This is a genomic window from Leucobacter sp. wl10 (assembly GCF_003569785.1).
Classification (GTDB): domain Bacteria; phylum Actinomycetota; class Actinomycetes; order Actinomycetales; family Microbacteriaceae; genus Leucobacter.
Genome location: NZ_KZ984002.1, coordinates 1 through 56,374, shown reverse-complemented (window position 1 = coordinate 56,374; position 56,374 = coordinate 1). Strand labels below are relative to the sequence as shown.

The window sequence follows — 56,374 nt, the reverse complement described above, 5'->3', positions numbered from 1 at the left end:
CAGGATGTTCTTCACTGCGGCCATCGGTTTACTCCTCGGTCGCTGTTCTGATCGTCTCGGCCACCTGGTCTCCGATCTCGTCCAGGGAGTCGTAGGCGGCCTGTAGCTGGTCGAGTGTCCACTTGTCTCGACTCCTCTTGCCCTGACCAGCGAACGTGTTGATCTCCCGGTTCAGCAGTACGTAGAGAGCGTCGGTGTTGTTACCGCGTGATGCCTTGATGGCGCGGCTGATGTCGAAGCCGGCACGGGCTAGGCCGAGGTCGGCGAGGATGCGCTGATGGATCGACTTCGAGCGGCTGTCAAGCCTGCTGCGCAGCGTCTGCCGCCTGACCTGTGGCTGGACGGGTACCGATTCAGCCGGCCTCTCCTCGTGCTCCTCGCGGTGCGCCGACTGCGCTCGCAGCATGTCTGCCGTGATGCCGAGTGCCCGGTATGTGAACCCGCCCGGACCAGGGGTGTCCAGCATTTCCTCGATGACTCGGTCGTCGGTGGGGTCCAGGAACGAACGATTGAGGAAGTGGCTGAGGCGCTCGTCCTGCGCGACGGGGTCATCGAAGCGCTGCGCGACCTGCTCGGGATTACCGCTGCCGGTTCGTCCGATAGAATCGTTCCCCTCGCCGCGGGTCCATCCTCGGACCATCTGTTGGTCCTGAGTGTCGAGGTCGCGGAACTCGTCCCACTGCTCTTCGTTGTTCAGGCCGACGTGCGACACGACGAAACCCTGGTTGTTGGGGCTGTTCGGATCGTTCAGCTCGACGGTGCGCATCACACGGCCGACGAACTGGATGTAGGGCGACAGTGAACGGTATGGGCGGAAGATCGCTGCCACGCTCAGCGGCGGGTGATCGAATCCCTCGCCGAGCATAGCCACCTGCACGATGACGTCGATCTGGTTGTTGCGGAGTTTGGCCAGCACCGCGGCCTTGCGATCGTCAGGAAGGTTGCTGTGGATGGCCTCGGCTTGCAGTCCCATCTCTTGGAAGATCGCGCGCACTTGGTCGGCGTGGTCGATCGACATGGCTGAGGCCGCGATCTGGTGGGGGAAGCCGGTCGCTGCCCGGAGAGACTGGAGCTTCTCGACCGCCTTCTCGGCGATGTGGCGGTTGCATTCGTCCGAGAGCGCGACCCCGCGACGGAACCAGGCCTCTTCCTTCAGGTCCAGGATCTGATCCAGTGTGTAGGTGTCGCTTTCACCGCGTGCCTGGAACGTGATCTCGGCCGGGTGCGCCGAGGCCGAGACGATGTGCTTGATGTAGCCGTTGAGCATCGCGCGGGCGAATGGGTAGCGATAGATCAGCTCGCCGAGCAGCTCCTTGTTGTCCGCGCGGAAAGGCGTGGCCGTCAGACTCACGAAGCGCGCCTGGGGAAACGCCCGCACGACCTTCTGCCAGCTTTCGGCGGCGACGTGGTGCCCCTCGTCGATGATGACGAGGTCGAAGAAGTCGTGCGGAAACTGTGACAGCCAGCGGTCGGCACTGCTCGCGAGCTGTTGGATGTTGGCGACGACGATGTGGCTGTTGACGCAGTCGTCCATGTTGGCCTTGGGGCCGTCGACGAGCGCCGTGAACGGTCCTGAGGTGAACGAATCGAGGACGCCTGCCTTCTTCCAGAAGCAAGAGGCGTTCGAGATGTTCAGGTCGGCGTAGAGACCCTGACGGATGGTGGTGTTCGGCGCGATGATGAGCGTGCGCTTGTGAGACAGGCTGAACGGGAGGATCGCCGCGACGCCCGTCTTACCGCAGCCGACCGGCAGCTGGATGATCGCCGGCGTCGCCTTCTGGGCGAAGTGCTCCACGGCGGCCTCGTAGGCCTCCTTTTGAGGTTCGCGGAGCTGCGGGTTGCCATCGATCTCGGCGTCCGCGGCGTCGAAGAAGCCAGCGACGACGTCCTTCGCCTTCTCGGCGGTGTTGTATTCGAGGCGGAACGGTTCCAGGTCGGCGATGCGATAGAAGCGGTACTGGCTGCCGGGGCGACGGACAGCGGTGAGCGTGCCCGCAGCGTCCCATCGCCGCAACGTGGCTGCTGAGACGCCCACGTAGGCGGCGGCCTGGGCGATGGCGAGGTAGTCGTCGTACTGGTCGCTCATAGTTCGTCAGGATATCACAGCTCCCCTCAACCTTATGCAACCCCTTCACCAGTTGTTCTCCGCACGTGCTTTTCGTTCACGGCCGTGCGCGTCCCGCGTGCGCTGCCCCGCCTCCAGCAGGTGTAGTCGGACAGTGCCGGCGGAGAATCCCAGGCGGGAACCCACGCGTTCGAGTGACTCGCCCGCGGAGTAGCGCCTTACCATCTCGTCCACCTCGGCAGCGGATGGGGTCCGACGCCGCAGCCGTATCCCCCGGGCCTGGAGTAGCGCAGCAAGTCGTTGCCGGCTGACATCGAGATCAGGGGCGATTTCGCGAAGAGTTGCCCCGGCTGCGTAGCGGGCTTCCGCCGCAAGTAGAGCTGCTTCGCTGACGCGTGTTTGTTTGCGGACGAGGGGGGCGCGACGCGCTGGATGAGCAGGGCGGCGCCTAATCTGTGGGTGCATCGCAGCCATGCGCATCAGCGGCGGGGCAAGTTTCGACAAGCCTCCCGCTAGGTCCACCAGAAGGTCGTTGTTCAAACCAACGACATCACCGGTTTGACGCCAGGCTCGGCGATTCGAAGGTGTCGTTCGATGGAGATTCGTGGCGCTCTTGCCGGATCGGGGTCTCAGCTCCGCGAGTCCCAGCCGAGCCGGTGCGCTCGCCCACTCCATACTGACTCCTTCTCAGTGGGGCGCTGTTGCTTGGCAGAGTAGATCCACTGCAGGCCCGCTGATCTCCAATCCCATCGGGGACGGCCACGACCCAGATAGGTCAGGGCTCGAAGCTGGGTGAACGTGTGCCCGGTCGTCGGCAGGGGCAACGCGAGCTCGTCTGCGGCCACCACGCCCATGCCTTTCAGCGGTCCCGCCCCGAGGCTCGCTATCCCGCAGAGGACCAGAGGTGCCAGGGCGGACCGGCTCAGACGAGTCACGGGATCTCCGAGTCCGTTCACGCCCGGTGAGTTCCCGAGGTTTCGGTCCATGCCGCCGTCGCACTTTTCCTGCGAGAACCCGGCCGAGGTTGTCATGAGGGCCTTCAACGCGTCGTCAACGGCATGAGGAGGTACTCCTTGTCGTCCGGCGGCGCGTTTGAGAGCAACACCCACATAGGAAGCGTTGTTGGCAAAAGGAGCGATGGAGAGCGGAACCTGCAACGAGCCTTCGGCAGGCGCCAGGTCGTTCAGGAGTCCCATGAGCAGCCAATCCTGATGCTCGTCAGCTTGCTCTACCGATCACGGCCGGGCCGAGCGTATCGAGCACGGCCAGCCCGAGCACCGTCCCGACGGCGACGACGGACATCGGTGAGCCCCGCTCCGTCTCTCCTCGCGCCGGGAGGCCATGATCCTCCCGAGAGACCAAGGTATTCACGCGATTTTCATGGCGCCTCGGGAGGATCATGGCTTCTCGGAACGACACTCGAGAGGCAGGCGCGCGGCATCGCGAAGATGATCGACGAGGAGCAGTACCGCATCGACATCCTCACCCGGATCAGCGCGCTGACCCGCGCGATCCAGAGCGTGACCACGGGACTGCTCGACGACCACCGCCGGCACTGCGCGCTCGAGGCAGTCCGGCTGGGCGACGACGCGGCCAGGGAGAAACTGCGGGAGGCCACGGGCGCCATCAACCGGCTCGTGCGCTCCTGAGCCCGCGCGCCCCGAAGCACGCGGAGCGGCGCGGGATCCCGGATCTGGCTAGACTGCACCTGCCCCACCTTCCGACTCGAGAGGCAGCACGCCATGCAACTCATTACTGACGAGGATCCGCCCCGTTTCGTCCAGATCTGGCCGAGCGAAGCCACCGGCGAGTGGGTGGTGCGCGAGGGCGTGCTCGGCCGGGCAGGGCGCCTGCGCGAGACCGGGCTCGACCCGGCGTCCTCACCGCTCGACGAGCTGACGGCCCCGTACCTCGAGCGAGCGTACGCCGAGGCCGACGTCGACCGGTACGACTATGTCGTCATCCAGTTCCCAATGCGCAACAGCGCCTACGACCGCCGCCTGATCGAACGGGCGAGCGAGTGGCTCGATCAGTACCTCGACGAGCGCGGTCTCGGCTACGTCGACGGCTACGACCGCGGCAAGCGCGAGAGCGGCGGGAGGATCGTCGTCAACATCTTCGCCAGAGCGAAGGACGGGGAGCTCGGGTCGGTCGCCGCGATGGCCGCGCTGCGGAAGGGCGCCGCCGACGCCACCCGGGCGACGATCGCCCACCGCGGCGTCGACGTCGACGACTGGACGATCCGATATGAGCGGAGCTCCGGGAAGCTGCCCGGCGGCTTCTCGCTCTAGCGTCCCGCGTCCGGAGAACCGCTGCGCTAACGCGGAAAGGGTTGTGTCCACTCCCAGCGCGGCTGACCGCGCTCGGATAGGAAACGCTCCATGTCGAATGAACACCCCTCCGACCCCGCGGAGTCTCGGTGCCCCGCCTCCCCCGCTGAAGCGGCGGGCGCGATCGCCTACAGCGCCTACCGGCGCGGCCGCGCGCCGCTCATCTCGGCCCTCTTCGAGCCGGTGTTCCCCGGCTCGAGCCATCGCGTACTGGGGAGGTTCATCGACTTCTTCGCGATCCTCGTCACCCTCTTCGGCACCGCGGTCTCGCCCGGGATCGGCGCGCTGCAGATCCAGAGCGGCTTCGTGCTCGTGACCGGGATCGGGCCGCTCGGCAACCTGTTCCTCATCGGATCCATCGCGATCCTCACCTCGCTCTTCATCGCGTCGGCGGTGTCGGGCGTGAAGCGCGGCATCCGGTTGCTGTCGAACACGAACATGATCCTCACCGGCGTGCTCGGCCTGTTCGTGCTCGTGGCCGGTCCCGCTGTGTTCATCCTCGACCTCCTGCCGACCTCGATCGTCGAGTTCGTGCAGCAGCTCGGCGCCATGCTCACCCTCAACGCGAACGACGGCGAGGAGACGGTCTCGTTCCCCGGAACGTGGACCACCTACTACTGGACCTGGTGGGTCTCGTGGACCCCGTTCGTCGGCATGTTCATCGCGAAGATCTCCCGCGGGCGCACCCTGCGCGAGTTCGTCACCACCGTCGTACTCGTACCATCGGCCATCGTGATCGCCTGGTTCGTGGTCTCCGGCAGCACCGCGATCTGGCTGACCATGCGCGGCGAGGACCTGCGGAGCGGCGGCACGAACGAGGAGGTGCTCTTCAAGCTGCTGCAGCGGCCGCCGCTCGGGTTCATCACCTCGATCGTGGCGATGGTCGCCGTCGTCATCTTGTTCGTCACCGCCGCCGACTCCGCCTCGATCGTCATGGCCTCGACGTCGCAGGGCGGACGGCCGGAGCCGTCGAAGCGGGTCACGATCCTCTGGGGCCTGCTGCTCGGCCTCATCGCGATCGCGCTGCTGCTGGCCGGCGGGCAGACCGCGATCTCGGGGCTGCAGTCACTCATGGTGGCGTCGGCGCTGCCGTTCGCCTTCGTGGTGATCGGGATCATGTACTCGTGGGCGCGGGACCTCCTCACCGACTGGTACGTCGAGGCCACATCTACCGACCCCAGGAGCGCAGTCACCGCGGACAACGTGCGGCGCACGCTCGAGCCGGGGCGCATCCAGTCGCACGGCGAGGGTCTCCCCGAGCGCACGTCCTCGGGCGAGGCGTCGCAGACCGTCGGCGGCGCAGGGGGCGTCCCGGCGACTCCGAGACTGAGCGTGCGCCGAACCGGGCGCTCGAGCCTCAGCCGGCGTTGCGCCGGCGGCGCAGCACCGCGTCGAGGTCGGGGAGTCCCTCGCTCGTGTCGCCGACCACACCCATCTGGCGGAGACGCTCGCGAGCGGCGCGCTGCTGCGCGTTGACGCTCGAAGCGGGCGCCCGGCGAACGGAGGGCGCCGCGGCCTCCCCAACTGCCGGCGAGGCCTCGGAGGAGAGGGGCGCGGCACCGGCCCGGGAAGCGGGATCGGGGCGATCCGCCGGCCCGCCGCCGGGCTCTCCGACCGAGCCCTGCTCGCCGCGCTCCCGCGCCACCTGCTCGCGGGCCTCGCGCAGCAGCATCGAGTCGGGCTGATTCTCTCTCGCGGCGGGTCGCTCGGCTCGCGCCCGGGCGAGGGCACGCGCGCGCTCGATGCGCTCGGCGGCGGCGCGCTGGGCCGCCGCGTGCGCGGCTGCGGACTGCTCGGTCTCCCCCGTAGCCTCGATCTGCTGCGCGACGGGCTCGGGCTCCGTCTCCACGGGCGCGACCTGCTCGGCCGCAATCGGCTCCAGCCGCACGCGCCCCGGCGCCATCAGCACCAGGGCTCCGAGCGAGGCGAAGAAGACCAGTCCGCTCCACACGAGGATCGCGGCACCGCTCCCGGCCACCGCGAATCCGACGCCGACGAGGGCGCCGAGCAGGCCCGCCAGCGCGCCCAGCGCCGCGAGCGCCCGAACCCGGCGCACGACGGGTCGTCGCAGCCGCGCCGAGCGCTGCACCGCGGCCTGCTTGCGCCGCATCTGCTGCGCCCGGATCTCGGCCCGCAACTGCACCGCCCGGGCCTCGGCCAGCTCCGCGTCGCGCTCGGCCTCCTGCCGCTTCTGGGCGGTGCGCAGCAGCTTCTCGTGGGCGAGCGCCTGGCGCGCGGTGGCCTCGAGCCGCATCTCCTGCGGCACCTCGGTGGTCTCCGCGAGCACGCGCAGAGTGCGCTGCAGCCGCGCCGCATTGCGCTCGGCGGCGCGGAACTCCCGCCGGCGGGTCCACGCGGGCACCAGCACGGCGATCCAGAGCAGCGCAGCGATCACGAAGATCACTCCCCCGCCCAATGCGCCGCCCGTCATGAGGATCACTGTACGGCGTTCGCGCGTCGCGGGCCCTCCGGCACGCCGCGCTCCTCAGCGAGTCGTGGAAAAAGCGTTAGCTCCGCGCGCCGCCGCGGGGCCCTACCCCACGCGGCGCAGCATGCCGCCCGCCGCGTCGCCGCGCGTCACCACGTAGCACTCGTGATCGCGCCAGGCGCCGTCGATGTGGATGTACGCGTCGCGCCGCCCCTCGTACCGCAATCCCAGTTTCTCGACCACGCGCAGCGACGCCGCGTTCTCCGGGCGGATGCAGATCTCGACCCGGTGCAGCCGCAGTTCGTCGAACAGGTAGTCGATGGCCAGCGCCACAGCGGTGGGCGCGATCCCCCGCCCGGCGACGTGCTCGGACACCCAGTAGCCGATCTGCGCCGACTGCAGCGCCCCGCCGCTCAGCTCCGAGACGCTCAGCTGCCCCACGACCTCGCCGTCGTAGAGCACCGCGAACGGCACGCCGCTGCCGGCGCGCAGCTGGCGGCGGAGCAGACGCACCGTGGGCCGCATCGACACCGATCCGGGCACGACCCCCTGCCCGGAGGGGTGCGTGGCCTCCCACCGCTGCAGCCATCCGCGGTTCCGCTGCAGCAGCCTGCGCAGCGGTTCGGCGTCGCCCCGCTGAACCGCGCGCAGCGTCACCCGCCCGAAGCTCAGCGGAGTCGGCTCCTCGATGGGCCGGCCGAGCGGCGCCATGCCTCAGACGTCTTCGCGGCGGGCCCGCAGGCGGTCGGCGAAGTCGATGATCCAGCTCGAGATCTCGTCGCCGAGCTCATCGTGGTCGACGCCGAGCAGCACGTTCGCCTTGATCCAGTCAGCGCGGTCGCCGGTGTCGTAGCGGCGTCCGCGGAAGATGACGCCGTAGACGGGTCCATCGCCCTTCCCCTCCGCCAGGTGGTTGAGGGCGTCGGTGAGCTGGATCTCGCCGCCGCGCCCGGGGGGCAGCTCATCGAGGATGTCGAAGATCTCGGGGCGCAGCACGTAGCGGCCGATCACCGCGAGGTTCGAGGGCGCCTCATCGGCGGAGGGCTTCTCGACGAGGCCGGTGACGCGCACCACATCGGGGTCGTCGGTCGGCTCGACCGCCGCGCAGCCGTAGAGGTGGATCGACTCGTGCGGCACCTCCATGAGCGCGATGACGGTCGCGGAACGGGCGTCGTGCTCGGCGATCATGCGGTCCAGCAGCGGATCGCGGGCGTCGATCAGGTCGTCGCCCAGCAGCACGGCGAACGAGGCATCGCCCACGTGCTTGCGCGCGCAGGCCACGGCGTGGCCGAGTCCCAGCGGCTGCCCCTGCCTCAGCAGGTGCACCTCGGCGAGCTCGTTCGGCTCGTGCACCTTGCTGAGCTTGCTCTGATCGCCCTTGCGCTCGAGCGCGTACTCGAGTTCGGGCACGCTGTCGAAGTGGTTCGAGATGTTGGTCTTGTTGCGCCCGGTGATGATGAGCACGTCGTCGAGGCCCGCGGCTGCGGCCTCCTCGACCACGTACTGGATGGCGGGCTTGTCGACGATCGGCAGCATCTCCTTGGGCATCGCCTTCGTCGCGGGGAGGAACCTGGTGCCGAGGCCCGCCGCCGGCACGACCGCCTTGGTCACCGAGCTGCGCGTGCGCTGAGTGTCAGTCATGCGGCCAAGCCTAGCCGCCCTCGCGAGGGCGGCAAAGTCGCGCCGGGACCGTCGAGGGCACGCCGTATGCTGACACGCATGAGCGAGGCGGTCGAATCCAGGAAGCAGCGGGTGCGCGCCGCCGTGCGCGCCAGGCGCCGGAGCCTGAGCGACGAGGCGCGCGCCGCCGCCCGCGACGGCCTCACGCGCCGGCTCATCGAGCTCTGCGAGGAGCGGGATCCGCGATCCCTGACCTGCTACGTCGCGGTTCCGGGCGAGCCCGACACGAGTCGCTTTCTGACCTGGGCCGAGGAGCGGGGCGTCGAGCTCTTCCTGCCCGCCACCAGACCGGGGGGCGCCATGGACTGGATCAGGCCGAGCGGGGTCTTCGCCGAGGGGAGCCTCGGAATCCCGGAGCCGGTCGGCCCGCCCGCCGCGCCCGCGGAGGTGGCGGGCGCCGATCTCATGCTCATCCCGGCGTGCGCCGTGGACCGCCGCGGCGTGCGGCTCGGGTGGGGCGGCGGCTACTTCGACCGCTTCCTGGAGCGGATCCATCCCCGCCCTCCCGTCTACGCCGTCGTGTTCGACGACGACCTGCTCCCCGCGCTACCCCGGGAGCCGCACGACGCGCCGGTCGACGGCGTCGTGACACCGTCCGTCGTCCGCAGCTTCGGCACCAGGTAAAATGACTTCTCGTGCCTACCTATGCTTATCGATGCGCCGACTGCGGCCACGCCTTCGACGTCTACCAGTCGTTCTCGGATGATGCCCTGACGGCGTGTCCGGAGTGCGGCGGCAAGCTGCGCAAGGTCTTCGGATCGCTCGGCGTGACCTTCAACGGATCGGGGTTCTACCGCACCGATTCGCGCTCGGCCGCCGCCGAGACCTCGGGCGGCTCGGCCGCCGGTTCCCCGAGCGGTTCGGGCGCATCCTCGGGATCCTCGGCGCCGAGCGGCTCGGGCGGCACCGCGGCGTAGCCCGCCTCGATCCCGCACCCGGGCAGCTGCGCTCGGGAGGGGTCACGGCCCCTCCAACCGGGACGAGAGCTGCTTCGCACGCATCCCCTCCTCGTCGTCGAGCCAGTTCTGGCCGCGGTTCTTGAGGAACACCACGTACACGACGAGCGACACGGCGATCACCGCCGTCACGTAGCCGATGAAGAGCGGCACCTGCCCGGCGTTCCCCGCGGCCGCGTAGAGCATCGGGGCGGTTCCGCCGAACACCGAGTTCGCGAGCGCGTACCCGAATCCGACGCCGAGCGCGCGGATATGGGTGGGGAACAGCTGCGCCTTCACGGCCGCGTTGATCGAGGTGTACCCGGTGAGGATCACGAACCCGACGACGAGGATCGTGAACGCGACGATCGGGTTCCGCTGCTGCGGCAGCGCGGTGAGGAGGAACCACGTGTAGAGCACGCCGCCGATGCCGAAGAACACGAGCAGCGTCTTACGCCCGACGATGTCCGAGAGCCAGCCGCCCACGGGCTGCAGCAGCATCAGGATCGTGAGCGCGATGAGGTTGATGACCGTGCCCGCGATCGCGTCGCCGCCCGAGAACGCCGACTTCACGATCCCGGGGCCCGTCACCGAGTAAGTGTAGAACGCGACGGTACCGCCCGCCGTCACGAAGAAGCACAGCAGCAGCGGTCGCCACTGGTGCGCGAACAGCTCGCGCATCGAGCCGGCCTCCGCCGACTGCCCGGAACGTACCGCGGCGAGCGTGTCGGCGCCGAGCGACTCGTCCATGGTGCGCCGCAGCCAGAGCACGACGAGCGCGCCGACGCCCCCGATCGCGAACGCCAGGCGCCACCCCCACTGCGTGATCTGCTCCTCCGTCAGGGTGAGCATCATCACGAGCAGTGTGAGCTGCGCGAGCACGTGCCCGCCGACGAGCGTGACGTAGTGGAAGGACGACAGGAACCCGCGTCGGCTCGAGATGGCGGTCTCGGACATGTAGGTGGCGCTCGTGCCGTACTCGCCGCCCGTCGCGAACCCCTGCACCAGCCGGGCGAAGACGAGGATCACGACGGCCCAGCCGCCGATCATCTCCGCGGTCGGCGCGAGCGCGATGAGCATCGAGCACGCGGCCATCAGGGAGACGGAGGTCGCGAGCGCGAGGCGCCGTCCGTGCCGGTCGGCGAAGCGGCCGAAGTACCACGACCCGATGGGTCGCATGAGGAACGTCACGGCGAAGATCGCCCAGATGTAGACGGTCGAGTTCTGCTCGTCGGCCGAGAAGAACTGCGACTCGAAGAAGCTCAGGAACACCGAGTAGACGTAGACGTCGTACCACTCGACGAGGTTGCCGGCCGAGCCCTTGAGGGTGTTGGAGATGGACCGACGTATCGTCGGCGAGGTCGCCGTCGTCGTTGACACTGACATGGGGAGTCCAATCATCGTCAATTGGGGAGGATGCGGGAATGCTCAGAAGAGCACGCGGCTATTGTGGCGGCGGCGGCGCGGCCGACGCGAGCGGGCCTTAACACTGCCTTTACACCCCCGTTACACTCGGCGCACAATCCGACCGCGCCGGAGGAGCGGCTCGGCGGGCGGGCGCCGACCGGGCATACTGGAGCGCATGCGCGTACTGATCGCCGAGGACGATCCCTCGGTCGCCGCCGCGCTGGCGGCGGCGCTCACCCGCGCCGGTCACACCTGCGCGCGGGTGGCCCGCGGAGGCGAGGTGCTCGAGCAGCACCGCGACGCGGAGGTGCTCATGCTCGACCTCGGACTCGCCGACATGGACGGGCTCGACGCGCTGCGCATGCTCCGGCGCGTCAGCGACGTGCCGGTGATCGTCGTCACGGCGCGCGGCGACGAGCGGTCCACCGTGCAGGCGCTCCGGCTCGGCGCCGACGACTACCTCGTGAAGCCGGTGCGCGTGCACGAACTGCTGGCACGCCTCCTCGCTGTCACCAGGCGGTACGAACAGCCCGCGCCTCCGGGCATCGCGTTCGGCGGTTTCACGCTGGACACGGTCACGAACGAGGTCCGTGACGGTGCGTCGCGAGTGAGTCTCACCCCGACCGAGTCAGGGCTGCTCGCGGTGCTCGCTCGTCGGCCCGGAACCACCGTGCCTCGCGAGGATATTCTCGAGGCGGTCTGGGGCGAGGCGTACGCCTCGCAATCCCGTGCGTTCGACGTCCACCTCGCCCAGCTCCGCAAGAAGCTCCCCGCCGTCACGATCACCACCATCCGCGGGGTCGGCTTCCGGCTCGAAGAAGCCTGATGCGGCTGCGGGTGCTGCTGCCGATGCTCGCGCTCGGCCTGCTCGTCATCGGCGCGATCCTGATTCCGACCGGAAACGCGATCGCCGAATCGCGCACGCAGCAGATCCAGCTGCAGCGCGCCGCTTCGGCGAACCAGATCGTGCAGCGCGCCTCCGCGACCACCGAGCGCGGCGAGGTCGATGCGCTCGAGCGATATCTCGCGCGGTTCTACGACACCTACGGCGAGTCCGTGCTCGTGGTCGACGAGGCGGGCGGCATGGTCGCCGCGGTCGGCGACATCGCCCTCGCCGGCGACGCTGCGCAGGCCGTCACCGCCGCGCTGCGCGGGGTGCCCCAGTGGCGCCTGCCGACCGTGTACCCGTGGAGCGAGGACACGGTCTACGTCGCCGAACCGATCGTCACCGACGGTGCGGTCTCCGGCGCCGTCGCGCTCCGCGTGAATCAGTCGGTCGCACGGGCGGACGTCGTCGCGGGCTGGACGCTCGCGGGCGGCATCGGTGCGGCGCTGCTCGCGCTGCTGCTCCTGGCCTCGGTGCTGTGGACCAACTGGGTGCTGCGGCCCGTGCTCGCGCTCGACGCCGCGACGAACGCGCTCGCGCGGCACCGAGCCTTCGACCTGAACGGTGCCTCTGGCCCGCCCGAACTGCGACGACTCGCCGAGTCGTTCACCCGTATGGCGCGCAATGTCGAGACCGCGCTCGAGCAGCAGCGCGGCCTCGTCGCCGACGCCTCCCACCAGTTGCGCAACCCGCTCGCGGCGATCCGCCTCCGCATCGACACCATGCCGCGCTCCGGCGCTGAACCCGAGTTCAGCGCGGTCGACGCCGACCTCGACCGCCTCGAGCACACGGTCGAGCGCCTCCTCACGCTCGCCGACGCCGAGCACCGGGCCAACCTGAGCGGCTCCCCCGCGGCCGCCCCGACGGCGGCAGGCGAACCGCACGGGTCCGACACCGCACCCGTCTGCGCGGTCTCGGGCGCGGGGCTCGCCGCACCGCACCGCGAGCTGCTGGCCGCTGCGGGCATCGACCTCGTCGCGCGAGGACCGGCGCAGCGGGTCGTGTGCCGGCGGCGGGATCTCGACGAGATGCTGGAGATCCTCGTCGACAACGCCCGGAAGTACGTGCCCGCGGGCGCCGTGCTGACGATCTCCCTGGCCCGCCGCGCGGAGCGCGTCGCGCTCACGGTGTCGGACTCGGGCGCCGGGCTGAGCACCGCTGAGCTGTCTCGAGTCGGCACGCGGTTCTGGCGCGGCGCGGCGCACGCGCAGCATCCCGGGAGCGGGCTCGGGTACGCGATCGTGGCGCAGCTCGCGCGCGCCAATCGGAGCACCGTGACGGTGGACCGGGCGCCCGAGGGCGGGTTGCGCACCACGATCCTCATGGAGGCGGCATGACCGCGATCACGCGCCGCGCCGCGCTCACCGGCCTCGCCGTCGGCCTCGCGCTCCCGCTCGCGGGCTGTGCCCGCGGGGCGTCCGCGGAGCCGCTCGCGATGGCGTGCGGGGAGCGCGGGGGCAGCTATCTCGCCTTCGGAGAACTGCTCGGCGCTGCGCTCCGCCAGACCGGCGCCGCGGCGCTGCGCCCGCTCGTCACCTACGGCAGCGCGGAGAACATCGCGCTGCTCGACACGGGCGTGGCCGACCTGGCCATCGCTCTCGCCGACACGGCGGAGGGGCGCTCGTCCGATCTGCTGACGATCGGCAGGGTCTACCAGAACTACCTGCAGTGCGTGGCGCGCGCGGACGCCGGGATGGCGCAGCTCGCCGACCTGGCAGGAGCGACGATCTCGATCGGAGCTCCGGGTTCGGGGAGCTCGGCGACCACCCGCCGCCTGCTCGGCGCTGCGGGACTCGGCACCGGCGCCGCAGCCCCGAGTGTGCGCGAGCTGCCGTTGGAGGGGGCCCTCGCGGCCCTCGCCTCGGGTGAGATCTCTGCGTTCTTCTGGTCCGGCGGGATCCCCACCCCCAAGATCATCGAGCTCGACGCGCGCCTGCCGCTGACCCTGCTCGATCTTTCGGCCGCGCTCCCGAAGCTCGCGGCGGCGTATCCGGAGCAGTATCTGTCGACCCGCGTCCCGCCCGGCGTCTACAGCGCCCGGCGCGCCACCCCGACGGTCGGCATCCCGAACTATCTGCTCGTGCGCAGGGACTTTCCCGACGATGCCGCCGCAGCGCTCGTCGAGGTGCTCGTCGAACACGCGGCCGAGCTCATCCCGGAGGGAACCGTCGGCGTGCAGTTCCTCACGCCGGCGAACCTCATCGACACCGGCGCCCTGCCCCTGCACCCCGGCGCCGCGGACGCCTACCGCGTCCGCTACGGCTGATCCGCGCCGGTTCTCCGAGCGGTTCGGGCGCATCCTCGGGATCCTCGGCGCCGAGCGGCTCGGGATCCGGCGGCTTGAAGCGTGTCGGGTTTGATGGAGGGTAAATCAACCCGGAAGGACCCCAATCGATGGGAAACTCGAAGTCGCCCGCGAAGCCGAAGAGCTGCTGCGCACCCTCGCGCACTCGACCCGCGATGTTCCGAACCCGCGCGATTCCTACTCGATGCTCGGAGAGCTGGGCGCGATCATCGACCATGTAGCGCAGGTCTGCGACCAGCTCGCGAGCTGGCACAGCCGCGCCGAGGACGGCAAGCACTACGAGGGCGAGGACGACAACCGCAGCGGCAGCCCCCGCGCGGCCGCCACCGAACTGACCACCGCCGCCAGCTCACTCCGGCTCGCCTCGAACCACGTCAACCGCGCGCACTCGCACAACGCCGTCGTGCGCTGGTATCCCGAGCCGCAGGAGAGCTGACGATGAGCACCGAGACGAACTTCGAGGAACGCTGGCCGGAGCTGTTTGCCAACCTCACCCCGACTCAGCATGAGCAGGCCGTGGCCGCGTGTTGGTACGTTCTGAACGATGGTTTCACCCTCGAACGGGAATCCGTTGAGAGGATCACGACGCTGCTCGTCGACGACCCGCAGCAGTTCGCGATCCTGTACGGCCCATACACTGAGGCCGACGACACACGCTACGCGGAGCTGGCCGACCGTGCCGAGCGCGGTGAGCTGCGCGTCAAGCCTGGCACTGAGCGCCACGGTGCCGAAGCCTCGGCTGAGATTCGCCAACTTCTAGCCGAAGATGACAGTTCGTAATCTTGTACAGCCCGTATCTCGAATATGCTGAGGACAGCGGATGCTGTAGACATTCACAGCATCCGTTTATACGCAGATGAGAAAGCAGGCGTCAATGAAGACTCCGAAACACACTCCATTCTCCAAAGGCCGCTACCGAGGCAGGAGGCTTCTGGTTTTCCCGATTGTTGCGGGAATTTTGCTCGGGGCAACGTCGATGACCCCGGCGGCAGCCCAGGAGCAGAGCGGCGACTCGTTGGTCACAAGTCTTGAAAATGAACGGTTCTCTGTGTCGACTTCGAATGGAGAAGAACTCCGCCTCAAGGAGGTTTCCACGAGTCCTGCCGAAAGCATCCTCGTCGGTTACAACGAGAAGTCGGGCCCGGCTTACATCCGCACTGTAAGTTTCTTCACCGGTGAACCTGAGAAGCCCCTGTTCGACGAGAACGACAGGTCGACCGTTCCCGAACTCGACGACCCTGATAACGAGAAGGTGCAGGAAGAGTTCATCCCGATCGACGACGTCCCCGAAGTCAACCCGGATGAGCTGAAGCTCGGAACGGTTATCGCCGTTAATGCCAATTCAGCATCTCTCGCTTGGACGGCACCCGAGAACGCAACTGGGGTAACCGTTCTGTTCGATGGCAAGGAAGCCAAGGCATCTGAACGTGGGATCGAACTGAAGAACCTCGAACCCGCGTCAGAACACGAAGTCACCGTCACTTTCACCAGTGGATCCGGTGAGGATCTCGTCTCAATTAGAGAGGACACTCACACGATCCAGACTCTGCAGAAAGGGATCGCAAACCCTCTCGAAAGTTCGGATGCCGCCAATATCGTGGCTGCTGCGGCCAGCATGAAAACGGCCAAGGCAGTTCGGCTCGTAACCTTCTTGAAAGACAACTACTATCCGTCGGGATGGATGGGGGCTGCAGGGTGCTTCACTAACCCCTCGTGGTATTTCAAGGGCGACAATCGTGGGTACTCTGCACCGACAGGCCCCACGACGGTCGACACGCATCCCTCCTACAGAACCGGCCTCGAAGTGATCGCTGAGCTGCAGGCTCCTGCCGCTTATCAGGGCATCTACACCAACAAGAAGGTGGGCCTGACGAAGCGTTACGATGCGAACAAGAATTTTATTGATTCTAAGCGCGCAGCAAATACAGGCATGGTCGTTCAGAACCCCACTAAGTCGGTGAATAACTATGTGAGGTTCGGAGTCTCACACGAGATCGGTGATCCTTACTGCTGGGTTGGGAAGATCCGTTACTCCCTGCCGCTCGTTCAAATCTATAAGTCAGGAACGATCTCACTCTCGGGCTCGCGACAGCCGATACCGACGTTCGAGTTCTACGGATCGTTCGTCCGGTCGAACGGCACCAGCCACTGGCTGACTCTCTACCGAGGCGCAGAGGGAAGCCTCGGCTGCCTGACCGGGGGCTGCATTTCACAGAACATCAGTAAGACCGCCAGCACTACATAGCGGCAAGCTGCTCACGCTATTGAGGGGCGCAGGGAAGAACAAGTCCTCTCCCTGCGCCCCTCAATAGCGAGGTGAATTACTCACTTTCCAGGTGGCGTGCTTCTTCGCTGGTTGCCCACATGCTGCGAGTACCGTCCTTAGCGGTTTGAGTGGCAGCCACGCCCGGGACTCCCCAGTTCGTCACTGAATATTCGTCGCCGGGGTCGCCCTCGAAAGGCACAAACTGATGGATGCTCACAGCCCCGACTTCGACGGCTGGTTGACGAGTGCCGTCGGGAAAGATGACAGTTGATCCTTCGAGGTTGCATCCAGGCGACCCAATTGCAGCAAGATCTTCTGCTGGAATTTCCTGCGGAGGGCACGGCGGAAGATCCTCCCATCCGTTCGGAACGTATACACCCTCTGTGCAAGCGGTCAAGAGCAAGCTGAATGCGAGAATCGCGACCGCTGCAGAAGCACCCTTCATAAAGCCAATCTACCTGTTGTGGGCCTTGTATTAGAGGCCAAGACTCGGGCCGCGCGATGGGCCTGGCTGGTGCTGGGTTGGTGAGCGATAGGGGTCTTGCTTGCGGAGTCGTTCGGTGCGTTCGCGTGCGAGCTGTTTTTCGCGTGCCGCGTGCTCGGCTGCGGCCTGTCGAGAACCTGCCGACACCTCGAGATCGCGACCGCGGAATGGGTGGACTGGTTCAACGAACGCCGCCTCCACGGCGAGCTCGATCAGCGGCCCCCAGCCGAGGTCGAGGCTGCGTACTGGGAGATCAGACAGCCCCAACTCTCACTACCCGAATCCATGTAAAACACTCTCTACAAAACCCGACACTTGACAGCTCCGGCTCCTCCAGCGCGTCGAGCATCTCCGCCGTCTGACCACCGCCGCGCCCCAAGCCTCTGATCCGTGTGCGCCTTGTCGCCGCTTCGCAGCTGACCAAGCACCAACAAGGCGCACACGGATCCAGGGTCTCGCACCCCGGGGGTTTCCTGACCAGCTCGGCGGCGAAGGCCCCGGGAGCGGGCGTCGTCGGGGGGCCGCAGACGCGCGCCCGCCACCCTACCCCCAGTGCGGCGGGCGGTCCTCCCGCAGGCGCGCGTCGTTCTCGTCGCTGCCGCGCTGCTCGGCGGGCGGGTCGCGGGGCTCGGGATCGCTGCCCTCCGGTGCGGGCAAGGTCGCGCGGCGCGGACGACGCACGGTCCGCGCCGCACCGCCGTCACCGGGAGCGCCGCGGTCCCGGCGCTCCCGGCCCGCGCTCATCCCCGTGCGCCGCCGTCCTCGGACGCCTCATCAGCCTCGTACCCGACGATGCGGGCGATGCGCCGCGCGACCTCGTCGGGGTCCGAGAAGAGGTCGAAGCTCTGCACCCGGTGGTAGTGCCAGCCGAGGCGCCGCAGCACCGCGGGGCGCAGGCGCAGCGTGTCGCGCAGGCTGTCGCCGGCGTCGCCGCCCGCTCCCAGGTCGAGATCGATGGCGATGGCGCGCTCGCCCAGCGACGCGGCGAGCGGGATCGCACCCCGGTAGTCGATCGCCACGGTGAGGCCCAGCGCCTCCAGCCGGTCGGCGAGCTCGCCCAGCATGGGGTCGCGCTCCGCCGGCAGCGACGGCGGCTCGGGGGTCGGGTGCTCGAACGCGAGCAGCTCGGCCAGCTCGACCACGCCGTGCTTGATGCGGGCCCGGTCGAGGTCTTCGGGCTTGAAGCAGCTCACGATGGTCATGGCACGACGCGCGCGAGTCATGGCGACCGCCAATAGCCGCTCGCCGCCCGGGCGGCCCAGGCCGCCGAAGTTCGACAGCACGCGCCCGTGCGGGGTGCGCCCGTAGCCGATCGAGAAGATCACCCGGTCGCGGCTCTGCGCGGTGGCCTGCTCGAGCGTCAGCACCGCGAACGGCTCGGCGCGCTCGCCCAGCAGGAACTCGCGGTATTGGGGGAACTTCGAGAACGCCTGCAGCACCGCTTGATACACCCGCACCGCGTGCCGCTCGCTCGCGGTGATGACCATCAGCGACTCGCCCGTCCGCTCGCTCGCGTGCTCCAGCACCAGCTGCACCACCCGGTCCACCTCGGCGTCGGTGCTCTCGACGGCGCCGGTCTGCTGATCCGGCAGCCCCTGGCCGCCGCGCACGAACTCGTAGGTGAGGCTCGAGTGCCCCAGGAAGCTGCCGGCCCACGGCAGCGACTGGATCGCGCCGTCGTAGAAGCGGGTGTTGACGAGGTTGGTGAGATCCTCGCCGCCCGCGCGGTAGCTGCGGGTCAGCGTGAGCGTGGGCAGCACCTCGCCCAGCTGCGCGAACGCGGAACTGCGGTGCAGCGCCTCGATGTCGCCCGTCCGATCCGGCTCATCGGCCGGATCGCCCACCGAGATCTCGAAGCGCGACGGGGTCTGCGTCATCGTGTCGCCGAAGGCCACCACCTGCTCGGCGCGCCGGATCGCGCCCAGGCTCTCGACCAGCGTCGACGCTCCGGCGTCCACGAGCAGCGCGGTGTCGAAGCGCATGGAATCCGGCAGTTGCGCCACCTCGTACGGGGACATCGTCCAGACCGGGGCGAGCACGGAGATCAGGTTCGGCGAGCGCTGCATGAGCGCCGTCGCCGACACGTAGCCGCTGCGCAGCGCGTCACGCATGGCGAGCGCCTCCTGCTTGTGGTCGAGCACGGCCACCCGCCAGGCGTCGGCCAGCGAGCCGGCGAGATTGACCCCGTTCGCGCCCGAGTGGGCGTCGTCGACGAGCCGGAAGTCGGCTTCGAGGCGCTCGATCACACTCGTGTTGGCGCTGAGCAGCGCGGGATTCGTCTGCAGCATGCGCTCGAGCGCCGACTGCCACCACGCGAGCTCGAGTTCCGCTGAGACGTCCCCGGCCGGCACGTGGCGGGCCGAGAGGTCGTCGAGCAGCGGTTCGAGGTGCGCGGCGCGCAGCCGCTCCACGATGGTGGTGCGCTCCTGGATGTTCTGCAGCACCTCGGACTCGCGGGCGAGATCGGAGATGCGGCTCGCCAGACGGCCGAGCGAGAGGTTCTTGAGCCTGTCGGCGTCGGCGGTCGTGCTGAGCACCCGATCGAGCTGGTCGAGATCCTGATACGCCGACTGGAAGGCCACCACCACGTCGGCGATGCCGAGCGGCACCTCGGGCCGCGCCCCGACGATCGTCGTGTAGCGCTGCCAGAGCACCCGCTGCTGCTGGATCTGCACGAGCCGCGAGTACATGTCGGTGATGTGCACGCCGGGGCGCACGTACTCGCGGGCGAGCTTGCGCAGCCGGCGCTTGTTGGCCGAGTTCATCTCATCGCCGCTCCTGGGGGCGTGCGCCGCGATGACCTCGGTGAGCGAACGGTCGTAGACCTCGGGCGTGAAGCGGTCGAGCGTGTCGCGGATGCCCATGAGCAGGCGCAGGTAGACGCCCAGCTCGGCGATCGTCTCGTAGGGGCGCATCGACGTCTGGCTGACGACCTCGTTGGCCATCGAGATCAGGCGGGGCAGCTGCGACTCGGCGAGGTCCACGGCGAGCGCGTAGGCCGAGCGCGCCTCCTCCGTCGTGCCGAAGTCGACGCCGTACCACGGCGAATCCTCGGGTCCGTACTGGAACTGCCCGAGCCGCGCCACCTCGGTGAGCGCCTCGGCCACCGAGGAGCGGTCGAGCGTCAGCTGGCCGAGCGCCTGGTCGTCGAGCCGCACCGTGGTGCTGGGCGGCCGCTCGCCGAGGGCGAGCACCGTGAGCCTGCGCAGGGCGTCGAGCGGCGAGACGCCGAAGCGCTCGTCGGGCTCCGACAGGGCTCTCTGGTAGTCGAGCAGCACGCCGCGCAGACGGGTGAGCGCCTCGTCGACGTCGCGCAGCTGCTCGGGTCGCGCGTTCTCGTTGCGACTGATCGCCTCGACCAGGTTGCGGCGCAGGCGCGGCGGGCTCACCGAGAGGCCGGCGAGCCCGGCTCGGGTGAGCCGGTGGGTGATGCCGTCGAGTGTGGCGCGGCGGGGAGACACCACGAGCACCCGCCTGCCCGCGCGCACCAGGCTGCCGATGGCGTTGACCACGGTCTGCGTGCCGCCGGTGCCCGGGAGCGTGTGCACCACGAGCGAGTGGCCGGCGTCGATCTGCGCCAGCACGTCGTCCTGCTCGACGTCGGCGTCGTAGAGGTAGCGGTCGGTGTCGGGCGAGCGCTCGTCGGGCGGCGTCGGGTTGACCGGTTTGTAGGATTCGGCGAGCCGGCGCCTGGCGGGCTCGCTGCCGCAGACGGCCTGCAGGATCGGCACGTCCAGGTCTCTCGCGTCGACCGCCATGCGATGCGACACGTTGTGGAACGACGACACGACGAGCCGCGGCTGCACCACGAAGTCGGGCACTCCCGCCACCATCTGCCGCAGCCGATCGATCACGGGCTGCGGCTTGAACACGCCCTCCGACTGCGAGAGCTCGATGAGCGCGCGCGCGTCGAGCGTGATGCCGAACTGCTCGCGCAGCACCCGGATCAGCTCGGAGTTGACCACCGGGAACTGCTTGAGCTTGAGCTCGAAGTCCCGGCCGTAGCGGCGGATGGCGAGCGGTCGCAGCAGCACGGGGGCGCAGAAGTCCTCGCCCTCGAAGCTCCACTTGGCGATGCCGACGCCCAGGTTGACGGTCTCGAGGCCGCGCACGGTGCGCATCTCGATGGCCTTGTCCGTGACGCGCCCCGCCGCGACGCGAGCGTGCCGCAGCGCGAGGTCGTCGCGGATCAGCGCCGAGAGCAGGATCTTGTTGCCGGTGATGAACTGCGGCAGGCCGCCCGGATGCGTGGTGGAGAGCTCGATGCGGTTGGCGGGGCGGTCGTCGAAGTGGAGCAGCGGGTTGCGGCCGCCGATGTCCGCGAGCTCGCGGCGCCAGTCGGCGTGCTCGTCGGCGTAGGTGTCCACGAGAGAGACGGGACCCGTCAACTGGGCGGCGAGGTCGGAGTCGGCGGCTTTCGGCGCTACGGGGTCGGGCCCGACCGGATCCGGCGCCTTCGCGAGCGCGCCCTCGTTCCGGGGCCGCGCCGCCTCCGCGGCCTCGCCCTCAGCACCGTTCTCGCCGCGCCCCCTGTCGGGCCGCCGTCGCCGATCAACACTCCACACACCGCCACCCTAAGCGGTGAGCCGGGGAATCCCCGCAATCCGCGCGGTGTTTCGCGGCCCGGTCGCGATCTCCGACCATCACCGGCCGAACGCCGCGCGGATCTCCTCGTGCGGCAGCGCGTAGCTGACGTGGCCGTCGCGACCCTCCATGTCCTTCGCGGCGACGAGCACGTTGAGCACGGCCTCCTCGGTGGCCTCGACGACGGCCGCGTAGAAGGGATCCATGCTGCCCCAGCTCACGTGCTCGATCTGCTCGACCTGCACCTCGCCCTCGTTTCCCATGCGGGACATGAGACGGCCCTCGTTCGCGGTCGAGAACGCAAGGAAGATGTCTCCTGAGAAGTGGCTCCCGGTGGTGCCGGTGCGCGCCAGACCGAGCGTGACGCGCCGGGCCAGTGCGCGGCACTGATCCGGCAGCATGGGGGCGTCGGTCGCGACGATCACGATGATGCTCCCCGCCCCCGGTACGGCGTGCGCGCCGGTGCGGGTGTCCCGCTCGAACCAGTCGCCGGTCTCCATGGTGTTGGGCGCCTCGGAGTCGGGCCCCAGCTGCTTCCCGGCCACGCTCAATTCCTTGCGCGAGCCGAAGTTGGCCTGCATCAGCACCCCGACCGTCCAGGCCTGATCGTCCGACCGGACCACCCGCGAGGCCGTGCCGGTGCCGCCCTTGAAGCCGTAGCAGTTCATGCCCGTTCCACCGCCGACGTTGCCCTCGGCGAGCGGTCCGCTGGTGGCGGCGTCGAATGCCGCCACGGCGTGCTCGGGCCGCACGGAGTCCGCGTTGATCGAGTTCAGATAGCCGTCCCAGGTCTCCCCCACCACGGGCAGCATCCACTGCGCCGCGCTGAGGGGGTCGTGTTCGGCCATCCACGCGTCGACTCCCCGGTGCACGGCGCCCACCGCGTGCGAGTTGGTGATGGCGATGGGCATCTGGAACTGTCCCGCCTCCTCGATCCAGCTCCGTCCCGTCAACTCGCCGTTGCCGTTCAGCGACTCGATACCCGCCGCGCACGCCGATGCCGGAGCCCGCCTGCCCCGCGGCAGGATCGCGGTCACCCCGGTGCGGGCGACCGCGGGGCCGTCCTCCAGGATCGTCACGTACCCGACCTCGAGGCCGGGCACGTCGGTGATCGCGTTCCAGGGCCCGGGTTCGCCCTCGAACGGGATCCCCAGGTCCCGCGCGCGGGTCGGCGCAGTGCCGAGAGTAGACAGGCTGTCGGTCATGCGAGCTCCTTCGTGTCGAGAGCAGACGACGTGTCGGCTGCCCGGTCATGCAGTGTGCAGTCCAGCGCGATCTCGGCGAAGCCGACCGCGTTCCGCAAGTAGCGCTCCCGCCCGTTGTCGGCGGGATCGAGCATGTAGAGGCCGTAGGCGTCCTCGAGCGCGACGAGGTTGTCGGCGATCATGTCGACGCTCATGCGAGGCGCGAAGGAACCGAGAGCGATGCCGACCTCGATCACGGTGCGGTAGAGCGCCAGCTGCCGCTCCGTGAGCTGCACGAGGCCCGCTCGGAACTGCGGGCGATCCCGGATCACGCTGCTCACCTCGTAGACGACGCGCAGTTCGTCGCTGATGCGACGCGGGATCCCCGCGTCGAGGAGCATGCGCAGGCGCTCCGCAGGATCCCGCACTCCCTCGATCAGGCGCCGCCGACGCTCGCTGAACTCTTCGAGCACCCCCCGGACGGCCTCGGCGACCAGCTGGTCGAAGCTCTCGAAGTGGTAGAGCACGCTTCCCGCGCTCACCTCTGCGCGCTGGGCCACGGCCCGCACACTCGCGCCCGCGAGCCCCTGCTCGCCGATCACCCGGCTCGCAGCGGCGAGCAGTTCTTCCCGTCGCAGCTGGCTCTTCGCCGTCATCATTCACGTACCTCCGCATCGACCGCTTCACGTGCTGGCTCGCTCGGAATCACCGTAACCGACTGCGTCAGGGCTGCATAGCGATGGGGGGCGCGCCGCTTCATCACCAGACCGACGACGATGCCGCCGATGAACACGACGGGCACGCATGCGAGCAGCAGCCAGTTCACCGGACCCTCGAACCCCGACACGAGATCGAAGCGCAGCACGATGACGGCGAAGGCGCTGAGCAGGCCGATCGCTCCGAGGATCGGCGCGACGACGACGCGTGCGAAGCCGAATCCGCGGCGGTCCTTCCAGAAGAACCCGATGACCGAGACCGCAGCGACTCCCTGCGCGAACACGAGCCCCGCGACGCCGATGGCGTAGGTCCACAGGCTGATCCCCATGTAGGGATCGGCCCCGGAGAGCGCCCCGATGATCATCGTCACCAGGCTCAGCACCGTCAGCACAAGGCTCGCGACGTGAGGCGACCGCATGGTCGGGTGCGTCCGCGCGAAGACGGCGGGGAGCAGACGCTCGCGGCCGAGGGAGAACAGGTAGCGCGCGCAGGCGTTGTGGAAGGCCAGGACGGCGGCGAAGAAGCTGGTGACGATGAGGATCTCCATGACCACGCCGGCCCAGGCGCCGAGCGCGTTGTCGCCCGCGATGAACATCATCTCCTCGAAGTCGTCGGAGTTGGCGAGCGCCATCAGCCCGTCGACCCCGAATGCGACCACCAGGATCCAGAAGGTGAAGGCGTAGAAGATCGCGAGGAACGCGATGGCGATGTACGTCGCCCGCGGCACCGTGCGGTCGGGCTGCTTCGCCTCCTCCGCGTAGATCACGGTGCCCTCGAAGCCGAGGAACGCGCCGAAGCCGAAGACGAAGAGCGCGCTTGCGCCGGCGGCGAAGAAGACGTTCTGCGGCGCGAAGGAGGCCACGGCGGGCTCCCCGAGCGCGGTGCCGTTCTGGATGATGACCGCGATCGAGACGATCAGCAGGATCGCGATCTCGGCGGTGAGGAGCACGGCGAGCACCTTCGCGCCCACGTCGATGCGGCGGTAGCCGAGCACTCCCACGATCACCACGCACAGGCCGGCCCAGACGCCCCACGGAAGATCGATCCCGAACAGGTGCGCGAAGGTCAGGTTCGCGAAGAAGCCGAGCATCGTGTAGAAGCAGATGCAGAGGAAGCCGTACGCCACCACGGTGATGAACGCGACTCCGATGCCCACCGGCTTGCCCAGTCCCGCGGCGGCGTAGGCGTAGAAGGCGCCGGTGTTGCGCACGAACCGGGACATCGCGGTGAAGCCGATGGCGAAGAGGATCAGCACCACCCCGCTCGCGAGCATGGCTCCCGGGGCCCCGATGCCGCCCACGAGGAACGCGAGCGGCGCCGAGCTGACGGCGACGGTGAGCGGCGCAGCGGCCGACACCACGAAGAAAACGATGTCAAAGGTGCCCAGCTTGCCCTTGGCGAGCGAGCCACTCGATGGTGTCACGGTTGTATCACTGGTCATGTGCAGATACTCCTCAGCACTTCGTCGTGCGGTTGATTTCTGAACAACTGTATCAACTATTTTGAGCAATACAAGCCTTGAATATCAATGTTTTCGCGTTAAATCTGAACGATTGTTCAATAATACTTCGAAGGTGACGACGGAGCCGCCGAAGATCCACGCACCGGCGCCCCGAATATCCCGTCCGCGGTGCAGATACACCGGACGCGAAACGGGCCCGATCCATGCGTGGTTCGGGCCCGTTCCAGGCTCCTCGAGCCGCGCAGCTCGAGGGGTTTCGCGCTACCCCCGGGGCTCGGCGGGGTGCTCAAGCGCCCCCGTCACCACGGGATCCGCCACCTCGACCTCTCCCCCGCGCAGCCTCGCGAGCCCGCTCATGAGGTGGTACACCGCGATCGCCGCGACCGTGCCGAGGGCGATGCCGTTGAACACCACCGAGCCGACCTGCAGCGTGAAGTCGGCGATGCCCACGATGAGCGCGACGGCCGCGGTGAACTGGTTGATGGGCCTGCCGAAGTCGACCCTGCTGTCGATCCAGATCTTCACGCCGATGAGGCCGATGAGGCCGTACAGCGCGACCGTCACGCCCGCGAGCACGCCGGCCGGGATCGTGTTGATGAGCGCGCCGATCTTCGGCGAGAAGCTGAGCAGCACGGCGATGGCGCCGGCCACCCAGTACGCCGCAGTCGAGTAGACGCGCGTCGCCGCCATCACGCCGATGTTCTCACCGTAGGTGGTCGTGCCGGATCCGCCGCCGAAGCCGGCGAGCACCGTCGAGACGCCGTCGGCCAGCAGCGCCCGGCCCGTGACGGGATCGAGGTCGCGATCGATCATGAGGCCCACACTCTTCACGTGGCCGACGTTCTCGGCGACGAGCACCAGCACGACGGGAAGGAACGCGGGCAGCAGGCCCCACAGCGTCGGGTCGGCGAACGGGTTGCCCACCGCGTGGAAGGCCGGCAGGCCGATCCACGCCGCCTCGTCGACCGAGGAGAAGTCGACCTCGCCCATCGCCACGGCCGCGACGTACCCGACGACCACGCCCAGCACGATGGAGAGCCGGCCGATGAGCCCGCGGAACAGCACCGTGATGAGCAGCATCGCCACGAGCGTGACGAGCGCCACCCACCCGGAGAGCTCGGTCGCGTTCCAGTTGTTCCTGACGGCTGGGCCGAGGTTGAAGCCGATCAGCGCGACGATGGCGCCCATCACGACGGGCGGCATGAGCGCGTTGATCCACCCGGTGCCCCACTTCGCGACCACGACGCCGACGATCGCCACGAGTACGCCGATGGCCAGGATCCCGAACGAGGCGCGCGCGAGACCCTCGGCGCCGAGGTCGCCGCCCGCGGTCGCCGCCGTGATCGGCGCGATGAACGCGAACGAGGATCCCAGGTAGCTGGGCAGCCGGTTGCCCGTGATGAGCAGGAAGAGCAGCGTGCCGAGGCCCGAGAAGAAGAGCGTGGCCGTGGGGCTGAAGCCGGTGAGGAGGGGCACGAGGAAGGTGGCGCCGAACATCGCGACCACGTGCTGCGCGCCGAAGCCGATGGTGCGCGGCCAGGTCATGCGCTCCTCGGGCAGCACGATCGCGTCGGATGAGACGCGCCTGCCGTCCTCGTGCAGCTTCCAGGGCAGCGCCATCGGGGCTCCTTCGTTTCCGGGGTCGACGCGGTCGCGCCGACCCACCATCCTAGCGGGCCGTCGCGCCGCCTACCTCCCGGTCGCGCACACGGGATCGGCCGTGGATCCGGGGTCCTCCCCGGAATCCGCCGTGTCCACGGCAGATCGCATCGCTGCGGTCGAGGGCTCTACGCCGCGGAGATGTAGACCTTGCGGATGTGGTCCTCGACCGTCCAGCGGGTGCGTGTGCCCGCCACGAGGCGCATCACGTCGCCGGGCCCCACCTCGACGGTGCGGTCCTCGTCGAGCAGCTCGATGGTCGCACCGCCCGAGAGCACCACGAAGAGCTCATCGACCTCGGTGTCGGTGACCGCGCCGCCGCGCAGCTCCCAGATGCCCGTCTCGGCGCCGCCGACGGCGCCGAGCTCGGCGACGCCCTGCCGGGGCGAGCCCGAGACGGTGTCATCGGCGGGCACGTCCTCGAGTTCGACGGGGGCCGCGATCCCGCGCACCGCCCCGTTGCGCCCGTCCGGCAGCAGGTGCCCGCTCACGAGTCGAAGCCCAGGCCGAGCGCGTCGAGCGTCTTGAGCAGTACGTTGCGCTTGCCGTCGTTGTGGTCGGCGCGGTCGAGCGACCAGCGGGTGAGGTTGATGCCGATCGACGCGGCGGGCTCGGGCGGGAAGGGCAGGGGCACCTGCTTGACCATCTCGAGCTCGGTGCGCTCGGTGACGCGCCCCTCGAAGCGGTCCACCAGCACGTCTGCGGCGAAGTGCGTCGCGCCGACGCCGAGGCCGGTGAACCCTGCCACGTACTGCACGCGCCCCCCGTGGGCCTGGCCGAAGAACGCGCAGAACCGGGTCGAGGTGTCGATGACGCCCGCCCAGCGGTGCGTGAACTTGACGCCCGCGAGCTGCGGGAAGGTGGTGAAGAAGTGGCTTGCGAGCTTGCGGTGGCTCTCCATGCGGTCCTCGTACTCGCGCTTGATGCGCCCGCCCGCGAAGTAGACGGCGTCGTAGCCGCCCCAGAGGATCCGGTTGTCGCCGGTGAGGCGGGAGTAGTGGAACTGGTTGGCCATGTCGGCGAGGCCCTCGCGGCCCTCCCAGCCGATCGAGGCGAGCTGCTCCTCGGTCAGCGGCTCGGTCATCAGCGCGTAGTCGTACACCGGCACCGTGTGGAAGCGGTAGCGCTTCAGCAGCGACGGGAAGACGTTGGTGCAGAGCGCTACCCGCTCGGCGGTGACGGTGCCGCGATCCGTGGTGAGCAGGATCGGAGCCTCAGCCGAGCCCTCGAGGCTCTTGACCGGCGTGTGCTCATGGATCTCCACGCCGATCGATGCCGCGTGCCTGGCGAGCTCCGCCGCGAGTTTGGCCGGGTGCACGTTCGCGTTCTCGCGTGGCGAGAACTCGCCGCCGAGGAACGTCGGCGACTTGATGCGCTGCTGCACCTGCTCGCGGTCGAGCGTCACCACCTCGGGGTCGTCGCTCTCGCCCAGCCACTCCGCCTGGTAGGGCTCGTTGGCGACCGAGAGCTGGCCCGTGCGCTCGAAGTCGACGTCGAGCCCGTGCTGCTCGATGAAGCGCTCGATCGCGTCGAGGTTCTCGTAGCCGAGCCGCCGCAGCGTGCCCGTCTCGTCGGGCCAGCGCGACTCGGCGTTGGGCTCGCCGTGCGTGATGCTCGCCTCGCAGAACCCGCCGTTGCGCCCCGATGCCGCCCAGCCGACCCGCACGGCCTCGAGCAGCACCACCCGCCGCTCCGGGTGCTCGGTCTTCAGCTTGATCGCGGTCCAGAGACCCGCGTATCCGCCGCCCACGACCGCATCGTCGACGCGCTGGTCGCCGTCGAGCGCTGGGTACTTCGCGGCCGAATCGGCGATGTCCTCGGTCCAGAAGACGCCGAGCCTGGTCTCTGCCAGGGAGTCCTCGACGGTCCTGGCGGCCGGGCGATGGGTTTCAAAAATGGTGGGGTGCATGGGGTCCTCGTCTTCGGTGTCCGTTACGATCCTCGCACATCGGCGCGCAGATGTACATGCTCATGTCAACGTTATTGACATTACTCGGGGCGCTCAGGCGAAGGCTGCATCTCCGCCGCGCGCGTCGCGCTCCGACCCGCCGCTCACGTGGCCAGCCTACGCCCCGCCTCGCGGTCGGCGGCGTCGAGTTTCATGAGAGCCTCGAGCGTCGCCTCGTCCGCTCCCCCGGCGCGGGCCGCGGCGAGCAGGCGGCCGGTCGAGCGGGCGATCTTCGCGAAGCTGAGCGAGTGCACGCCCCCCGCCGTGAGCAGCACCGACTCGACGCGATCCAGCACCTCTGCGTCGACGCCCGGCATCAGCTCGGCCTCCCACTCCCGCCACGCGCGCTCCACCGCTTCGATCAGGTCCAGGGCGTGCACCCGGTCGTCGGCCAGCTCGACCGCAGGGCGCCCCTCGCGGTCCCGCAGCATCACCACGGTGCGCTCGGTTCGCAGCTGCGCCACGGGCAGCACCTCCGCGGCCGCATCGCCGATCCTGCCCCGCAGCTCCTCGCGCAGGCCCTCCGGCACGGCGCCGCTCGGAGGCCACAGCAGCTCGCGCACACCGGCTCCCCCGCGCTGCTTCAAGTGCCACCCCGCGTCCTTGCCGCCGTGCCGCTCGCGCATAGCGAGCCCCCGGTCGGCGAGATCACCGCGCAGCGTATCGAAGTAGCGCGCCGAGAGACGGTGCGTCACGGGCGGCTCCGGATCGAGCCCCACCTCTCTGAACCGCTCCGCCGCGGGCAGCGGGATCCCCACCGACACCTCGTACTTGCGCTCGATCTCGAGCGCCTCGGCTCCGGGATCCGGTGGGTTCCGTGCGCCGCTCGCCTGTTCCGCCACATCGACAGCTTACGGCCCGCGCCTCCGGGACTTCTGCGAGCACGCCCGCCCGGGCGGATGGGCGGTGCCCGCCCGGTTCGAGGCGCACCGGCCCGCGGCTACACTGGCCGGGTGGCGGCGGAGGCGGAAGCGGAGGCGGGCAGAGCGGCGGCGGAACGCGCGACGCTGGCCTGCGCCACCGCGGTCGCGCACCTGCGGGCCGGCGGGGTGCCCGTCGAGTCCCTCGCAGAGTACGTGGCGTCCAGGCGCGTTCTGCTGTGGACCCGGCCCGCGACCATGCGACCCCTGGGCGAGGTGTGGCGGATCGGTTCGCTGCTGCTCGGGACCGACGGCGATCTGTACGCGCTGGGAAAGGCGACCCGAGCCGCCGAGCGAGGACGTCCGGGATACCAGTCGGCGTCGCGGGAGGAGCGGCGCGAGATCGCCGCGGCCGCGCTGCGCGGCGGCTACCCGGCGGGCGCTCCCGTCAACTTCGACGCGCAGCGCATCCCGCTCTCCTCCGAAGGGGACGGCGCGCCGCGGACCGGCTCCGATGCCGCCGCCTCCCGCGAGCTGCCGGTCGGCTACGCGGACGGAGAGTTCCGCGTGCGCTGGCGCGCCGGAGCTCCCCTCGCGGGCGCGCCGACGCTCGCGGCGTTCCTCCGCGAGCGGGTCGATCTGCTGCTGCACCCGCCGTTCCGCGACGGTTGACGTCCCAGCGGGGGCTCGGCGGCTCCGGCCGCCGCGCCCCGATCCCGCGGCGTCATCTCCGACGGGACGTCGCGGGCCCCTCAGGGGCGCTGGCGCGCCAGCGCCGCCCGATAGCTCAACCGGAAGAACCGCAGGTGCACCCCGTCGTCGCCTTCGTGCCCGCGTCCGATGATCACGCTCTCCCTGAGCCACGCGTACTCCCGCGCCGCGGTGTCGAACCGCGGGAAGGCCTCCCCCCACTCCGCAGCCCCGTCCTCCGTTTCCGGGGCCTCGTCGGATTCTTCCGGCTCGTACCGCCCGGGGTTGTGGATGCTGATGATCGCGCCGTCGTCGGACCTCAGCAGGTACCGCGCATCCAGCACCAGGCTCCCCGGCGGACGAGTCGACCACCAGTCGCCCCCGTAGGGGAGAACCTCGCCGTTCAGGCGCGGGCCGGAGACCGTCCCACCCATGATCGGCGAGAACCAGCGTTCTTCGCCCCCTGCCCCGCCGATGCGGAGGGGCTCACCGACGCGAACTCGCACCTCGAACACGAAGTCCAGGCGCGGATCGATCAACTGCATGGTCATCGGGACCTCCTTTCACACATGATTCTCCGCTGCGCCGCTGGGCTGCGCGGAGAAAATCACAACCATCGCGGCGGCTGAAGCAGCCGCCCGCTCGCCTCTCGCACCCCCGCAGCGCCCCGTCCGGTTCCCCAGGCGACGAGCGCGGCTGCGCTCCCCCGCACGACGGCGTCGGTGTCGGAGGCAGCGGCGGCGCCCCGCGCCGGTGCCGCGAGACGCGCGTCGTCGGGGGCGAGCCTGATCACCGGGTCGCCCGCGGCTCGCCTGCGCGCCCACACGGCCGGGATGTCCTCCAGAAGCAATTGCAGCAGCCGAGGCGGAAGGTCGTCGAAGCGCGCCCCGTGCGCGAGATCGATCGCGTGCAGCCAGACCTCGCGCGTGCGCATCCACACCACCTCGGACACGGGAACCTCGCGCCCCTGCGCGGTCCGAACCGTCCGGCTCCAGGCCTCGGAGGGGAGATCCCGCAGTTCGACGTTCAGGTGCACGGCGGCGTGCACGGACAGGTGCCGGAGCGCCTCCGCCGGCAGAGACGCACCGAACTCGATCTCCCGGGCCCGTTGCGCCTCCGACTCGTACATCGGAGTCTCGATGCCGGTCCGCGCCCAGCGCACGAGGCGCGCAAGCGCCCGTGCGTTGAAACCCACATGCGCGACGACCATGCGCCTCGTCCACCCCGGCAGCAGGGAGGGGGCGTCGAAGCCCTCGTCCTCCACCTGCCTCAGCTCACGCGCCCAGAACGCCTGCCCGCGCCGCATGAGCAGCAGCGCGCGGGCGAGAACCGGGTCGTCGACGTTATCCGTCCGCGCCGCCATCGTCCGCCTCCATCCTCACCGTGTTCTCGATCCTGCCGATCCCCTCGACGGAGGTCGTCAGCCGGTCGCCCGGCGCGAGGTACCGGGGCGGCTTCCGGGCGTGGCCGACGCCCCCCGGCGTTCCCGTGGCGATCACGTCGCCCGGCTGCAGGGTGACGATCGTCGAGATGTACGCCACGAGCGCGGCCGGCGAGAAGACGAGGCCGTCGGTTGCCGCGCTCTGAACGACCTCGTGATTCACCTCGGTCCGCAGGACGCCACCCGGCTCGAACTCATCGGTCGTCACGAGCGCCGGGCCGAACGGAGCCGTGCTCTCGAAGGTCTTGCCCTGGAACCACTCGGGCGAGCGGTACTGGTAGTCGCGCATGGTCACATCGTTGATGATCGAGTAACCGGCGATGGCCGCAGCCGCGGCCTGCTCCGATGCGGCGCGCACCGTCCGGCCGACCACGACGGCGAGTTCGCCCTCCCAGTCGACGGCCCCGGGGGCGGCGGCCGGGAGCACGATCGGATCGTACGGCCCGATGAGCGCCTCGGGGTACTTGGCGAACAGCGTCGGGTACTCGGGCAGTTCACGGCCCATCTCGAGGATGTGGTTGCGATAGTTCAGACCCACGCAGACGATCTTGCCGGGCCGAGGGATCACCGGCGCCCACATCTCAGGGTCGAGGTCGAACAGGCCGTGGATCGGACCCTTCGCCTTCATCGCCCGCATCCGCCAGCCCGGTGTGCGCAGCACCGCGCCCACGTCCGCCGCCTCGGGGATCTCTACGGCGAATGCTCCATCGAGGCGGACCGCGACGGTTCCCGTGGGCTTGCGCAGGGTTGCGAGGCGCATCAGCGCTCCTCTCGGCTCGGAATAAAGGTGCGGGCGAAGCCGAGGCGCTCGATGACGGGGGCGTCGCTGAAGCGGAACAGATCGAAGCCCGTCTCCGCCCGGAGCGTCCACGGCACCCAGCTGGGCACCGCGAAGAGATCGCCCCGCTCCAGCCGGTGCTCGGTCCCGCCGAGCACCACCGATCCCCGCCCCTCGAAGACCTGCCACACCGACGATCCCACCTCGTGCCGCAGCGCCGTCTCCGCACTCTCCCGCAGGCGGTGGAACTCGCAGCGGATGGTCGGCATCACGTCGCCGCCCGTCGTCGGATTGGTGTAGCGGATCGCCGCGTGGCCCTGCTCCACCGTCGCGGGCTGCCCTTCGTCCTCCAGCGCGAGCTGCTCGCGCAGCGCCGCGTCGGTGTACTCCCAGCGGTAGGCGCAGAGCGGCGAGCTCGTTCGCCCCTCGAGCTCGGACAGCGGCCGGAGCCCGGGGTACGCCCACAGGCGCTCGGCTCGCGAGATAGGCGGCGAGGCCTCGTCGGTGACGCGGTCGGCGCCGAACTCGAAGAATCCCACGTCGGTGTAGTTCGAGAACGGGATGTCGAGGCCGTCGAGCCAGGCCATCGGCGCGGCCGTGTCGTTGTGGTGCCCGTGGAAATGCCACCCCGGCGTGAGCAGGAGATCGCCGCGGCTCATGCGCACGGGATCGCCGTTCACCACCGTCCACACTCCCTCCCCCTCGACCACGAAGCGGAACGCGTTCTGACTGTGACGGTGCTCGGGGGCGGTCTCGTGCCCGCCGAGGTACTGGATCGCCGCCCAGAGCGTCGGCGTGGCGTAGGCGGTGCCGGGCAATCCGGGGTTGCGCAACCCGATCGCGCGACGTTCCCCGCCCCGGCCCACGGGAACCAACTCCCCCGACCGGCGGGCGAGGTCCAGCAGCGTCGTCCAGCGCCACACGTGCGGCACCGCGGCCGGCTCGGGCACGACGGGCATCAGGTCGTCGCGCTGGGTCCACAGCGGGGCCAGTTCACCCGCCTCGAAATCCTCGTAGAGCCGCCGCAGCTCCGGCGTGTCGGCGGTACCGTTCATCTGCTCCATGGCTGTCGTCCTTTCGTGTTCGTCGTTCAGGCTTCGCTCACGAGCTTCGAGTGCAGGAAGTCCTCGATGCCCTCCGAGCCGCCCTCCGAGCCGTAGCCGCTCTCCTTCACTCCTCCGAAGGGCGTTTCGGGCCCGACGAGCCGGAAGTGGTTGATCGCGAGCATCCCCGCCTCGATCCGCTCCGACACCTCCCGCGCACGGGAGCGCGAGTCGGTGAAGGCGTAGGAGGCGAGCCCGTACGGCAGCGCGTTGGCGAGCCGCAGCGCTTCGTCGGTGTCGGCGAACGGGACGGCGAGCGCCACCGGCCCGAACGGCTCCTCGCGCATGATGCGCGCGGCCGGGTCGACCTCGGCCAGCAGCGTCGGATGCCAGAAGTATCCGGGCCCGGGCGCCTCCCCTCCGCCGGTGACGATCCGCGCCCCGCGGTCGACCGCGTCGTCGACGAGCGCCGCCACCGCGGCGGGTCGCCGCTCGTGCGCGAGCGGGCCGAGCGTGGTCGACGCATCCAGCCCGTCCCCCATGCGCAGACGGGAGATCTCATCGGCCATGGCGCGGACGAAGCGCTCGTAGACCCCCTCCTGGATCAGGAAGCGGGTGGGAGCGATGCAGATCTGCCCGGCGTTGCGGAACTTGCTCGCCACCGCCCTCCGCGCCACCGTCTCGGCGTCGGCGTCGTCGAAGACCAGCACCGGCGCGTGTCCGCCGAGCTCGAGGGTGGCGCGCTTCACGCCGTCGGCCGCGAGACGGGCGATCCGCTTCCCCACTGCGGTCGAGCCCGTGAAGGTGACCTTCCTGACCGCGTCCGAGCGGATGAGGTGCTCCGAGACCTCGGCAGGCCGGCCGAAGACGACGCTGAGCACGCCGTCGGGAAGCCCCGCGTCCACGAGCGCGCGCGCAAGCGCGAGCCCCGTCGCGGGCGTCTCCTCGGCGGGCTTGAGGATCACCGGGCACCCGGCCGCCAGTGCGGCCGCGAGCTTCCGCGCCGGGATGGTGATCGGGAAGTTCCAGGGGGTGAACGCGGCGACCGGGCCCACCGGCTGCCGCAGTACGAGATCCCGTCCGCCGGGCACGCGGGAGGGGACGATGCGGCCGTAGGCCCGTCGTCCCTCCTCCGCGAACCAGTCGAAGATGTCCGCCGCAGACACCGCCTCGGCGGTCGCCTCCGCCACCGGCTTGCCCTGCTCCATCGTGGTGGCGCGCCCGATCTCGGGCGCGCGGACTCTCAGCAGCTCCGCCGCCCGGCGGAGCATGCGGTAGCGGTCGTAGGCCGTCGTGGCCCTCCAGGGGTCGGCGGCCCGCTGGGCGCGCTCCAGGGCATCGTCGAGGTCGCCGACGGACGCAGCGGGCAGACGGGCGATCACTTCGCCCGTCGCGGGGTTGCGCACCGGAAGCGTCTCGCGCCCGCCGGCCGAGCGCCACTCGCCTCCGACCAGCAGCGCCAACTCGGGGTAGTCCGCGTTCATCGTGCCCCTCCCGGGTTCTCGTCTCGCACGGACCTCGAGCGGGAGAGGCCGTACAGGTCCATCGTGAGCGCGCCGCCCCGGATCCGCGCCAGGTAGTGCTCCTCCTTGGCGGTGCGCTCGCGCGCGGCATCGAGCACCGTCCGCAGGGCGGACTGCGGGATCGCCACGACGCCGTCGCAGTCCGCGACGATCACGTCTCCCCGCGACACCGGAGCGCTTCCCAGGCGGATCGGCTCCCCCACCGTGCCCCACTCGTCCTTCAGCGTTCCCTCGATCGCGACGTGTGCGCTGAACACGGGGAACCCGAGGCTCTTGAGCGCCGCGGTGTCCCGCACTCCCCCGTCGATGACGAGCCCCGCCACCCCGCGCTGCTGCGCGGCGACGGCGAGCACCTCGCCCCAGTAGCCGTGAGACGATCCGCGGGCGTCGACGACGAGCACGTCACCGGTCTCGGCGGCCGCCACGGCGCGATGCAGCGGCAGGTTGTCCGCGACACGGGTGCGCACCGGAAGCGCTCGCCCGGCGATCTCGGCCCCCTCCCACACGGGCCGCAGCCGCGGCGGCAGGAAGCAGTCGATGCCCGAGGCCTCGTACAGGGTGGCGGTGCCGAGGGACAGGAGCTCGGCCCGCAGCTCCGCGGAGATCCGACCGAGCTCCTGCGCTGGCACGGCGCTCATGCCTCGTCTCCGCCCTGGCGCTGCAGCAGGTGATAGCCGTACCGTTCGCGCGCTTCGGCGATGCCCATTCCCGCGAGCACGCCGCGGAGGATCCCGCTCTCCCGCTGGACGATCCGCTCGCAGACGGGGAGCACCTCGTCGACGAGCCCCCAGGGGACCGCGACGACGCCGTCGGCGTCGCCGACCAGGAGGTCGCCCGGTTCGATCCTGGCACCTCCGACCGCGACCGCGCCGCCCACCTCGGCGACCTCGACCCGGTCCTTGCCCGTGCGCATGAACCTGCCCGCGCTGAAGATCGGGTAGCCGTCGCCGATCGCGCGCGCGACGTCGCGGCAGACGCCGCCGATCACGGTGCCGGCGACGCCCCGGTCGTCGGCCATAGCCGTGAGGATGTCGCCCCACACGGTGCAGTCGAGCCGACCGGCGTTGTCGAGCACCACGACCTCGCCCGGTGAGACGTCGTCGAGGTAGTCGCCCACGGTCCCGGGCGGCGACGAGGCCGGGACGTAGCGCACGGTGAAGGCTCTGCCGCACAGCCTCGCACCGTCGAAGAGGGGGGCGATGCCGAGCAGCGCGCCCGGCACGCCGAGACGATCGAGCGCGTCCGAGATGGTCGCCGTGGAGTACTCCCCCAACGGGTGAGCGGCGGCGGTCATCGGCTGCTCCTCTCTGCGGCGGGTTCGGGATCGGGATCCGCTCCGGGGAACCGGCTGTCGTGCATGACGGCGACGACGGATTCTCCCCGCTCCACTGCCTCGGCCATCTCGGCCTCGCGGCGCACGAGGCGCTCCGCGAGCTCGACGACCTCCCCCGCGCGGTCGGCGGGGACGAACACCACCCCGTTCTCGTCCGCGATGACCAGATCGCCCGGGCGCACCACCATCTCTCCCACCGCTATCGGCACGCCCTCCGCCTGCTGCACGATGCGACCGCGGGCGCTGACCGGGAGCACCGCGCGGCCGAAGACCGGGAACCCGAGCGCGCGGCTCTCTCCGATGTCGCGGCACGCGCCGTCGATCACGACGCCGGCGAGCTCACGGCGGGACGCGGCCCGGGCGAGAATACCGCCGAAGCAGGAGACGTCGAGGCGTCCGTCGTTGGCGATGACGAGCACCTCGCCGGCGTTCGCTGCCTCGATCGAGGCCGCGCCGACGTGATCCGCCGGACCGTCGCTCTCCCGTGGGCCGGCCCGTACCGTGCGCACGGGGCCCGCGACCACGCCCTCCGACCGCCACAGTTCGCGAAGACCGAGCACCGCACCGCGCAGTCCCAGCGCGTCGAGCGCGTCCGACACGGCGCACGAGTCGAGATCGCGCAGCCGCTCCGTCAATTCCTGTGTCCTGCCCATTCAGCGTTCTCCTTCGCCTTCGTCGTCTTCAGCGGCTCGCCGCCGCGGATAGCGCAGCCGCCGCATCGCGGATGCGGCGCATGAACGGCGCCGCGGGATCCTCCGCGCACGGGCGTCCACCGGCCATCACCGTCCGCCTCACGTCCTCGAGTACGTCGCGGGGCCGCCCGGGCAAGCGTCGTGTGCGCCAGGCGACCTTGCGATCGGGTCGCACGAGCACCGCGCCGCCCGCATCGACCTCGCACAGGTCCCTCCAGGCGGAATCCCGCTCGTCGATCGGTCTGAGCACCACCGGCACCCCCGTGCCGGCGAGCCCCGCCACGGCCTCGGCCCAGGGTCCCGCAGCCCCCTCGGAGACCAGAAGGGTCAGACGCCGGGGGTCGACGAGATCGAGGGTTGAGACAGGAGCCGTCGGAGTCGCGCCCCTCGCGTGCTGCAGCCACAAGTGGGGGAGGTGGCTGCCCGGTCTCGCGCTCGGGCGGAACTCGGTCGGCGATCCGGAGAGCACCTCGCTGCCTTCCTCGGGGAGCAGGGCGCCGGCGACGTAGGCGAAGCCCGCCTCGACGTTCAGCTGGCTGTAGTCGTTGGTGTTCTCGAGAACCGCCGCCTCGACCGCCGCGCGGCGGCGCTCCCCCTCAGCGGTGTCGGAGGCGAAGATCTCGATCTGCTTCCAGCCCTCCGCCTCGCCCACCCCCGGCCCGAGACCGAGCGCCGCACCGATCGGGCCGTGCCGCCCAGCGTTCTCGAGCGAGTGGGCGGTGTTGTGGGCGGCGACCGGGCGCCGCTCCCACTCGTAGCTGTCGAGGAGCGATGCGGGGGCTTCGCCGCGCAGCACGGCCGCGAGCTTCCAGGCCAGATTGTGCGCGTCCTGCACGCCGCCGTTCAGGCCCAGGCCGCCGGTCGGCGGGTGCCGGTGGGCGGCGTCGCCGGCCAGAAACGCCCGGCCGACGCGGAAGCGGTCTGCGACCACGCCCTCGTACTGCCAGTGACTGACCGACTGCAGGGTGATCGGGTGGTCCTCCGAGACGCCGAGCATGCGCCGGATACCGCGCAGCTGCGTCGCCTCGTCGTCGCTGACCTCCTCGCCTCCGCGCCGCACCCTCGCGACGAGCCACTCGGGCGATCGCCGGTCGTAGTAGTGCGGGCCCAGCGCTTGGAGCGCGCCGACGGGCCGGCCGTTGCCCGACGGCTGCATGGAGTGGGTCAGCAGGGCGGTTCCGCCCTCCCAGAAGGAGAGATCGGTGCTCACGTAGCAGCTGATCACGTCCTGGATCGCCTTCGGCCCCTCCCGTTCGACGCCGAGCAGTTCGGCGCTCACGCGTCCGCCGTCGGCCGCGACGAGGTAGCGCGCCCGGATCCGGCGCGTCTCGCCGGATCCACGATCGAGGATCGTCGCGACGACGGCGTCATCCGCCTGCTCGACGCCCGTCAGCTCGTGGAAGGCCCGGATCCGCCCCGGCGCCACCGCCTCGGCGTGAGCCCAGAGCAGGCCGTCCAGGCGGATCTGGGGGAGATTCGCGAACGCCCGGGGGCTCGCCTGCGCGTGGCGCACGGCGTCGACGCCGCCGCCCCAGGCCGGCACCTCGCCCAGCTTCAGCCCGTGCTCGGGGCTCGGGCCGGCGACCGAGGTGTACCACGCCACCTTCCGCCAGTTCTCGTCAGCCGGTGAGAGCGCGTAGATGTCGTCGGCCACCCCCATCTCGTCGAAGATCTCCATCGTGCGCACGTTCAGCAGGTGGGCGCGCGGGAAGCGGCTCTCGAACGAGCGCCGCTCGACGAGCAACGTCTCGATTCCCCGCTGCGCGAGGAGGATGGCGCTCGAGAGCCCGACGGGCCCCCCGCCGACGATGAGGACGGGGATCTCCTCCGGCCACTCGCCGGGGTCGAGCGGGTCGAGGAGCGCGGTTCGGTTCGCAGGGGTCGGTGGCACGGCCGGGTCTTCCTTTACTTTCTTACTCTCTTAGGGCTTCAGATCGTCGACGGGTCCGGGGCGGGCAGTTGCAGGATCGCCTCGGTGGACAGCGGCAGGTCGCCCGGCGGCAGCGGAACGATCTGATCGGCGCTGATCTCGAGGCTCACCGCGCGCTGGGCCCGCAGGTCGTCGTCGGAGAAGCGGGAGAACTCGCTCTCGTCGACGTGAGCGCGGATGCTCGTGTTTCCGACCTCCACGAGCAGCCGCATCGAGCCCCCGCCGTAGGTGGCGCGGCGGATCCGGCCCGCGATCCTCTCCGCCCCGCCTCCCGGGGCGCGGTCGTCCGGCGATCCGGGCCGCACCCGCACGTGCCCGGAGCGGAACGCGAGCGTCAGTTCCGCTCCCTCCGTCCAGCGGCCGCTCCGGTCGGCGACGCTCAGCTGCACCGGGGTGCCGTCGATCCCGACGCGGAGCTCGCCGTCCAGCGTCTGCAGTACGCGTGCCCGCAGGAGATTCTGAAACCCCATGAAGTCGGCCACGAACGCCGTCGACGGTCTGGTGTAGAGCTCCTGGGGAGTGCCTGCCTGCTCGATGCGCCCGGCGTTCATCACGACCACGCGATCCGCGAGCGCGATGGCCTCCTCCTGGTCGTGGGTGACGTAGACCGAGGTCGTGCCGAACTCGTCGTGCAGCTCACGGATCTGATTCCGCATGGACAGTCTCAGCTTCGCGTCCAGGTTGGACAGCGGCTCATCGAACAGCATCACCCGCGGGCGGCTGACCGTGGCCCGGGCCAGCGCCACGCGCTGCTGCTGCCCGCCCGAGAGTGCGGTGGCCATCCGGTCGGCCTTGTCGCGCAGGTGGACGCGCTCGAGCACCTCGTCGACCCGTGAGGCCAGGGCTCTCCGGTCCACCCCCGCGAGCTTCAGCGGATATCCCACGTTTCCCCGCACCGTCATGTGAGGCCAGAGTGCGTAACTCTGGAACACCATGCCGATCTTCCGCTTCTCGGGCGGCACGAACACGGACGAGCCGCCCGAGAACACCGTGACCCCGCCGATGGAGATCTCTCCGCGCGTGGGAACCTCGAGACCCGCGAGGCATCTGAGGGTGGTGGTCTTGCCGCAGCCGCTCGGCCCGAGCAGCGCCACGAACTCACCCCGGCCGATCTCCAGGTCGACCCGGTCGACCGCGATGGCCGTGCCGTACTCGCGGCGCAGGCCGGAGATGGAGACGCCGCTCATGTTCAGCCGTCCTGCCGGTTCCAGGTCACGAATCCGAGGCCCGCTCCGGTCCCCGCCTCCGAGCGGTAGGCGGGGATGTAGTCCACGACCCGCGCTTCGAGGTCGCTCGCGGCCAGGGCGCCCGCGACGACGAGCCAGTTGCGCAGCTCCGAGGTACCGGAGCGGAGCTCATCGTCGCTGTAGGCGGTCAGCACCTCCTCGTCCTTCTCCTGCAGCGCGGTGAGGAACTTTCGATCCATCTCCTCGTCGATGACGAAGTGGGTGAGCCCGCCAGACGCGACGACGCCCACGCGGAGATCCTCGGGGTAGTCCGCGATGGCGCGTCCGAGCGCGACGCCGAAATCGTAGCTCCGCCTGGCGCTCGGCGGGTTCGGGTGCCAGAACGTGTTCACGAACACCGGCACGAACGGGGGCAGGTCCTCACCGCCGAGCACCTGCTGGAGCACGTACCCCCACCCGTGCGGGATCCCGTGGTCGCCGTACTTGCCGGCCGGCAGCCGCTTGGAGGCCGCGGGGTCGAAGCCCGACCTCCGGGTCTCCGCGATCAGGTGCAGCGCCAGACTCGCGTCGGTCTTCCGCACCTGGCTCGTCTCCGGCACGTTCGCCACCTCGGCGATCGCGAGCCCCGGGCCGAATCCGGCGAGGGCCTCGGGCGAGAACGGCTCGTGGGCCACGGTATCGCCCCAGTAGACGACGAACGGCGAGAGCACCTCGTCGTCAAACGTCTCCTTGTGATCGCTGCTCACGATCACGAGCACGTCCAGCTCGGCTTCTCTGATGGCCCGACCGAGTGCGGCGATGGCGGCGCGGGCGCGCTCGTGGCGCTCCTGCGCCGTCTCGGGGGAGAGCTCGCCCGCGAATGCCGCACCCCGCAGCTCGTTGAGAGCGTCGTAGTCGTACTGCTCCCCCCTGTAGACGAGCTTCGTGTTCCGCCGGTCGGCGACCGCCCGCTGACCCCAGTGCTCGGGCGGCGTGGCGAGCTGCGGTGCGTGGGACGAGCCGATGCCCAGTTCGATGCGTGCCATGATGTTCCTTTCGGGAGAGGTGTGTGATCAGAGCGCGAAGATGCGCCTGGCGTTGCCCTCGAGCAGGCGCCCGCGGTCGTCGTCGGTCAACCAGTCGATGTCCTCGACGAGGAGGTGGATGTCGTCGAACCAGCGGCCCGTCTCCGGATCGCGCTGCGATCCCGTCCCCGGTTTCTCAGACCCGAAGAGCACCCGTTCCGGCCCGACCACCGTGAGCAGCAGCTCGAGCGCCTCTCGGGTGTAGAGGCACGAGTCGAACCAGAGGCGCCGCAGCCGGTCGACGTAGGAGACCCCGCTCCGCGCGATCGACGGGAGGAAGCGTCCGACCTGGTACGGGATCGCGCCGCCTCCGTGCGAGACGATGATGTCGAGGTCGGGGAAGTCGTCGAAGACCCTCGACTCGACGAGGCTCCAGACCGCGATCGTCTCCTCCTGGATGAAGTGGAGGCTGTAGGGCTCGCGCGCCGGCGGCTTGCACCCGGCCGAGTGGATGAGCAGCGGGACGGCCAGCTCCGAGGCGGCCTCGTACACGGGGTACCAGTAGCGGTCCGAGAGCGCCGGCGGCGTCTGCGCCCCCTCGTAGGGGTCGGTGTTCAGCATCGCCCCCACGAACCCGAGCTCCTCCACCGCGCGCCGCATCTCGCGCGCCCAAGCGGCGGGGGCGAGTTCCGGCGTCTGCGGCATTCCCGCGATCCCCCTGAAGCGACCGGGGAAGAGCGCGCAGGCGCGGTGGATGAGTTCGTTCGTCTCGGCGGTGAAGGCCTCCACGATGCGCGCGGGGCCTTCGCTGTGCATCGCCTGGTACGGGCGCGGTGAGATGAGCTGCAGGTCGATCCCGGCGTCGTCCAGGTGCCGCATGTGGGAGGTGTGCCCGAAACTCGGGTGGGGCGCGAGGTACGATTCGCGCAGCGCGTCGTCCGGGATCGAGGGGGCCTTGATCCCGTGAGCGCCGCGGTGGGAGAGCAGGCCCGCCTTCCAGGCGTAGAACGCGTCTGGCGCGGACATGTGTCCGTGAACGTCGATGATCATCGTGCTCCTTTTGCTGGGTGATGCCGGGCTGGGGACGACCGGAGCCGTCAGTCGGAGAACACCGCTTTCACGGTGTCCAGGTTCTTCGCCGTGATCGCGTTGACGTCTTCCAGCCGGAACGGCGCGAACAGGTCGAGCTGGTCCGCGGCGGGAAAGTCTGCAGGGCCGGGAGCGCCCGGCATGAGGGGGTAGTACGCGATCTCCGCCGCTGCCGCCTGCGCTTCGGGCGTGAACAGCCAGGTGAGCAGCAGCTTCGCCGCCGTCGGGTTCGGCGCGTCGGCCAGCAGCGCCGCGTAGTGCGGGGACATGTGCACGCCTCCCTCCGTGGGAAACACGAACTCGATCGGCGCTCCCTCGGCCGCGTCGCGCATGTAGAAGCTCAGCGGGTAGACCGGGTTGAGCGCGTACTGCCCGGCGGCGACGAGCTGCCCCGCGACGGGGACGGTCGACTCGAACGAGATGTCCTGTGCGGCGAGACGCTCGACGTAGTCGTCGCCGAGCCGGCCGTCGTTCATGATCTTCGACAGTGCGCTGAAACTGGCGCCGTTCTTCCGCGCGTCCTCGGTCACCATCTTCCCCGCGAGCCGGGGGTCGAGCAGGTCCTGCCAGCCCGCCGGCACCTCGTCGGGGCCCAGCAGCTCGGGATTGTATGCGAAACCGAAGGCCAGCGCGAAGGGCGCGTTGACGGCGCCGTCCTCGCTGGAGTACTCCTCGGGAAGCCCCTCCGCCGTCTTGGGCCGGAAGGGCTCGACCCAACCCTGATTGAGCGCGTTCAGCACCGCCGTGTCGCCGCTGTTGATCACGTCGCCCGTGCGCTGTCCGCTGGCCGCCTCTCCCTCGAGGCGGGAGGCGAGATCCGGGCCGACGAGGTACTCCCCCACCACATCGATCCCGGGGAACCGCTCGGTGAACCTCTCGTAGAGCGGTCCCTTGTCGTTCTCGCCCGCGCCGTACACGGTGACGGTGGTCTCACCGGCCTCGACGGCCTGGGCGTAGAGGCCGGCCATCTCGTCGACGGCCGATCGGCCGCCGAGCGACTCGACCTCGGTCTCGGTCAGCGAGGCGTCGTCGAACGTTCCCCCTGAGCCTCCGCTCGCGGAGCAGCCCGCGAGCGTGAGCGCTGCCGCGGCGGCGGCCGCGAGCAGTGTGCCTCCTCGATACTTCATGATGGTTCTCCTCTTCGTCGAGCAGTCGTGGCGGTGGCAAGGGTGCCGTCGGAGTCGCCGGCGCGCGACGACGCGTCGCGGGTGAGCGGCTCTCCCTCGGAGGCGGCTCGTCGCGAACGGGCCGCCGCGCTCAGCAGACGTACCGCTCCCGAAGCGAGCAGGAAGCCCAGCAGGATGACGGAGAGGAACACCACGAACAGCGCGGCGGCCTGCGGTGTGCGGCCCTCGCTGTAGAGTTCGAAGACGCGCATCGGCACCGTGGGGGTCTGTCGGCTCGAGGCGAGCAGGATCGGGATCGCGAGGTTGCCCGAGACCACGATCCCCACCACGAACCAGCCGGCGAGAAAACTCGGCAGGATCAGCGGCACCACGATGCGCCGCACGGTGGCCCACGGCTTCGCCCCGCTCACTCGCGAGGCCTCCTCGAGCTCCCGGTTGAGCTGCATGATCGCGGGCTGAATGGCCCGCGTCGCCACCGGAGTCACGGCCACGACGAGGCCCAGGGCCACGAGGACGATCGAGCCGTAGAGCCGGTTGAGACCCGGTATGCTCACGTAGGTCCAGAGCAGACCGAGGCTGAGGACGACGCCCGGCACCGCGTAGGGCAGCCACGTGAGCAGCTCGATCCAGCGCCGCAGGCGCGTCTCGTTGTGCGTGAGCGCGTAGACGATGGTCAGCGCGATGAGCATCGCCCCCAGTCCGCCCGCGATCGCCGTGGCGAAGGTCGTGAGCAGTGCTCGGGGCGTCGCCGGGTCTGCGAAGAGCCGCTCATACGCGACGACGGTCAGCGCGCCCGACCCGCCGAACACCGGCTGCAGGCTGCCGAGCACGAGTTGCAGCAGTGGAAGCACGATGGCGAGGGACAGATAGGCGACGATGAACGCGGTGCCGGCCCAGCTCCACGCTCCGATGTCCCAGCGCTCCGTTCTGAAGCTCTTGCCCGTCACGGTGGTGTACTGGCGCTTCCCGAGCAACGACCACTGCAGGAGCACGAGCACGATCACGATGAGGATCAGCAGCATCGAGAGCGCGCTCGCGGCCCCGTAGTCGGCGGGAGTGCGGTCGGCGATGTGCGAGTAGATCTCGGTCGAGAAGACATCGATGCCGGCGCGGGTGCCGAGCAGCAACGGCACCTCGAACGCCTCCAGGCCGATGACGAAGGAGAGGATCCCGACTCCGAGCATGGCCGGCGAGAGCACCACGAGGTCGATTCCGAGGAGCGTGCGCAATCTCCCGGCGCCGGAGACCCGCGCCGCCTCCTCGAGCGCGCGATCGAGCGCGGAGAAGGGGCCGATGAGAAGCAGGTAGGCGAAGGCAGCGTTCTTGAGCGCGGTCACGAGGATCAGCCCGGCCCAAGATTCGGCATTGAACAGCGGCTCAGCCGCGCCGGTGATGTTCGTCCAGGCGACGTTGATGAGCCCGATGACCGGGTTGCCGAGCATGCCCCAGCTCAGCGCGTAGAACAGCGGGGGCAGCGCGAGCACCAGGACCATGGCGGGCGTGACGAGGCGTCTCAGCGGCGTCGTCGTGCGCGTGACGAGGAACGCGAGCACGATGGCCGCCGACACGCCGATCAGCGTGCTCGACACGGCGAGGAGCGCCGAGTTGCCGAGCGCGAGAAATGTGTCGGGGTTTCCGTAGGTGCGCGCGAAGGCCTCGAGCGACCACGCCGGAGCCTGACCGGGAGGCGCGTTGCGGAAGGCCCCCACGATGAGCATGAGGATCGGCAGCGCGAACAGGAACACGGAGACGACGAGGAGGGGGAGCATGCCGCGAGCCGTGGAGAACGGGCCGGTGCTCGGCGCCCAGCGCCGGCGCGCGCCGACCTTCGCCTCGTGCGCGCTCACGTTCCTCCCCCTCCCCGGGCGAGGTCGTCGAGCGAGTACCCCGCGACCGCGCGATAGCTCTCGAGCAGCCGCTCCCGCTCCGCCGCCGGCATCACGTCCTCGATGTGCGAGAACGGCCGGTCCCCCGTGCGCTCGTAGACCTCTCGCAGAATGGCGTCGGGAGGATTCCTCCGGTTCTGCAGCACGACCCTGGAGGTCGCCTCCCTCCGCTGGGATTCGTAGTCGAGGAGCGCCTCGGCCGGGTCGTCGGCCTCGGCCAGGGCGCGGGCCAGCGCGCGGGTGTCGAGGATCGCCTGCCCGGCTCCGTTGGAGCCCCGGGGCACCATCGGGTGGGCGGCATCGCCGAGCAGTGTCGCCCTGCCGGAGGTCCACCGCTCCAGCGGCTCCTGGTCAACCATCGGATACTCGAGGATCGTGCCGGTCGCGCGCATCAGCCCGGGGACGTCGAGCCAGTCGAAGTTCCAGTCCGAGAACGGTTCGATGATGTCGTCGATCGACCCCTCGCGGTTCCAGGAGCGATCGGAGCGCTGGGGCGTCTCGATCTCGGCGACCCAGTTGATCAGCTGGTTGCCCTGCCCGTCGACGTCGTCGCGAATGGGGTAGATCACCATCTTGCCGGAGGCCAGCCACCCGGCTCGCACCAGCGCGGCGCCCCCGAGGAACGGCGGCCAGAGCGTGGCGCCCCGCCACATCGTGCAGCCCGAGTAGACCGGGCCGCTCGCGCCGGGGTGCAGCTCGCGCCGCACCGCCGAGTGCACGCCGTCGCAGCCGACCACGACGTCGGCCGTGATCGTCGCCGGACCGGACCGCGTCTCGACCGCGGCGCGCACTCCCCGCTCGTGCTGCTCGATCCCCACGAGACGCGTGCCGAGCTGCACGCTCCCGGTCCCCGCCCGCGCCGAGAGAGCATCGAGCAGAATCCCCTGCAGATCTCCGCGGTGAATCGAATACTGGGGCCACCGGTAACCGGCCGCCGCGCCGAGCGGTTCGGTGTGAACGGCCTGCCCGAACCGGTTGTAGTAGCGCGCCTCGCGGGTGCGGATGGCGACGCGGTCGAGCGCATCGCCGAGCCCGAGCTCGTGCAGCTCCCGAGAGGCGTGCGGCAGGATGTTGACTCCGACGCCGATCGCTTCGAGCCAGGGGGCGGCCTCGATGACCCTGAAGGGCACTCCGACGCGATGCAGTTGCAGCGCGAGGGTGAGCCCGCCGATGCCCGCGCCGACCACGAGCACGCCGCGATCCCAGGAGACGCTCACCTGGCAGGCCCCCCGCCCAGCGGGGCGCGATCGCCGATGCAGCGTGCGAGGAGAGTAGATCGGGATGCCCTCATGCGGTTCCTCCTTTGGCCTTCCATATCTCAATATATATCACTATCTCGTCTGTCATCAACTATTTGTTCTTTATTTGCCGGACATCCTCGCTCCGCCGCAATATCATGCCGGTATGACGCCACCCGAGAGCCCCGCCCACCCCAGATCGCTCGTCCCAGACCTGCTCGGCGACCTCGATCGCTCGGGCATCGGGGAGATTCGCCTGAAACACCTCGTGACCCTCGGGGAAGAACTCGGCATCCCCGGCCCGACCATGCGCGTCACACTGGCCCGGCTGCGCGAGCGCGAATGGTTCGACGTCCGACGAGAGGGCCGCGAATCGGTCTACATCTTCACCGAGACGTGCCTCACGCGGCTCCGCGAGGGAGCCAGATGGTTCCATCGCGAACCCCGGCCCTGGGGCGGCGAGTGGGCCATGGTCATCTACACGGTGCCCGAGAGCGACCGGCACACCCGCGACACGCTCAGAAAGCAGCTCGTCTGGCTCGGCTTCGGTGCCCTGGCCCCGGCCACGTGGCTGCGACCCGACCCCTCGCTCGACGACGTGAACGCGCTCGCCGCGGGCCTTCCGGGAGCCCGGATCACCCCGCTGACCACCCGGACCGAGGGGCTCTCGGCCGACCGGGCACTCGTCGAGCAGTGCTGGGATCTGGCGCCGCTGGCGGCGGACTACGAGCGGTTCGTGCGAGGGCTGCGGCTGCGGGCCGCAGAGCTGGAGCGAGCCGCCGGCGATCCCCTGCGGGCCGCCACCGCCCGCATCCGGCTCGTCAACGCCTATCGCAACTTCGCGAAGCGCGACCCCCGCCTGCCCGCCGAGCTCCAGCCGGCCGGCTGGCGGGGCGACGAGGCACGCCGCCTGTTCGTGCGGTTTCATACGACCCTCGGCGAGCACGCGGCCGAGCGTTATCACGAGCTCCTCTCGCAATAATCGATGAACATCTATCATTGATTTGACGCTAATCAAAAAATTGTTATATCTTTTGAGCGTCAAAGTGACACGTATCACGAAGGAGTTGCTGTGCCCATCTACGAATGCATCAAGGTCGAGACCGAGAACCGGGTCACGACGGTCACCCTCGACCGGCCCGCCAAGCGCAATGCCATGAGCCCGCAGCTCAACGACGAGATGCTCGACGCGCTCACCAGGCTCGCCTCCGATCCCGAGACCGATGTGCTCGTCCTGACAGGTGCGGGCGAGTCCTTCACCGCCGGCATGGATCTGCAGGAGTACTTCCGCGACACCGAGAACGACCCGGTGCTCTCCGAACGCGCGAAGTGGACCATGCGGGAGTGGTCGTACAACCGGCTCCGCTTCTTCCCCCGCCCCACCATCGCGGCGGTGAACGGGTGGTGCTTCGGCGGCGGGTTCATGCCGCTCGTCTCGTGCGACTTCGCCATCGCTGCCGACGAGGCGCAGTTCGGCCTCTCGGAGGTCAACTGGGGCATCCTGCCCGGCGGGCTCGTGACTCGCGACGTCGTCCTCAGTATGGGCTACCGCGACGCGCTCTACTACGCGCTGACGGGCAAGCCGTTCGACGGCAAGCGCGCGAAGGAGGTCGGCCTCGTCAACGACTCCGTGCCCCGCGATCAGCTGGACGCGGCGGTGGCCGAGCTCACCGGCACGCTCCTCGCGCTGAACCCGCACACGGTGCGGGCGACCAAGGAGGCGCTGCGCCACTCCGCGACCATGAACTACGAGCAGGCGACCGACTACCTCGCGGCGAAGTCCGCGCAGCTGTCGGCCCGCGATCCCGAGCAGGGCCGCAAGAAGGGGCTCTCCCAGTTCCTCGACACCAAGGAGTTCAAGCCGGGACTCGGGGCCTATCGCAGGGCAGCGCAGGATGCGTGACCTCGGCCCGCTGCTCCGCCCCCGGATCATCGCCGTGGTGGGCGCGTCGAGCAACCTGCGTTCGCCGTCCGGCAAGCCGGTCCGCTTCCTGCGCGAGTCGGGCGCGGATGTCACGGTCTACCCCGTCAATCCGGTCCGTGACGAGGTCGCGGGCTACCGCGCCTACCCCGATCCCTCGGCGCTGCCCGAAGCACCGGACGTCGCCGTGGTCGTCACGCCCGGCAGCGCCGTCATCCCCGCCGTGGAGGCGCTCGCCGAACGCGGTGCCCGCGCCGTCGTGGTGATCACCTCGGGGTTCGCCGAGGGCTCCGGAGACGAGGGCGTAGCCGCCCAGCGCCGCCTCCGGGAGATCGCCGGAGAGCACGACATGGTGCTGCTCGGGCCCAACACGCTCGGCATTCACGACTATGCGCGCGGGATCCCGCTGTCCTTCGTCTGGTACGGCGAGCGGCCGATCGACGATTCGGGTGCGGTCGCCGTGGTGTCTCAGAGCGGGTCGGGAATGACCTCCCTCTGCGATCGGCTGCTGACCGCTTCGGTGCCAGTCGGTTTCGGAGTGGCGACGGGTAACGAGGCCGACCTCACGGTGGTCGATCTGCTCGAGCATTTCGCCGCGGACGACAGCGTGAGGGTGATCGTGACCGTCTTCGAGGAGATCCGCGAGGGCGCACGCTTCATCGAGGTCTGCCGTCGGCTTCGCGCGGCCGGCAAGCCGCTCATCGCGCTCAAGGCGGGGCGCACCGAGAGCGGGGCCGCGATGGTGAAGTCGCACACGGGCGCCCTCGCGGGGGCCTACCCGGTGCTGCGCGCTCTGTTGCGGCAGAACGGGGTCATCGAGGTGGAGGATCTCGATGAGGTTCCGCCGATGGCGGCTGCGGCGCTGCTCGGCGCGTACCCGGACTCGGGCGGCATCGCGGTCGTCACCAACTCCGGAGGCGCCGCTGCACTCGCGGCCGACCGGGCGGACGAGATCGGAGCGCCTCTCGCGCAGCTCGGGCCCGAGACGCGCGAGCAGGTGCGCGCGAATCTGCCCGAGTTCGCGCAGGGCCGTCCCGTGTCGAACCCGATCGACGTGACGGCCCAGAACGTGAAACGGCCCCGGGCGATCGCCGAGATCGCCGCCGCACTCGTCGACGATCCGGGCGTCGGCGGCGTGCTCGTGGCGCTCGCCAGCGCGGGCGGGCCCGACGGCCTCGCCTGGGTCGACCGCCTCATCGAACTGGCGCGCGCCTCGCCGAAGCCCATCGTCGCCGTCATCCTCTCCGGGCAGGAGTCGGAGGGCCTGCGCAATCGCCTGCGTGCCGGCGGCGTGCCGGTGCTCTCGTCACCGGCCATGGCGGTCGACACGCTGCACCGTCTGCACCGCTTCGGCGCCTCGCGCCGCGCCGCGGAGGCGGCCGAGGCGATGCAGCCGATTCCGCAGGATCCCGTCCCCCTCCCCGACGACGCCTCCGAGTTCACAACCCTGCACTGGCTGCGAGAGTACGGCGTTCCCGTCGTGGAGCAGCGTCTCGCGACGACGCCTGCGGAGGCGGCAGAGGCGGCAGAGGCGATCGGGTTCCCGGTCGCGGTGAAGATCTGCTCGCCGGATATCGCCCACAAGACCGAGGCGGGCGGAGTCGCGCTCGATCTGAAGACCGCGGAGGAGGTCTCCGCCGCGACGGAGCGGGTGCTCGGCGCCGCGGCCGGCTCGGCGCCCGACGCCGTGATCCAGGGCGTGACCGTGAGCCCCATGGTCGAAGCGACTCTCGAGCTGATCTCGGGAATCCACGAGGATCCCACCTTCGGCCCGGTCGTCCTGCTCGGCCTCGGCGGGGTCTGGGCTGAGGTGCTCGGAGACGTCACCATGCGAGGCCTGCCGCTCGCGCACGGCGCGAGCGAGGGGATGGTCGCAGACCTTCAGGGCGCGGCGCTGCTGCGGGGCGCCCGGGGCCGCGCAGCAGCGGACCCCGCGGCGCTGGAGCGGCTCGTCCGGGCACTGGCCCGAATCGCAGCCGACCACGGCGACCGCCTGCAGAGCCTCGACCTCAACCCCGTTGCGATCACCACCTCCGGCGAGGTGGTCGTGCTCGACGCCGCGCTCTTCGCGCGCCCTCCGGTTACTCCGCGAGAGGCGCGCTGAACACCTGCAGCGCGAGGTAGAGCGCGGCGACTCCCTCCCCGCTCTCGAGGTCGAGCTTGAGGTTCTCGCCGGCAAGGATCTCCTCGATGATCCTCAGGCGCTTGTAGAACATCGTCCGCGACATCCGGGAGTCTTGGATCGCCTGCGAGCGGTTCATCGGATTGGCCACGACGCAGCGGATCACCTGCAGCAGCTCGTAGCCGTACTTCTGGTCGTGCTCGACCAGCGGCGTGAGGATCTGCGCCGCCATCCGCTGCACCCCGTCGTTCCGCTTGAGGCCCGGTATCACGTTGGCCAGCGGGCGATGGCCGAGAAACCAGACGCCGTTCTCGGCGGGCTCCGGTCTGCGCAGTCGGGTGCTCTCCGCGTACTCTGAGGCCTGCAGCACGGAATTGGTGAGCTGCTCCGCATTCGAGGCGTCGGTTCCGACGAAGAGCGTGAGTCGCGCACGGGGCCGAACGGAGCCGAAGGTCTCGCCGATCAGCGTCTCCGCGAGCCGCTCATCGAACACGGTGGCGCTCGGGAACGAGAACAGCAGGTCCGTCTGCCACCAGGCCCCCTCGCGGTGCGTCGACAGCAGCACATCGGCGTGATACTTCGCGACGGCCGCGCGCAGGCGGCGCTCGTCGGGTGCCGCTGCGCCGATCAGCGCCGCCCCGTAGAGACTGCGCGACTCGACCGAGAACCCGAGCGCGTCGAGACGGTTCTCCACCGCTCCGACGGTGAGGTACATGCCGCCGATCAGCGATGCGAGCAGCGAGCGCTGCGACTCGCGCATCCACTCCCCCTCATCCCCGCTCACAAGCCGTTCGACGGCGAGCGCGATGGCCGCCTGCTCGAGCACCACCAGCCGGCCCGACGGGTGATCCGGCCCGGGGAATGCGATGATCCTTCCCCAGGTGGTGCCGCGCGCCTCGATCGGCACCTGGGTGGCGCCCTTCGGCAGTTCCGTACCGCTCGCGGCGCTCCGGCGCAGCCGATTGAGCTGTGCGAGGTGCTCCGACCCCCAGTCGGTGCCGCCGATCGCGATCACCTCACCGGAGGAGTTCTCCAGCACCACCGCGCTCTGCAGGATGAGGCCGAGATGCCCGACGAGGTACTCAGCCGAAGCGCCGCGGAGCACGGCGGTGGTCAGCAGCTGGTGGATCTCGTCGCGGGCCTTCAGCGCCTGGCTCTGCCCCACGAGGATCCGCCGGTGCGCCTCCTCCGTCGCGCGGACCGAGTCCACGCGACGGTGCAGCAGCACCATCGCGATCCCGTACTCCTCGAGCGCGCTGACGAAGGCGGGGTGGACGGTTGGGGTGCGCGAGTTCGTGTCGATGAACACCCCGCTGGCGCCGCGCTCCCGCAGCGATCTCGTCACTTCGATCAGGTCCTCCGGCCCCGTGGGCCAGCCGTTCATGTTCGTGATGAGCACCTCGCCGCCGCGCATGAACTCGAGGGTGCGAACCACGCCCGAGACGTACACCCAGCGCACCGCGTTGCGCAGCGCCGGGCCGCCGACGAGCACCTCGGGTTCCGCGGCCGCGATCGACGGCAGCGCGAGAAGATCCTCCACCGCGAGGATCTTCGCGTACGACTCGCCCTCCTGCCGATAGGTCATCTCACCGTCCGCTCCGCCGGGCGCCACCAGGCTCGCCAATCCTCCGATTCACACGATCGTACCCGCTCTCCCCGGGCCGCGAAGCACCGCCTCGGGGCAGGAATAGACTGTCGCGATCACCGGCGAACCGGGGACACACTGTCTTGCGGCGCACGACCCCGCCTCCGATAGAACTGACTCAATGGTGGCGCTTCCCCGCCGCGACGCACCTCGATCGGAGCAGCATGAGTACTTCACCCGAGATTTGCTACCTGACGGCGACCGAGGCGCGGCGCCTCTTCGCAGCCCGAGAGCTCTCGCCGGTCGAGCTGCTCGAGGCGCTCATCAGCCGGTCGGAGGAGACCGAGCCCGTCGTCAACGCGCTGTGCCACCTCGACTTCGAGCGCGCGATGGACGCGGCGCGGGAGTCGGAGCGACGCTATCTCGGCGCGGGAGACGGACCCGTGCGCGACCTGGAGGGCATTCCCGTCGCGATCAAGGAGGATCTCCCCATCACCGGTCAGCCGTGGACCCAGGGGTCGCTCACCCTGAAGGACCACGTCGCCGATCACACCTCCGTCATGGGGCAGCGCATCATCGACGCCGGAGCCGTCGTGCACGCGCGAACCACGAGCGCAGAATTCGGCGCCGCGCCATTCACGCGGTCGAAGCTCTGGGGCGTCACCCGCAACCCGTGGAACCCCGCCTTCGCGGCCGGCGGCTCCTCCGGCGGGTCCGCTGCAGCGCTCGCGTCGGGCGTCACGACGCTCGCCACCGGAAGCGACGTGGCGGGGTCGATCCGGATCCCCGCCTCGTTCACGGGGACCATCGGCTACAAGCCGCCGCGCGGGCGGGTACCGATCGCCCCGCCGTGGAATCTGGACACCTTCATGCACCTCGGGCCGCTCGCGCGGACCGTCGAGGACGCGATCCTGCTGCAGAACGTGATCGCGGGCCCCAGCACGGAGGATTTCACCTCGGTGAAGCCGAAGTACGTGCTCCCTGAAGCGCCCCGCTCGGTCGAGGGGCTGCGCGTCGCGATCTCGGAGGATCTGGGGAGCTATGCCGTCGACCCTGAGATCCGCGCGAACATCCGAGCGGTCGCCGAGGTGCTGAGGGCCGGTGGCGCAACGGTGGAGTTTCCGGAGGTCGTCGTAGAGCGGGAGACGGTGCTCCGCGCATTCGCCGCGCACATCCTTCGCGACGGCGACGGGACGCCTCCCGGATCGGAGCTGCTGTCGCCGTACATCCCCGTCAATTGGCGGCGGAAGACCGAGCTCCTCCGGGGCGGACCGTACGACCACGATGACCTCATCGCCGAGATCTCCGCGCCCTTCCGCCGGGTCTTCGACGACTACGACCTCTTCATCTGCCCCACCGTGACCACTCGCGGCTTCGACGCCGACTCCGACTACCTCGGCGACACCGAGTTGCGGATCGAGGGACAGACCTTCGTCGATCCCGACGCCGGGCTCATGACGATGCTCTGGAACGCGATCGGGTCGGTTCCCGTGCTGTCCGCACCGTCCGGTTTCGCGGATAACGGGGTGCCGACCGGCGTTCAGCTCGTCGGCGCGCCCTACGAGGACGAGACCGTGTTCCGCGCCGCCGCGGTCCTGCAGCGATCGGTCCGGCTGTTTCCCTCCGGATCCGTTCCGCAGCTGGGAATCCAGGCTCCCGCCCGGAGCGCGCAGGAGCAGGGGGAATAGAGTGTCGCGCCCGCTCGCGAAACGGGAACACACTGTCTCGCGGCGAGCGGCCGCGCGTCGGGTAGAACTGACTACGAGGGGCCCGTGGGGCATCTGCGAACCGAGCGGCTCCTCGCATCGTGACGCTATCGAGGAGGATAGATGAACATCAGAAGGATCGGAGCAGCCGCCGCTGCCGTCGCACTCTCCGGCACGCTCCTGGCCGGCTGCTCGTCCGCAGCGAACGCAGGCGAGGTGAATCTGCTCGTCTCCTCCGATCCCGGATCGCTCGATCCCACGCAACTGTGGACTCAGGGGGCGGAGGAGCTCTATCCGTTCATGTACGAGACCCTGATCCAGTTCCCCCGGGACGGCGAGCCTCGGCCGGGGCTCGCCGAGTCCTGGGAGACCAGCTCCGATGAGACGACCTTCACCCTCCGCGACGACGTGACCTGCGCTGACGGCTCGCAGTTCACGGTGGACGACGTGGCCGCGACCTTCGAGTACAACATGGACCCGAGCACCTCCTCGATCCACCTGGGCAGCGCCATTCCGGTCGCGGGCGTCGACATCAAGACCAACGCAGATGCGCGGACCATCACATTCCGATCCCGAGGCGACGACCGCGACGGCTTCCGCGCGTTGAACTTCGGCATGGTGCCGATGATCTGCAAGAGCGGCCTCAACGACCCGAGTACGCTCGCGACGAGCCCCCAAGGAACGGGCCCCTACACGCTCGCGGACATGGTGCCGGGCCAGTCCTACACGTTCAAGGTCCGCGATGACTACACCTGGGGCTGGGACGGGGCCACCTCGGCCGACCTTCCAGAAACCGTCTCCGCGGAGGTCGTGACGAGCGATTCCACCCGTGCCAACATGCTGCAGTCGGGCCAGGCCAACATCGGCTACGTGGGCGGCTCCGACCGGGACCGCGTCGACGCGGCGCAGCCCACCTCGTCCGTCGACCTCACCATCGGCTCCGGCAAGCTCCTCTTCAACCAGTCGGAGGGACGGCCCTTCGCCGACCAGACGCTGCGCGAGGCCGCCGTGCAGGCGATCGATCGCACGAGCGTGGGCGACGTCATCTCCGAGGGGCGCGGCGAGATGCTCACCAGCCTGACCCCGCAGTCGCCCGTCTGCTCCGCCTCCGACAGCACCGGTTCCATCCCGCAGTACGACCCCGCCGCGGCGGCGAAGACGGTCGCCTCCGCTGCTCCGCCGAAGATCGTGCTCATCTTCAACCCAGACGAGACCTCGGCGATCACGCCCGCCATGGAGCTCGTCCAGTCCGAGCTCACCGGCGCCGGTTTCAACGTGGAGCTGACGCCCTCGAACCAGTGGGTCGACGTGGTCGTGGGAGGCGGGGACTGGGACATGGTCTGGTTCTCCAACAACGCCGCTCTCCCCTCGACCTGGTACCAGGCGTGGACCGGTGCGGCTCCCCCGGACGGGCGCAACTGGGCGAGAATCGCGAACGAGGAGTACGCCGCCATCGGCGCGCGCGCCAATGGCCTGCAGGGCGCGGAGGCCTGTGCGGCGTGGCAGGACGCCACCGACGCGCTCTTCTCGGCCTCCGACGTCCTCCCGCTGTCCACCTACACCAAGACGCTGTACGGCGTGGGTGTGGATCTGCAGGCGAGCGCCCTCCTGAGTCTGCAGCCCTCGAGCATGCGCCTCAAATGAGCGACACCACCCGGGCGGTTCTGCTGAGGGATCGCGTCAAGCCCGCGGGAGGCCGAGTCAATCAGTGGCTCGGCTTCCTCGTGCGGCGCCTCGCGAAGTCGCTGTTCGCGATGTGGGTGATCGTGACCCTGACCTTCTTCGTGCTCCGGTTGTCGAGTGCCGACCCGGTGCGGGCGGCGCTCGGGGCCACGGCCGATGACGCGCTCGTGCGCGCGCGCCGGGAGCAGCTCGGGCTCGACCTCCCGCTGTTCGTCCAGTACGCGAACTATCTGCTCGGGCTGGTGCGCGGCGACCTGGGCGTGTCGCTCGTCAACGGGCGGGCGGTTTCCGAACTCGTGGCGACGCGCCTGCCCGCGACGCTCGAACTCTCGCTCATCGCGTTCGCGCTCGTGCTCCTCATCGCCGTCCCCCTCGGTCTCGGCGCGGCCGTCTTCGCCTCGAAGCGGTCGAGAGGCACCGAGGGCCCGGTCTTCTCCTCGACAACCGGTTTTCTCGCCAACATCCCGGAGTACCTTCTCGGCGTCGGGCTCGTGATCGTGTTCTCCATCGTGCTGCGCGCCCTCCCCGTTGCGGGAAATCAGTCGGCGGAGGGATACGTCCTGCCCGCGGTCGCTCTCGCGACGGCATCGGCAGCCGCCCTTGCCCGCCTCGCCCGCGTCGAGGCCATCGACGTCCTGAGGGAGGACTACATCCGCACCGCGCGCTCGAAGCGGCTCCCGAGGCTCCGGGTGTACCTGCGGCACGCCCTCCCGAACATGCTCACCGCGACACTCACCTTCGGCGGCGTCGTGCTCAGCATCATGATCACGAGCGGCGTGCTCGTGGAACAGGTCTTCAACTGGCCCGGCATCGGGCAGGCCTTCGTGAACGCCATCGGGGCGCGCGACTACGGTATCGTGCAGGGCCTCGCCCTCGTCTACGCCGCGATCATCCTCATAGTCCACCTTCTCGTCGACGTCGCGATCGCGGCACTCGATCCCCGCACGACACTCACACAGGCGACCTGATGCTTCAGACACTCACATACGTACTCCGTCGACCCGCAGGGCTGATCTCGGCGCTCTTCCTGGCGCTGCTGCTCATTCTCGCCGCCGTAGCGCCGTGGATCTGGGGCACCGCAGCAGAGCAGAAGGACACCTCACAGGTGCTGCAGGCGATCTCATGGGAGCACCCCTTCGGCACCGACATGCTCGGACGGGACCTGGGTGAGTTCAACCGGTCGATGCAACACCGGG

Annotated in this window: 49 protein-coding genes and 2 pseudogenes (1 of these 51 cut by a window edge); 19 read left to right on the top strand and 32 right to left on the bottom strand. The window is 69.8% G+C overall.

The window, feature by feature from the left end; translation table 11 throughout:
* The 3 genes from D1J51_RS18005 to D1J51_RS18000 form a co-directional block, all read right to left on the bottom strand.
* Nucleotides 1–24 carry the 5' portion of a hypothetical protein gene (locus D1J51_RS18005; protein ID WP_162903848.1) on the bottom strand. The gene continues 225 nt to the left of window position 1, outside the view, so 24 of the gene's 249 nt are visible here — the first part of the coding sequence; its start codon is at nucleotides 22–24; the stop codon falls past the left edge of the window.
* A gap of 4 nt (nucleotides 25–28) precedes the next feature.
* Complete coding sequence (locus tag D1J51_RS13575) at nucleotides 29–2,086, bottom strand: DEAD/DEAH box helicase family protein (RefSeq protein ID WP_119076049.1); 2,058 nt, start codon at nucleotides 2,084–2,086, stop codon at nucleotides 29–31.
* 608 nt (nucleotides 2,087–2,694) lie between these two features.
* Nucleotides 2,695–3,261 (bottom strand): hypothetical protein, encoded by a 567-nt coding sequence (locus tag D1J51_RS18000; protein ID WP_162903842.1) that lies wholly within the window; start codon nucleotides 3,259–3,261, stop codon nucleotides 2,695–2,697.
* A gap of 222 nt (nucleotides 3,262–3,483) precedes the next feature.
* On the opposite strand from D1J51_RS18000, the pseudogene D1J51_RS18445 reads away from it, so the two are divergent.
* From D1J51_RS18445 to D1J51_RS13560, 3 genes and pseudogenes are all read left to right on the top strand, one after another.
* Nucleotides 3,484–3,714 (top strand): annotated as a pseudogene (locus D1J51_RS18445) (metal-sensitive transcriptional regulator); the annotation flags it as partial.
* A 93-nt stretch (nucleotides 3,715–3,807) separates the two neighbouring features.
* A complete protein-coding gene (locus D1J51_RS13565) occupies nucleotides 3,808–4,356 on the top strand; it encodes a hypothetical protein (protein ID WP_119076045.1) in 549 nt (182 codons plus the stop codon).
* 90 nt (nucleotides 4,357–4,446) lie between these two features.
* Nucleotides 4,447–5,871: a BCCT family transporter gene (locus D1J51_RS13560; RefSeq protein WP_240423275.1), complete on the top strand. Its 1,425-nt coding sequence runs from the start codon at nucleotides 4,447–4,449 to the stop codon at nucleotides 5,869–5,871.
* On the opposite strand, the gene D1J51_RS13555 is transcribed toward D1J51_RS13560, so the two are convergent.
* The 3 genes from D1J51_RS13555 to galU all read right to left on the bottom strand — a co-directional run bounded on the left by D1J51_RS13555 (nucleotide 5,753) and on the right by galU (nucleotide 8,464).
* Entirely contained in the window at nucleotides 5,753–6,826 is a 1,074-nt protein-coding gene (locus D1J51_RS13555) for a hypothetical protein (RefSeq protein WP_162903847.1), read from the bottom strand. The two genes, D1J51_RS13560 and D1J51_RS13555, sit on opposite strands and share 119 nt — an antisense overlap.
* 102 nt (nucleotides 6,827–6,928) lie before the next feature.
* A complete protein-coding gene (locus tag D1J51_RS13550; RefSeq protein WP_119076041.1) occupies nucleotides 6,929–7,534 on the bottom strand; it encodes a GNAT family N-acetyltransferase in 606 nt (201 codons plus the stop codon).
* Nucleotides 7,535–7,537: 3 nt separating this feature from the next.
* Entirely contained in the window at nucleotides 7,538–8,464 is a 927-nt protein-coding gene (gene galU / locus D1J51_RS13545) for a UTP--glucose-1-phosphate uridylyltransferase GalU (RefSeq protein ID WP_119076039.1), read from the bottom strand.
* 78 nt (nucleotides 8,465–8,542) lie between these two features.
* Here galU and D1J51_RS13540 point away from each other — a divergent pair, with 78 nt between their 5' ends.
* Nucleotides 8,543–9,127, top strand: a complete 585-nt coding sequence (locus tag D1J51_RS13540; protein WP_240423273.1) for a 5-formyltetrahydrofolate cyclo-ligase — start codon at nucleotides 8,543–8,545, stop codon at nucleotides 9,125–9,127.
* Nucleotides 9,128–9,138: 11 nt separating this feature from the next.
* Nucleotides 9,139–9,420: an FmdB family zinc ribbon protein gene (locus D1J51_RS13535; protein WP_119076035.1), complete on the top strand. Its 282-nt coding sequence runs from the start codon at nucleotides 9,139–9,141 to the stop codon at nucleotides 9,418–9,420.
* A 42-nt stretch (nucleotides 9,421–9,462) separates the two neighbouring features.
* Here the strand turns inward: D1J51_RS13535 and D1J51_RS13530 are convergent, their stop codons facing one another.
* Entirely contained in the window at nucleotides 9,463–10,824 is a 1,362-nt protein-coding gene (locus D1J51_RS13530) for an MFS transporter (RefSeq protein WP_240423271.1), read from the bottom strand.
* A gap of 196 nt (nucleotides 10,825–11,020) precedes the next feature.
* Here D1J51_RS13530 and D1J51_RS13525 point away from each other — a divergent pair, with 196 nt between their 5' ends.
* The 6 genes from D1J51_RS13525 to D1J51_RS17995 all read left to right on the top strand — a co-directional run bounded on the left by D1J51_RS13525 (nucleotide 11,021) and on the right by D1J51_RS17995 (nucleotide 16,281).
* Nucleotides 11,021–11,671, top strand: coding sequence for a response regulator transcription factor (locus D1J51_RS13525; RefSeq protein WP_119076031.1), 651 nt, complete (start codon nucleotides 11,021–11,023; stop codon nucleotides 11,669–11,671).
* On the top strand, nucleotides 11,671–13,068 hold the full coding sequence (locus tag D1J51_RS13520; protein ID WP_119076029.1) for a sensor histidine kinase: 1,398 nt from the start codon (nucleotides 11,671–11,673) through the stop codon (nucleotides 13,066–13,068). The genes D1J51_RS13525 and D1J51_RS13520 overlap by 1 nt, the downstream gene beginning before the upstream one ends.
* Nucleotides 13,065–13,997: a TAXI family TRAP transporter solute-binding subunit gene (locus D1J51_RS13515; RefSeq protein WP_119076027.1), complete on the top strand. Its 933-nt coding sequence runs from the start codon at nucleotides 13,065–13,067 to the stop codon at nucleotides 13,995–13,997. The genes D1J51_RS13520 and D1J51_RS13515 overlap by 4 nt, the downstream gene beginning before the upstream one ends.
* 223 nt (nucleotides 13,998–14,220) lie before the next feature.
* Nucleotides 14,221–14,472, top strand: coding sequence for a hypothetical protein (locus D1J51_RS13510; RefSeq protein WP_205547898.1), 252 nt, complete (start codon nucleotides 14,221–14,223; stop codon nucleotides 14,470–14,472).
* A gap of 2 nt (nucleotides 14,473–14,474) precedes the next feature.
* On the top strand, nucleotides 14,475–14,816 hold the full coding sequence (locus D1J51_RS13505; RefSeq protein ID WP_119076024.1) for a hypothetical protein: 342 nt from the start codon (nucleotides 14,475–14,477) through the stop codon (nucleotides 14,814–14,816).
* 94 nt (nucleotides 14,817–14,910) lie between these two features.
* On the top strand, nucleotides 14,911–16,281 hold the full coding sequence (locus D1J51_RS17995) for a hypothetical protein (protein WP_162903846.1): 1,371 nt from the start codon (nucleotides 14,911–14,913) through the stop codon (nucleotides 16,279–16,281).
* A 1,048-nt stretch (nucleotides 16,282–17,329) separates the two neighbouring features.
* On the opposite strand, the gene D1J51_RS13490 is transcribed toward D1J51_RS17995, so the two are convergent.
* From D1J51_RS13490 to D1J51_RS13450, 9 genes are all read right to left on the bottom strand, one after another.
* Complete coding sequence (locus tag D1J51_RS13490) at nucleotides 17,330–17,530, bottom strand: hypothetical protein (RefSeq protein WP_119076020.1); 201 nt, start codon at nucleotides 17,528–17,530, stop codon at nucleotides 17,330–17,332.
* A complete protein-coding gene (locus D1J51_RS13485) occupies nucleotides 17,527–21,351 on the bottom strand; it encodes an AAA family ATPase (RefSeq protein WP_119076018.1) in 3,825 nt (1,274 codons plus the stop codon). The genes D1J51_RS13490 and D1J51_RS13485 overlap by 4 nt, the downstream gene beginning before the upstream one ends.
* Nucleotides 21,352–21,429: 78 nt before the next feature.
* Nucleotides 21,430–22,575 (bottom strand): DmpA family aminopeptidase, encoded by a 1,146-nt coding sequence (locus D1J51_RS13480; RefSeq protein ID WP_119076016.1) that lies wholly within the window; start codon nucleotides 22,573–22,575, stop codon nucleotides 21,430–21,432.
* Nucleotides 22,572–23,213, bottom strand: coding sequence for a TetR/AcrR family transcriptional regulator (locus D1J51_RS13475; RefSeq protein ID WP_119076014.1), 642 nt, complete (start codon nucleotides 23,211–23,213; stop codon nucleotides 22,572–22,574). The genes D1J51_RS13480 and D1J51_RS13475 overlap by 4 nt, the downstream gene beginning before the upstream one ends.
* Nucleotides 23,210–24,712, bottom strand: a complete 1,503-nt coding sequence (locus D1J51_RS13470; RefSeq protein WP_119076012.1) for an APC family permease — start codon at nucleotides 24,710–24,712, stop codon at nucleotides 23,210–23,212. Before D1J51_RS13470 ends, D1J51_RS13475 begins: the two co-directional genes overlap by 4 nt.
* A 282-nt stretch (nucleotides 24,713–24,994) precedes the next feature.
* Nucleotides 24,995–26,353 carry a uracil-xanthine permease family protein gene (locus D1J51_RS13465; RefSeq protein ID WP_119076010.1) on the bottom strand — a complete coding sequence of 453 codons (1,359 nt, stop codon included), beginning with the start codon at nucleotides 26,351–26,353 and terminating at the stop codon, nucleotides 24,995–24,997.
* A gap of 167 nt (nucleotides 26,354–26,520) precedes the next feature.
* Complete coding sequence (locus tag D1J51_RS13460) at nucleotides 26,521–26,883, bottom strand: cupin domain-containing protein (RefSeq protein WP_119076009.1); 363 nt, start codon at nucleotides 26,881–26,883, stop codon at nucleotides 26,521–26,523.
* Nucleotides 26,880–28,301: an NAD(P)/FAD-dependent oxidoreductase gene (locus D1J51_RS13455; RefSeq protein WP_119076007.1), complete on the bottom strand. Its 1,422-nt coding sequence runs from the start codon at nucleotides 28,299–28,301 to the stop codon at nucleotides 26,880–26,882. The genes D1J51_RS13460 and D1J51_RS13455 overlap by 4 nt, the downstream gene beginning before the upstream one ends.
* A 143-nt stretch (nucleotides 28,302–28,444) precedes the next feature.
* Nucleotides 28,445–29,182, bottom strand: coding sequence for a CYTH domain-containing protein (locus tag D1J51_RS13450; protein ID WP_119076005.1), 738 nt, complete (start codon nucleotides 29,180–29,182; stop codon nucleotides 28,445–28,447).
* Nucleotides 29,183–29,293: 111 nt separating this feature from the next.
* On the opposite strand from D1J51_RS13450, the gene D1J51_RS13445 reads away from it, so the two are divergent.
* Entirely contained in the window at nucleotides 29,294–29,872 is a 579-nt protein-coding gene (locus tag D1J51_RS13445; protein WP_119076003.1) for a hypothetical protein, read from the top strand.
* 80 nt (nucleotides 29,873–29,952) lie between these two features.
* On the opposite strand, the gene D1J51_RS13440 is transcribed toward D1J51_RS13445, so the two are convergent.
* Genes D1J51_RS13440 through D1J51_RS13370 form a run of 15 tightly spaced genes read right to left on the bottom strand, consistent with a single transcriptional unit; the run spans nucleotide 29,953 to nucleotide 46,140 of the window.
* The gene (locus D1J51_RS13440; protein WP_205547897.1) at nucleotides 29,953–30,441 is read right to left on the bottom strand and encodes a DUF3237 domain-containing protein; all 489 of its coding nucleotides are present in this window, start codon (nucleotides 30,439–30,441) and stop codon (nucleotides 29,953–29,955) included.
* A 56-nt stretch (nucleotides 30,442–30,497) separates the two neighbouring features.
* Nucleotides 30,498–31,253 carry a maleylpyruvate isomerase N-terminal domain-containing protein gene (locus tag D1J51_RS13435; protein WP_119076001.1) on the bottom strand — a complete coding sequence of 252 codons (756 nt, stop codon included), beginning with the start codon at nucleotides 31,251–31,253 and terminating at the stop codon, nucleotides 30,498–30,500.
* Nucleotides 31,234–32,091 carry a fumarylacetoacetate hydrolase family protein gene (locus D1J51_RS13430; protein ID WP_119075998.1) on the bottom strand — a complete coding sequence of 286 codons (858 nt, stop codon included), beginning with the start codon at nucleotides 32,089–32,091 and terminating at the stop codon, nucleotides 31,234–31,236. Before D1J51_RS13430 ends, D1J51_RS13435 begins: the two co-directional genes overlap by 20 nt.
* Nucleotides 32,091–33,173 (bottom strand): cupin domain-containing protein, encoded by a 1,083-nt coding sequence (locus D1J51_RS13425; RefSeq protein WP_119075996.1) that lies wholly within the window; start codon nucleotides 33,171–33,173, stop codon nucleotides 32,091–32,093. Before D1J51_RS13425 ends, D1J51_RS13430 begins: the two co-directional genes overlap by 1 nt.
* A 26-nt stretch (nucleotides 33,174–33,199) precedes the next feature.
* Nucleotides 33,200–34,636: an NAD-dependent succinate-semialdehyde dehydrogenase gene (locus D1J51_RS13420; RefSeq protein ID WP_119075994.1), complete on the bottom strand. Its 1,437-nt coding sequence runs from the start codon at nucleotides 34,634–34,636 to the stop codon at nucleotides 33,200–33,202.
* Complete coding sequence (locus tag D1J51_RS13415) at nucleotides 34,633–35,313, bottom strand: 4-carboxy-4-hydroxy-2-oxoadipate aldolase/oxaloacetate decarboxylase (RefSeq protein WP_119075992.1); 681 nt, start codon at nucleotides 35,311–35,313, stop codon at nucleotides 34,633–34,635. Before D1J51_RS13415 ends, D1J51_RS13420 begins: the two co-directional genes overlap by 4 nt.
* On the bottom strand, nucleotides 35,310–35,969 hold the full coding sequence (locus D1J51_RS13410; protein ID WP_119075990.1) for an RraA family protein: 660 nt from the start codon (nucleotides 35,967–35,969) through the stop codon (nucleotides 35,310–35,312). Before D1J51_RS13410 ends, D1J51_RS13415 begins: the two co-directional genes overlap by 4 nt.
* Complete coding sequence (locus D1J51_RS13405; RefSeq protein WP_119075988.1) at nucleotides 35,966–36,661, bottom strand: RraA family protein; 696 nt, start codon at nucleotides 36,659–36,661, stop codon at nucleotides 35,966–35,968. The genes D1J51_RS13410 and D1J51_RS13405 overlap by 4 nt, the downstream gene beginning before the upstream one ends.
* Nucleotides 36,662–36,689: 28 nt before the next feature.
* Nucleotides 36,690–38,591: an FAD-dependent monooxygenase gene (locus D1J51_RS13400; RefSeq protein ID WP_119075986.1), complete on the bottom strand. Its 1,902-nt coding sequence runs from the start codon at nucleotides 38,589–38,591 to the stop codon at nucleotides 36,690–36,692.
* 38 nt (nucleotides 38,592–38,629) lie between these two features.
* Complete coding sequence (locus D1J51_RS13395; protein ID WP_119075985.1) at nucleotides 38,630–39,817, bottom strand: ABC transporter ATP-binding protein; 1,188 nt, start codon at nucleotides 39,815–39,817, stop codon at nucleotides 38,630–38,632.
* A 2-nt stretch (nucleotides 39,818–39,819) separates the two neighbouring features.
* Nucleotides 39,820–40,842 carry a DODA-type extradiol aromatic ring-opening family dioxygenase gene (locus D1J51_RS13390; RefSeq protein ID WP_119075983.1) on the bottom strand — a complete coding sequence of 341 codons (1,023 nt, stop codon included), beginning with the start codon at nucleotides 40,840–40,842 and terminating at the stop codon, nucleotides 39,820–39,822.
* A 27-nt stretch (nucleotides 40,843–40,869) separates the two neighbouring features.
* A complete protein-coding gene (locus D1J51_RS13385) occupies nucleotides 40,870–41,871 on the bottom strand; it encodes an amidohydrolase family protein (RefSeq protein WP_119075981.1) in 1,002 nt (333 codons plus the stop codon).
* Nucleotides 41,872–41,918: 47 nt separating this feature from the next.
* Complete coding sequence (locus D1J51_RS13380) at nucleotides 41,919–43,037, bottom strand: ABC transporter substrate-binding protein (protein WP_119075980.1); 1,119 nt, start codon at nucleotides 43,035–43,037, stop codon at nucleotides 41,919–41,921.
* A complete protein-coding gene (locus tag D1J51_RS13375; RefSeq protein WP_119075978.1) occupies nucleotides 43,034–44,884 on the bottom strand; it encodes an ABC transporter permease in 1,851 nt (616 codons plus the stop codon). The genes D1J51_RS13380 and D1J51_RS13375 overlap by 4 nt, the downstream gene beginning before the upstream one ends.
* Nucleotides 44,881–46,140: a flavin-dependent oxidoreductase gene (locus D1J51_RS13370; RefSeq protein WP_119075976.1), complete on the bottom strand. Its 1,260-nt coding sequence runs from the start codon at nucleotides 46,138–46,140 to the stop codon at nucleotides 44,881–44,883. Before D1J51_RS13370 ends, D1J51_RS13375 begins: the two co-directional genes overlap by 4 nt.
* Nucleotides 46,141–46,327: 187 nt before the next feature.
* On the opposite strand from D1J51_RS13370, the gene D1J51_RS13365 reads away from it, so the two are divergent.
* The 3 genes from D1J51_RS13365 (at nucleotide 46,328) to D1J51_RS13355 (ending at nucleotide 50,186) form a co-directional block, all read left to right on the top strand.
* Complete coding sequence (locus tag D1J51_RS13365) at nucleotides 46,328–47,143, top strand: PaaX family transcriptional regulator (protein WP_162903844.1); 816 nt, start codon at nucleotides 46,328–46,330, stop codon at nucleotides 47,141–47,143.
* Nucleotides 47,144–47,233: 90 nt separating this feature from the next.
* Nucleotides 47,234–48,064 (top strand): p-hydroxycinnamoyl CoA hydratase/lyase, encoded by an 831-nt coding sequence (locus D1J51_RS13360; protein WP_119075972.1) that lies wholly within the window; start codon nucleotides 47,234–47,236, stop codon nucleotides 48,062–48,064.
* Nucleotides 48,057–50,186 (top strand): acetate--CoA ligase family protein, encoded by a 2,130-nt coding sequence (locus D1J51_RS13355; protein WP_119075970.1) that lies wholly within the window; start codon nucleotides 48,057–48,059, stop codon nucleotides 50,184–50,186. The genes D1J51_RS13360 and D1J51_RS13355 overlap by 8 nt, the downstream gene beginning before the upstream one ends.
* Here the strand turns inward: D1J51_RS13355 and D1J51_RS13350 are convergent.
* Nucleotides 50,164–51,789 (bottom strand): PucR family transcriptional regulator, encoded by a 1,626-nt coding sequence (locus D1J51_RS13350; protein WP_162903843.1) that lies wholly within the window; start codon nucleotides 51,787–51,789, stop codon nucleotides 50,164–50,166. The genes D1J51_RS13355 and D1J51_RS13350 overlap by 23 nt on opposite strands.
* Nucleotides 51,790–52,013: 224 nt before the next feature.
* On the opposite strand from D1J51_RS13350, the gene D1J51_RS13345 reads away from it, so the two are divergent.
* The 4 genes and pseudogenes from D1J51_RS13345 to D1J51_RS13330 all read left to right on the top strand — a co-directional run.
* Nucleotides 52,014–53,477 carry an amidase gene (locus tag D1J51_RS13345; protein ID WP_119075966.1) on the top strand — a complete coding sequence of 488 codons (1,464 nt, stop codon included), beginning with the start codon at nucleotides 52,014–52,016 and terminating at the stop codon, nucleotides 53,475–53,477.
* Between the two features lie 141 nt (nucleotides 53,478–53,618).
* Nucleotides 53,619–55,139: an ABC transporter substrate-binding protein gene (locus D1J51_RS13340; protein ID WP_119075964.1), complete on the top strand. Its 1,521-nt coding sequence runs from the start codon at nucleotides 53,619–53,621 to the stop codon at nucleotides 55,137–55,139.
* A complete protein-coding gene (locus tag D1J51_RS13335) occupies nucleotides 55,136–56,146 on the top strand; it encodes an ABC transporter permease (protein WP_119075962.1) in 1,011 nt (336 codons plus the stop codon). The genes D1J51_RS13340 and D1J51_RS13335 overlap by 4 nt, the downstream gene beginning before the upstream one ends.
* Nucleotides 56,146–56,374, top strand: a pseudogene (locus D1J51_RS13330) (hypothetical protein); the annotation flags it as partial. The gene D1J51_RS13335 and the pseudogene D1J51_RS13330, both read left to right, overlap by 1 nt.

Excerpts from the sequence above, each read along its gene's own strand:
- D1J51_RS13385 (WP_119075981.1), bottom strand. The coding sequence starts at position 41,871 with ATGATCATCGACGTTCACGGACACATGTCCGCGCCAGACGCGTTCTAC.
- D1J51_RS13435 (WP_119076001.1), bottom strand. The coding sequence starts at position 31,253 with ATGGCGGCGCGGACGGATAACGTCGACGACCCGGTTCTCGCCCGCGCG.
- D1J51_RS13515 (WP_119076027.1), top strand. The coding sequence starts at position 13,065 with ATGACCGCGATCACGCGCCGCGCCGCGCTCACCGGCCTCGCCGTCGGC.
- D1J51_RS13480 (WP_119076016.1), bottom strand. The coding sequence starts at position 22,575 with ATGACCGACAGCCTGTCTACTCTCGGCACTGCGCCGACCCGCGCGCGG.
- D1J51_RS13345 (WP_119075966.1), top strand. The coding sequence starts at position 52,014 with ATGAGTACTTCACCCGAGATTTGCTACCTGACGGCGACCGAGGCGCGG.
- D1J51_RS13475 (WP_119076014.1), bottom strand. The coding sequence starts at position 23,213 with ATGATGACGGCGAAGAGCCAGCTGCGACGGGAAGAACTGCTCGCCGCT.
- D1J51_RS13410 (WP_119075990.1), bottom strand. The coding sequence starts at position 35,969 with ATGACCGCCGCCGCTCACCCGTTGGGGGAGTACTCCACGGCGACCATC.
- D1J51_RS13525 (WP_119076031.1), top strand. The coding sequence starts at position 11,021 with ATGCGCGTACTGATCGCCGAGGACGATCCCTCGGTCGCCGCCGCGCTG.
- D1J51_RS13415 (WP_119075992.1), bottom strand. The coding sequence starts at position 35,313 with ATGAGCGCCGTGCCAGCGCAGGAGCTCGGTCGGATCTCCGCGGAGCTG.
- D1J51_RS13390 (WP_119075983.1), bottom strand. The coding sequence starts at position 40,842 with ATGGCACGCATCGAACTGGGCATCGGCTCGTCCCACGCACCGCAGCTC.
- D1J51_RS13505 (WP_119076024.1), top strand. The coding sequence starts at position 14,475 with ATGAGCACCGAGACGAACTTCGAGGAACGCTGGCCGGAGCTGTTTGCC.
- D1J51_RS13430 (WP_119075998.1), bottom strand. The coding sequence starts at position 32,091 with ATGCGCCTCGCAACCCTGCGCAAGCCCACGGGAACCGTCGCGGTCCGC.
- D1J51_RS13555 (WP_162903847.1), bottom strand. The coding sequence starts at position 6,826 with ATGACGGGCGGCGCATTGGGCGGGGGAGTGATCTTCGTGATCGCTGCG.
- D1J51_RS13365 (WP_162903844.1), top strand. The coding sequence starts at position 46,328 with ATGACGCCACCCGAGAGCCCCGCCCACCCCAGATCGCTCGTCCCAGAC.
- D1J51_RS13490 (WP_119076020.1), bottom strand. The coding sequence starts at position 17,530 with ATGAGCGCGGGCCGGGAGCGCCGGGACCGCGGCGCTCCCGGTGACGGC.
- D1J51_RS17995 (WP_162903846.1), top strand. The coding sequence starts at position 14,911 with ATGAAGACTCCGAAACACACTCCATTCTCCAAAGGCCGCTACCGAGGC.
- D1J51_RS13470 (WP_119076012.1), bottom strand. The coding sequence starts at position 24,712 with ATGACCAGTGATACAACCGTGACACCATCGAGTGGCTCGCTCGCCAAG.
- D1J51_RS13395 (WP_119075985.1), bottom strand. The coding sequence starts at position 39,817 with ATGAGCGGCGTCTCCATCTCCGGCCTGCGCCGCGAGTACGGCACGGCC.
- D1J51_RS13440 (WP_205547897.1), bottom strand. The coding sequence starts at position 30,441 with ATGACCATGCAGTTGATCGATCCGCGCCTGGACTTCGTGTTCGAGGTG.
- D1J51_RS18000 (WP_162903842.1), bottom strand. The coding sequence starts at position 3,261 with ATGGGACTCCTGAACGACCTGGCGCCTGCCGAAGGCTCGTTGCAGGTT.
- D1J51_RS13355 (WP_119075970.1), top strand. The coding sequence starts at position 48,057 with ATGCGTGACCTCGGCCCGCTGCTCCGCCCCCGGATCATCGCCGTGGTG.
- D1J51_RS13550 (WP_119076041.1), bottom strand. The coding sequence starts at position 7,534 with ATGGCGCCGCTCGGCCGGCCCATCGAGGAGCCGACTCCGCTGAGCTTC.
- D1J51_RS13425 (WP_119075996.1), bottom strand. The coding sequence starts at position 33,173 with ATGGAGCAGATGAACGGTACCGCCGACACGCCGGAGCTGCGGCGGCTC.
- D1J51_RS13530 (WP_240423271.1), bottom strand. The coding sequence starts at position 10,824 with ATGTCAGTGTCAACGACGACGGCGACCTCGCCGACGATACGTCGGTCC.
- D1J51_RS13560 (WP_240423275.1), top strand. The coding sequence starts at position 4,447 with ATGTCGAATGAACACCCCTCCGACCCCGCGGAGTCTCGGTGCCCCGCC.
- D1J51_RS13340 (WP_119075964.1), top strand. The coding sequence starts at position 53,619 with ATGAACATCAGAAGGATCGGAGCAGCCGCCGCTGCCGTCGCACTCTCC.
- D1J51_RS13335 (WP_119075962.1), top strand. The coding sequence starts at position 55,136 with ATGAGCGACACCACCCGGGCGGTTCTGCTGAGGGATCGCGTCAAGCCC.
- D1J51_RS13520 (WP_119076029.1), top strand. The coding sequence starts at position 11,671 with ATGCGGCTGCGGGTGCTGCTGCCGATGCTCGCGCTCGGCCTGCTCGTC.
- D1J51_RS13465 (WP_119076010.1), bottom strand. The coding sequence starts at position 26,353 with ATGGCGCTGCCCTGGAAGCTGCACGAGGACGGCAGGCGCGTCTCATCC.
- D1J51_RS13565 (WP_119076045.1), top strand. The coding sequence starts at position 3,808 with ATGCAACTCATTACTGACGAGGATCCGCCCCGTTTCGTCCAGATCTGG.
- galU (WP_119076039.1), bottom strand. The coding sequence starts at position 8,464 with ATGACTGACACTCAGCGCACGCGCAGCTCGGTGACCAAGGCGGTCGTG.
- D1J51_RS13420 (WP_119075994.1), bottom strand. The coding sequence starts at position 34,636 with ATGAACGCGGACTACCCCGAGTTGGCGCTGCTGGTCGGAGGCGAGTGG.
- D1J51_RS13455 (WP_119076007.1), bottom strand. The coding sequence starts at position 28,301 with ATGCACCCCACCATTTTTGAAACCCATCGCCCGGCCGCCAGGACCGTC.
- D1J51_RS13540 (WP_240423273.1), top strand. The coding sequence starts at position 8,543 with ATGAGCGAGGCGGTCGAATCCAGGAAGCAGCGGGTGCGCGCCGCCGTG.
- D1J51_RS13575 (WP_119076049.1), bottom strand. The coding sequence starts at position 2,086 with ATGAGCGACCAGTACGACGACTACCTCGCCATCGCCCAGGCCGCCGCC.
- D1J51_RS13510 (WP_205547898.1), top strand. The coding sequence starts at position 14,221 with ATGCTCGGAGAGCTGGGCGCGATCATCGACCATGTAGCGCAGGTCTGC.
- D1J51_RS13380 (WP_119075980.1), bottom strand. The coding sequence starts at position 43,037 with ATGAAGTATCGAGGAGGCACACTGCTCGCGGCCGCCGCCGCGGCAGCG.
- D1J51_RS13405 (WP_119075988.1), bottom strand. The coding sequence starts at position 36,661 with ATGGGCAGGACACAGGAATTGACGGAGCGGCTGCGCGATCTCGACTCG.
- D1J51_RS13350 (WP_162903843.1), bottom strand. The coding sequence starts at position 51,789 with ATGACCTATCGGCAGGAGGGCGAGTCGTACGCGAAGATCCTCGCGGTG.